Genomic DNA, 57257 nt, shown 5'->3' with positions numbered 1-57257 from the left:
CACGTCGGGCACAGATAAGCCCTGGTCGGTGCTGTGCGCTGGCGGGCCGTGGCGCGGCGCTGAGTCGCCCGCAGCGCCAGCAGCGCCTGATGTTGGGTCGGATAAGCCTTCTTAAGGCAGTCGTTCACGTCGGATGTCCCTCGACATCAGGACGGGCCCCGGCTCATCTCCGGCTCTCCCGCCAAGGACGGCGCCTGACGACGCGGTCCCGCGGCACACCTGATGGTGCGTCTGTATGGCAAGACCCTACCGTCCGGGCCTAGCTGCGCAGAGTAGACCAACTCAGGGGCGGTGCATCGGAGAGTGAGCCCGCGAGTATCCGGGGCTGACTGCTGACCGCCCGCTATCGCTGAGCAGCTTCAGGCTCGCGACCACACATTGGTGTCGGTGTCCCTGCGCCACGGCGTGGGTCCGCCCGCGACCCGGAGGACGTCGGCGAGCCAGAACGTCGCGTCGGGTGGCCACCCCGCCAGCACAGTCGCGGTGCCCTCGTCCACCGGCAACGCCCGTCCGGCGGTGGTCAGGTAGCCGGCAACGCTGAGATGGACAGCGTCCCAATCCTCGGCAACCAAAGGCCAATCAGGCATCGCCCAGCTGCCGTCCCGGCCCGTCGTTCGCCACCAGTCGCCACGCTTGGTGGTGGCCGTGACCTCCAGCGGGTACCGGCGAACCAGGTTCATCCAGTCCTCCGGGGCGCCCAGTTCGAGAACCCTGACCTCGCGGGTCGCAGACACCTGCCAGGAGGTCGCCGAGGTCCAGCCGAACGAGTCCTCCACGAAGACCAGGCCGGTTGGCAGCGGCGGCTGTCCGATCGAGCGGGCAGTGCTCACCCCGGGCCGCGTGATGGGCGCTGACCACCATGCGCCGCTGACCATTTTCCAATCGACCGCAACGCCGCCTGCGGCCATGTCAGCTGCGGACCACCAGGTGCCGTCGAGCCATTTCCCAGCGGCTGGACCGTCGGCTGTGCCGGAGCCATACAACTCGCCGGAGTGCTCGAGGCTGAGCCCGTCCACGGCTGTCCGCAGGCCGGTCAGCGTCGGCTTGTGCTCCCACTGTGGCGAGTCCCCGTCAAGAAACTGGACGAGGTGCTGATCGTCGAGGTCGATCGGGCTGGTCCACCAACTCGTCACGGGACTGGCCGCGATCGCCTCGGCGGTGTCCTGCAGCCGGGTCCGCCATTCGCCGGACCCCAAAGCGGCGTCGAGGTCGTGGGGAGGTTGCCAGTACATCCCCCAGTCGCAAGCTTCAGCGATGGCCGTTATCGCTGCCTGGCTGTCGACCTCCGTCCGGCCGAGGGTCGCTGGCGCCGACTGGTCAGCCGATCCCTTCATGAGCTCGTAGCAGACCCGGCGGCCACGAGGTCCGCTAAGGAGGTCGCCGGCGTCCATGGCGATCAGCATGGCGCCGCGCCCGAGCGTCGTCAGCTCAATTACCCGGCGCCTGGGTTATCCGGCCGCCGGACATGCGAGGTGGCTGCCGCAAGGCCGCACACCGGCTTATTAGTCAGCGTGGATGTAGGGATTGAGGATCTGCCGTTGCCACAGCTGCCTTTTCTCCTGCGCTGTAAGGCCAGCAGCCTCAGCGGCCGTGTCCCACTGCTCGTTGATGACGGTGACGCACCGCTCGATGATCTCCTCTGCCTCGGCTCGGCTGAGCAGGTACACCTCGGCCGCGCTTCGACACACAGCCAGCCGGCTGGCGCGCTGCCCATCCCTGCCGATCGCCATGGCCTGGTTGGCTTCGGTACCCGAGCGGAGTTGGGGGCACAGGTCATAGGCCGGAGTGAGGGTGAGCATGGTGCCATCCCAGAACGCGGCGTGATTGCGCGCGTGGTCGTCGGTATTGCCGACGCAGATGTTGAAGACGATCCGGGCGAACAGCTCACGCAGCGTCGCGGCCGGGCTGGTGAACCGCTGACGGATGAGGTCGGCCAGCGCAGGGTAGGTCGCGTAGCGCCCCATCATCTCGTCCAGGCCGAGCATGGTCAGGGCCGAGACGAGCATTCGCCGCTGGCCCGGAACTTCGACGCGATCGAAACGCTCGACCAGCAGCACGTCACGGCCGAGGCAGGTAGTCACTTCGGTGTGCGGCACCTCCAGTCCGACACGGCGCGCCAGCTCCATCGCGACGCCCTCAGCCTTGACCACTGGATACGGGTCGGTCGTGGAGGACAGCTTCGCGATGACGTGGCGACCGCTGTCGTGGACCAACACCTTCGGCCGCGCTCCGCCGATGGAGGTGCCGTGTAACAAGGCCGTCGCGAGCTCGGGGGAGAGCTCCTCGCCGGCCTGCAGCTTGTCCGCGGCGATCTGCATTTCCTCCAGCGTCGCGGTGCCCAATCGCGGCGTGTAAGTGGCGGCACTGGCCTGAAAGTCCAGGCCGCCGATGCGATCGGAGCCGGACTCGAGCAGGTAGGTCAGCAGCCCGAGTTCCGCGGTGTCACTGTCACGGTCAAGGTGCCCGGTGTGCCGGGCGAGGATGACGCGCTGCCCCCAGGCATCGGGTCCGGCGTCTCTGATGCAGCCCGCGACGGTGAGACCACTGCCGGGCCTGATCGGACCCGGCTGCAGCGGCAGCTCCGGCAGGTAGACAGCGATGGCGTCAGCGCGGGCCAGGTAGGAGCGCCCGTAGGTGAACAGGACCACCTCGCCTGCGACGTCGAGCCGGCCAGCGACGATCGGCTCCGTCGCGCCGGGCAGCCAGACCCAGACGAACGCGCTTTCGGGAGCAGGCGTGACACGAGTACTGGTCATCGGGTGGTCACCAGCCCCGGGCTCAGAAGTCGTCGTCGATGGGGGTGGCCGGCTGCCGCACGCGTGCCGGCAGCAGGGCCAGCCGATCACGGCCGCCCGCGAGCAGCTCGGGGAGTTCGGCAGGGCTGGCGCCGAACAGGTCGATGCCGAGGATGGTGGTCAGCTCGAATACCGTTCCGATAGCGACCGTTGGCGTGCCGGCCTCGGCTGCCCGAACGGTGATGCGCGAGACCCCGGCGCGCTCGGCGAGTTCATTGATGGTCCAGCGCCGTGCGCGTCGGGCCCGCGCAATCTCCAGCCCGAGCAGGCGGGCAGCGTCCACTGTCTGCTGCGAGTACGTGCGCACTTGACTCATCGACCCTCCCAGATGGCAACTGTAGCAGCTTTTAACCCGCTAAAGTCAGCTGTGAAAGCCATAGGGAGGACATTGCGACTGTCAGCACGAAGCTGGACGCCGCCTGATGCAGCCCGACGAGATCCCCGGGGTCAGCTGTTGTGCGTGACTTCTTCGCCTGAGCGAACACACCGTCTCAGATGCAGCTCCGCCAGCCCTTGACGTCGACGATCAGGGTGATCGGCGCGCTGCTGTTGTTGCGGATCTGGACATTCTGCTTGTCACCGCTGGCCACCATCAGCATCCGCTGCCTGGTGTGGTGAGCTGCGAAGGTGATGGTGGCCGCGCCATCCCAGGCGACGCTGTCCGGCCAGGCCGAGATCGAGCCACCGGTGCTCGGGGTCAGCACGGTCACGTTCATCAAGGGCGCGCAGATGCCGTCCCTGGTGTTGCCGTTCGCCAGATCCGCGATGGGCAGCTGCACCGTGCCGCCCGGCGGCACCGGCGCCTGCCCGACGCCCCGGCTGTCATAGACGCGCCAGTGGCCGCCCGCGAAGAAGTGATCGAAACGCCCCGGGTCGGTGACATTGAGCCCGGTGTAGTAGCCGACCACATCGGCGATCACGTGGACGGCCGCCGCGCTGTTGTTGCGGAGCGCTAGCCCGCCGCTGTCGTCCAGCAGCTCCAGGAGCTGGCCCTGCTCGGTCTGGCCGGCGGCGAAGCTCATGGTGGAGGTCTTCACAGCCAGGTCGGTCCCTCCCACCGTCAGCGACCCGGACCGGCTGGGCGTCAGCACCGTGAAGTTGACGACCACCCCCATCTGTCCTGTGGCGGCATCCTGCGCCGGGATGCCGCCTCGGCCGCCCACCTGAAAGGTGCGCGTCTGGCCGGCGGCCACCGGCTGACCGGTGCGGGTGTCCAGCAGCCGGGTCGGCGTCATCGGCTGGTACTCGCCGTAGAAGTCCCCGAAACCGCTCCTGTGATAGCCGAGGATGTCGACGATCAGCACCAGCGAGCTGGCGGTGTTGTTGCGGATGTCGATCAGGCCGTTCGCGCCGACCGGGACCGTCTCGAAATTCTGGTTGGTCAGACCGGCCTGGAAGCTCATGGTCGCGCCGGACCAACTGGTGCCGTCGGCGAACACCGTGATGGAACCCGTCACGGCCGGCGTCAGCACCGTCAGGTTCACCGAGACGGCCACCACGTTGATGGCATGGCGGTCGCCCACATCGTTGACCTGCACCTTGGCGGTGGCCTTGGCGGGGATCGCCCCCGACACCCGGCTGTCCAGCGCCCGGATCCGGCTGACCGCGGAATAGAAGCCGGACGGGCCGATGGGGCCGGCGGACGAGCCGATGGCGCCGGCGGACGAGCCACTCGCGGCCACCGCAGCGCCGGGTGTGGACAGCACCGGAACGACAAGGCACACGGCCAAAGCCGCGAGAGCTACGCGCATCGCACACCCCAAGGAGAGACTGCCTGCAGGAAGGGGCCAGAGCTCAGGCCCGCAACCCGATTACAACTACAAGACACCTGAGACCGGCGATGTGTTGATCCGGCGCAACGACTTCGCCAAGGCGGGTCTAGCGCCCAGCTCGAGCTCGGCTGACGTCGGACCGGGCTGGTAAGAATGCGGCCATGCGCGCAGTGCTGTTCCACCAATTCGGCGACGCCCCGATCGTCACCGACGTGCCCGAGCCGGAGCTGCCCAAGGGCGGGGTGATCCTGCAGGTGCGTTCCACCGGCCTGTGCCGCAGCGACTGGCACGCCTGGCAGGGCCACGACCCCGGGGTCGCCTTGCCGCACGTGCCCGGCCACGAGCTGGCCGCCACCATCGCCGAGGTGGATTCAGGCGTGCGGGGCTGGCGTCCGGGCCAGCGGGTGATCGTGCCGTTCATCTGCGCGTGCGGGAACTGCGAGCAGTGCCGCGAGGGCAACCAGCAGGTCTGCACCCGGCAGTTGCAGCCGGGCTTCAACTACTGGGGCTCGTTCGCCGAGTACGTGGCCATCCCCTATGCCGAGGTGAACCTGGTCGCGCTGCCCGACGAGATCGGCTACGACACCGCGGCCTCGCTGGGCTGCCGGTTCGCCACCGCCTACCGCGCGGTGACGGTGGTCGGCGCCGTCCGTCCGGGGGAGTGGCTGGCGGTCTTCGGCTGCGGCGGGGTTGGGCTGTCCGTCGTCATGATCGCCGCGGCCCTCGGCGCCCGGGTGATCGCGGTCGACACCAACCCGGCTGCCCTGTCGATGGCCACCAGGCACGGCGCGCAGCACACGATGCTGGCCAGCAGCGGTCCCAGCGACAGCGCCGGCGATGACGTCGCCGAGCAGATCAGGCAGCTGACCGGCGGCGGCGCGGCGGTGACCATGGACGCGATCGGCGCCGAGTCGGTGGTGCAGACCGCGCTGCGCTCGCTCAAGCCGCGCGGCCGGCACGTCCAGCTGGGGTTGCTGCCTGACCAGGTGCGCCTGGACCTGTCGTTCCTGGCCTTCTGGGAGCTGTCCTGGCTGGGCAGCCATGGCATGGCCGCGCACGACTACCCGGCGATGCTGGACCTGGTCCGCTCCGGCGCGGTGCGGCCCGACGAACTGGTCACCGGCGTGATCGGCCTGGACGAGGTCGCCCCGGCGCTGTCGGCCATGTCCGGCGCCGCCCCGGCCGGCATCACTGTGATCCATCCGGCCGCTGACCCCAGCTAGGACCGGCAGCCGAGAGCGAGAACCGCCAGCTGAGAGCGAGAACCGCCAGCCTAGAACGGCTCAGCGGAACGGCTTGGCGACCGGCGGCCCGACGTCGGCGCCCTCCTCCACCTGTTCCAGGGCGATCACGTGCAGCACCGCGTTGATCAGCGCCAGGTGGGTGAAAGCCTGCGGGAAGTTGCCCAGATGCTGGCCGGTGTGGGTGTCGATCTCTTCGGCGTACAGCTCCAACGGCCCTGCGAAGGACAGCAACTTGGCGCACAGCTTGCGGGCCCGGTGGTACTCACCGATCTCGCACAGCGCCGACACCAGCCAGAACGAGCAGATCGTGAAGCTGCCCTCATCGCCGGAGAAGCCGTCGTCGGTCTGCTCGGTGCGGTAGCGCAGCACCAGGCCGCCCTCGGTCAGCTCGTCGGCGATCGCCAGCACGGTGGCCCGGATCCGGGGGTCATCCGGCGGCAGGAACCGGACCAGCACCGCCAGCAGCAGCGAGGCGTCCAGCGCGGTGCTGCCGTAGTACTGGGTGAACACCCCGCGCTCGTCGAGGCCGTTGGCCAGCACGTCCTGCTTGATCTCCTCGGCCGCCAGCTCCCACTGCGCGGCTTCGGCGTCCTGGCCGATCATCGAGGCCAGCCGGGCGCCGCGGTCCACCGCAACCCAGCACATGATCTTGGACGAGGTGAAGTGCTGGAGCTCGCCGCGCACCTCCCAGATGCCGGCGTCCGGTTCACGCCAGTGCTTGAGCGCGGCGTTGACCTGGTTGGCCAGGATCGGCCAGATCCGGTTGTCCAGGTGGTCAGCGGACTTGGAGTGCAGGTACACCGAATCCAGCAGCGCGCCCCAGACGTCGTGCTGGCGCTGGGCGTAGGCGGCGTTGCCCACCCGCACCGGCCGGGAGTTGGCATAGCCGGGCAGGTGGTCGAGCTCGTACTCCTTCAGGTCGCGTTCGCCGCCGATGCCGTACATGATCTGCAGGTCGGCGTCGCGCTCGGCGAGGTCGGCGATGAAGGAGAAGAAGTCCAGCGCCTCCCAGTCGAAGCCGAGCGAGTACAGCCCCCACAGCGCGAAGGTGGCGTCCCTGATCCAGGAGTAGCGGTAGTCATAGTTGCGCTCGCCGCCCAGGTCCTCGGGCAGCGAGGTGGTGGCGGCCGCGGCGATCGCGCCGGTCGGGGCGTAGGTCAGGCCCTTGAGGGTGAGCGCGCTGCGCTGCAGGTAGGTGCGCCACGGGTGGTCGGGAAAGGTGCCGCGAGCCAGCCAGTGCTGCCAGTGGTGGGCGGTCCACACCATCCGCGCGTAGGCGTCGGCGTAATCCTCCGGCGGCGTCCGGCCACCCCAGGACAGCGCCACGTACCGGACGTCGCCCTCTTTGAGCAGCGTCCGGGCGCCGGCCTGGCCGCCTTCGAAGCCCAACCGCAGGTCGGTGGTCAGGGTCAGCTCGACGTCGCACCCCTCGACCTGGGCGAACGCCTGGTGATAGCCCTTCTCGGTGTGCTTCCAGCGCACCGGCTTGCGCCCGTAGTCCAGCACCGGCTCGCACTCCATCACCACCTGGACCTCGCCCGAGACGCAGCGGACGGTGCGCAGCAGCACCCGCTCGGCGTCGTAGTCGGTCGGCGTCCTTCGGTGGTTGTGGTCCACCTCGCTCTCGTTGCGCCACGGGCCCATCACCAGCAGGTCGCGGACGATGATCCAGCCGGTCGCGGTTCCCCAGCTGGTCTCCAGGATCATCGTGCCGGGCAGGTAGCGGCGGGCCGCGGGCACCGAGACATCGGCCGGGGCGATCCGGAACGACCCGGCGTGCCGGCCCAGCATCGAGCCGAACACGCTGGCCGAGTCCAACCTCGGCAGGCACATCCAGTCCACCGAGCCGCCGGGGGACACCAGCGCCGTCGTCTCGCCGTCGCTGAGAAAGCCGTAGTCGCCGATCGGCACCGTACGGACATCGTGGTGGCTGGAACTGGGAGAGATCTTCAGGGTCATTCCTCACCCGCCGGTAGTCGAGACTTCCATCGTGATCTCAATCGCACTCCCAGTAAAGGCGACGCGGGGAGTCCCAGCCAATCGGGTCGCTTTTCAGTCGATGACGACGACGCCCCGGGCGGTGGTGAAGTGCACCGCCACGATGCCCGTCTCGCCGTCGTTGTCCTCCACCGGCAGCCAGCGCACCTTGAGGTCATCCAGTGACCGGGTGGCGCGGTCGCCGAGAAAGTCCACCACCGTGGACCGGTCACCGGCGATGTCGAGCAGCTCGAGATTCACGGTGCCGCCGACCGCGGCCGGGTGCTCGGCCTTGTCGGACTCCCAGTGGATGAACCATGGCAGCTGCGGGTCGCTGGCCGTGTCCAGCACCCCGATCTGCTTCCAGCGCAGGTCGAAGCCGTCCGGACGCCTGCGGTGCCCGGGCGCGGCGCGCCGGCCCAGCCGCTGCTCGATGGCCGGCAGGTCCATCACCTCGACCACCCAGCTGAACCAGCCCCCGCCGGCCTGCTTGCGGGCCTTGACGGCCCGTCCGAACGGCGCCGCCTCGACGGCCGGGTGGTCCAGCGCCTCGACCACTTCCAGATAGACGCCACCGGACAGCGGCAGGACGAAGTTCCGGGTGCCGAAGCGGGGGTGCAGCCCGCCGTCGGTGAACCCGGCGCCGAGCTGTGAACCCAGCCGCTGCACGCACGAGGCGAGGCCTTCGGGGCCTGCTGCGTAGGAAAGGTGGTCCAGTCGCATGGCGTCGATAGTGGCTGAGCCTAAAAAGCCGGCGGGCACCGGGGTAGGCCGACCCGGCAGTCTTATCCGAGCTTGCTGCTGCTATGCGCGCGAGCCGATCCGATCGAGCCGGCCGGCCCGGCGGCGGTGGCGGTGATCAGTTCCAGGGTGTGGCCCTGCGGTGTGCGGTGCTCGATCAGGTCGGCGCCGCCGGCCACAGCCCAGGCGGCGGAGATGTCGGCGACCGTCCGGACCGGCTGCCCGAGCGCCCGGCGTTCCAGCAGCGCGGCCGTGAGCCGGCCCTTGGCCAGCTTGGAGGCGAACGAGATCACCCCCAGAGTCCCGTCCGGACGTGGCGAGAGCACCCGGACGCTGATCAGCCGGCCGGCCACCGGCCCGCGAGCGGCCGGCTGCCACATCGCGGCGTAGTCGCCCGAGCGCAGGTCGATCAGCGGTCCCCGGTCCAGCAGGGGCGCCATCACCTCGTCCAGCCGGGCCCGCCAGAACGTCGCCAGCACGCCCACGCCGGGCAGCGTGGCCTTGGCCGGAACCCGGTAGGCCGGCACCGGATCGCTGCCGCGCAGCACCCCGAACAGGCCGGAGAAGATCAACAGCTCGCGGTTGGCCACCGCCCTGGCCGCCGCGCTCAGCGGTTGGAGGAACAGCCCGTCATAGACCACGCCGGCATAGCGGTCCAGCGCGGGCATCGTCGGCGCCGTCCGGACCCGCCGGTTGTCGGCCAGGGCCGCGGCCGCCACCGAGTCCGGCAGCAGCAGCGCCCGGGCCGCGTCGAACTGCCCGGCGTCGGCCAGCAGCCGGTCCAGGCCGCGCAGGACCTGCTCCCGGCTGTCCTCGATCGGCTGCCGTCGCTGGCGGCGGGCCAGCGGCAGGCCACGGCCGCCGGGGTTCTTGGCCTCGCTGGGCGGGAGCAGGATGCGCACCCCGCAGACGCTAGCGGCTCAGGCGAGCAGCTTCAGGTCCGCCGGCTCCACGGTCAGCACCTGGCCCCGCTCGGCGTAGCGCCGGGCGAGGTCGGCCGTTGGATTGCCGGCCAGGACCACCCGCGGCAGCAGCCGGGTCAGACCGCCGCCGGCCAGGCCCGGGGGCAGCCGGTCGGTGGCGACGCCGGTCAGGCGCAGTCGCTCGAGCAGCGGATCGTCGGCGGCCGCCTGGCTCACCACCAGGTACAGCGGCGGCGGCACGTCCTGCAGGCGGGCCCAGGCCGAGGCGAAGCCGGGGTGCAGCCGCAGGCCGGCCACCTCGGCGACCGCGTGCCAGCGAACCGCCACGCTCTCGGCGTTCGCGGCGTAGGGCCGCACCGTCCGGGCGGCCCGGGCGACCACGGTGGTGTAGCTCCAGCCGTGGTGATCGTCGATGTAGACCCCGATCAGATCCACGTCCGCCGCCGACAGGTGGGCCTCTTCCCGCGCCTCGCGCAGCGCCGCGGTCACCGCGTCCTCGTGGCTGTCCCGAGCGCCTCCCGGGATGCCCCAGGTGTCACCCTGATGGGTCCAGGGAGCCCGGTGCTGCAGGATCACCCGGCCGTCGCCGACCAGCAGCAGCCCGGCCGCGCCGTACAGGCCCCAGTGCCGGTGACCCGCCGCGCAGGTTGTCCAGCCATCGCCGGAACTCATAAGGCTGTCCTTCATCCGGCGGTCCGCTGCTACCTCGAAGTTGTAGACGCCGACCCGCCAGGTCGCCTCTCGGCAAAAGGCCGCTCGTGGCGGCATAAGTGGGACCGGGGGCCATGGATCGGGTCGACGCCACATCCAGTTTAACCGCCGATGCGCCGCGGCGAGCCGGGTTGGGCCAGAACCAGGATGTGCTGCGTGCTCACTTACCCTGGACGGGTGCCAGCCGCTGACCGCCCGCACCGCCCGATCCGGCGGCCTGATCTCGCCGCGCTCGCCGGCTCGGTCGAGTTCGAGCCGTTCGCCCGGGCCGAGCTGGCCGCGGCCACCGCCGCCGCGGTCATCACCCACGGGCGCTCGGGTGGCTCGGAGTCCCTGGTCGACCTCGCCGACCGGGTGGGCCTGGACACCCTTGCCGAGCTCTGGCGTCAGGAGCAGCCCTCCAGCCTGCCGGGCGCGCTGTGGGCGCTGTACCTGCAGCGCCGGTGGTGCCAGAGCAACGGCGACGAGGTGACCCGGCTGTGGCGGGCCGGGCGGCCCTACGCGCCGGCTGACGAGGTGGTCGCCGGGGTGTCCGACGACGCCGACCCGGCCGCCATCGAGGCGCTGGCCGACGCGGTGCTGCACGGGGCCTACCTCGGCGACTTCGACGTCGCGCTGGAGCGTGCCGCCGCCTTCTTCCGGGTGATCGCCGCCGGCCGCCGGGAGACCGCCGCCGACGGCGCCGAGGGCGAGCGGGACCGCCGGCTCGCTGACCGCAACGACGAGGTGGCCGACGGGCTCACCCAAGCCGCGCTGAGCTGGCGGAAGAACCCGCTGTAGCGGATCGCCTGCCTCAGGCTGTGGACAGCCGGTGCCGGGCCGTCGGGTTGTCCACAACCTGGCGTCACCGGCTCACCTGGGCGGTGCTGAGCGGCAGGCTCGCGGGCATGACTTCTTGCGAACTGCCCCGCATCCGGATCAGCGATCCCGGCGAGCTGATCGAAACGGTGCCCTACCTGCTGGGCTTTCACCCGCGCGAGAGCCTGGTGCTGATCGGTTTCGCCGGTGGCGCCGAGCAGCAGCAGATCCAGGTGACCGTCCGGCTCGACCTGCCAGACCCGGCGGCCGGCGGGCTGGACGCCGAGGCCCTGCGGCCGCTGGGGGACGTGCTGCGGCGCGCGGACTCCGAGGCGATGGCCGCCGTGCTGGTGACCGAGTCGGTCCGCGGTGACCCGCGGGCCTGCGAGGAGTTGACGGCCTGCCGGGACCTGGTGACGGTCACGATGGCAGCGGCGGGCGTCGAGGTCCTCGACGTGCTGGTGGCGACCGGGCGGCGCTGGTGGTCGCTGTGTTGCGAGCGGTTCGAGTGCTGCCCCGGCGCCGGGCACCAGCGGGTGCTCGGCTGCTCAGAGGCGGCCGCCCAGGCGACCTTCGCCGGGCTGGTGGCGCTGCCCGACCGGCAGGCCATGGCCGCAACCCTGGCCGGGCGCAGCGCTGAGCAGCGAGCGGCCCTGCTTCCACGGCTGGCCGAAGCCGAGCTGGCTCGAACCGAGTCGGCCGACGCTGAGCCGGCCGACGCTGAGCCGGTCGACGCTGAGCCGGTCGACGCTGAGCCGGTCGAAGCTGAGCCGGTCGAAGCTGAGCCGGCCAAGGACGGCGGCGCACCCGAGCAGGCCGGCCGGCGGCAAGCTCAGGTGGCTGCGCTGCTGGCGGCCGCGGCTGAGAACCAGCCTGACCTGAGTGCCGAGCGGCTGGCCGGCCACGCGGTGGCCCTGACCGATCTGGCGGTGCGGGACGCGCTCTGGCTGGCAGTCGACGACGGCGCCGCGGGGGTCAGCCGGCTGATGGCCGAGCTGCACACCAGGCTGCCACCGCCCTATGACGCCGCGCCGCTGTTCCTGTTCGGCTGGTCGCAGTGGCGCGCCGGCAACGCCACGCTGGCGATGATGGCCGCCGAACGGGTGCTGGAGTCCCAGCCCGGCTACTCGGCCGCCGTCCTGCTGGTCACCGCGGCACAGCGGGGGCTGGACCCGCGGACCGTGCCGGCCTTGAGCTGGGGCCGGTCGGGTTGAGCCCGCAGGTCGGCGGGCGTCGGGGCCGGGCTACCGGGTCAGGCCGGCACCGTGACGAAGATGTGCTGGGCCACCTCGTCCAGCACCAGTTCGGTGTCCGGAGCCCCGGCGACATGCAGCCCGGCAGGCACCCTGGACACCGCTACCGACAGCCCGGGAGTCACGCCGGAGTGCGACAGCTGCCGCATCAGCTCGACATTGGGCTGCAGCAGCTCGCTGATCCGCTCGATCCGGACCGTCACCTCATCAGAGGTCACCGAGGCGGCCAGCGTCGCCAACCCGGCGTCACCGGCGCCGCCGGCGGGCAGGCCGAGATCTTCCAGGCCGGGGATCGGATTGCCGTGCGGGCAGACCAGCGGACCCTCGAGCATCGCCACGATCCGGCGCTCCACGGCCTCACTCATCACGTGCTCCCAGCGGCAGGCCTCGACGTGCAACTGGTCCCATTCCAACCCGATGACGTCGTGCAGCAGCCGTTCGGCCAACCGATGCTTGCGCATCACCGACACCGCCAGGTGCCGGCCGCGCTCGCTCAGCTGCAGGTGGCGGTCGCTCTCGACCTGCAGCAGGCCGTCGCGCTCCATCCTGGCGACCGTCTGGCTCACCGTCGGCCCGGACTGGCTCAGCCGCTCGGCGATCCGCGCCCGCAGCGGGGTGACGCCCTCTTCCTCCAGCTCATAGATAGTGCGCAGGTACATCTCGGTGGTGTCGATCAAGTCGCTGTGGTGGTGATTCACTTGCCGACCCCTTTCCCCAGAGTTTCCGTGCCGAGCCCGCCGAACTCATCTCGTGCTGCCGTATCCGGTACCCACTGTCCATGTTAGAACCGTCGGCATGACCCACCATTCCCAACAGGCTCTAATCGGCGTCGACGAGCTGGCCGCCGGCCTCGAAGACCCTGGCCTGATCCTGCTCGATGTCCGCTGGCAGGTGTCCGGCCCCTCCCAGTATCCGCTTTATCTCGCCGGCCACCTGCCAGGGGCCCACTGGTGTGACCTCGAGACCGACCTCGCCGACCCGCCCGGAGCCCGCGGCCGGCACCCGTTGCCCGATCCGCGCCGGCTGGAGGCCAGGCTGCGGGCCTGGGGCGTCGAGCCGCAGTCCGAGCTCGTGGTCTATGACCAGGGCAACTCGGTGGCCGCTGCCCGGGCCTGGTGGGTGTTGCGCTGGGCCGGGTTGGAGCAGGTTCGGGTACTCGACGGCGGGTTCGAGGCGTGGCAGCGCGGCGGCCATCCGGTGCGGGCCGAGCTGCCGTCACCGGCCGCCGGCACCGTCAGCGTCCGGCCGGGCAGCATGCCCACGCTGGATGCCGACATGGCCGCGTCCTGGGCAGCCGCCGGCCGGCTGTTCGACGTCCGGGCGGTTGAGCGGTTCCGCGGCGAGGTGGAGCCCATCGACCCGGTCGCCGGCCGGATACCGGGTGCGCTCAACCTGCCCACCACCGCCAACGTGCGGCCGTCAGGGCATTTCTTGCCTGAGCCGGAGTTGCGCCGGCGATTCTCCGAAGCCGGGGCGGCCGAGCGGGACGCGCCGGTCGGGGTGTACTGCGGCTCGGGCGTCACGGCGGCCCACACCGTGCTGGCGATGCGACTGGCCGGCATCGAGGCGGCGCTGTACCCGGGCTCGTGGAGCGAGTGGATCACCGACCCGGAGCGGCCTATCGAGACCGGTTGAGCCAGGCCAGCAGCTGGTCGACCGGCCAGGTGTTGATCACCCGGTCGGGCGGCACCTCGCATTCGGCGGCCCGGGCGCAGCCGTAGGGCTGCCAGTCCAGCTGCCCCGGCGCGTGCCCGTCGGTGTCGATGCTGAACAGGCAGCCGGCTTCGACAGCCTGGCGCAACAGGTCCCGGGGCGGGTCCAGCCGCTCTGGCCGGCAGTTGATCTCCACCGCCACCCCGTGCTCGGCGCACGCGGCGAACACCGCGGCGGCGTCGAAGGTGCTCTGTGGCCGGGGCTTGGCTCCCATCAACCGGCCGGTGCAGTGCCCGAGGATGTCGGTGTGCGGGTTCTGGACGGCCGCTACCATCCGGCGGGTCATCGCCGCCGAGTCCATCCGCAGCTTCGAGTGCACCGAGGCGACCACCACGTCCAGCCGCTCCAGCAGGTCAGCCCGCTGGTCCAGGCTGCCGTCGTCGAGAATGTCGACCTCGATGCCGCTCAGCAGCCGGAAGGGCGCGAGCCGGGGCGCCAGTGCCCCCAGGATCTCAAGCTGGCTGGCCAGCCGCTCGGCGGTCAGGCCGTTGGCCACCGTGAGCCTGGGGGAGTGGTCGGTCAGCGCCAGGTACTGCTGTCCCAGCTCGATGGCCGTGATCGCCATCTCCTCGATCGGGCTGCCGCCGTCACTCCAGTCCGAGTGGCTGTGCAGGTCACCACGCAACGCCGCCCGCAGGCGCTGCCCGGCGGGGTCCAGGTCGACCAGCGGCCCTTCCTGCTCCTCCAGCTTGGCCAGGTAGTCCGGCACCCGTCCGGTGGCCGCCTCGGTGATCACTGCCGCCGTCACCTGCCCGATGCCGGCGAGCTCGGCCAGGGTGCCGGCCCGCAACCGGTCCTCCAGCTGCTGGGCGTTGGTCAGCGCCACCTCGGCGGCCCGGCGGAACGCCTTCACCCGGTAGGTGGGGGCGCCGCTTCGCTCCAGCAGGAACGCGATCCGGCGCAGGGCGTTGACGGGGTCCACCAGCACACCGTAGAGAGCCGCCGGCTGGGGCGCACCCACACCCCCGGCTCCAGTGCCCCCACTCCGGCTCCAGAGCACTCAGGCCCCCGCTCCTGGCAGCGCAAACCGTGCGCGAACGCCGACCGCCCGGCACCTCGACGGATCGAGATACCGGGCGGTTGGATGTGAAGCCGGGTCGGATCAGGCTTCGAGGTAGTCCCGAAGCGACTGGGCGCGTGACGGGTGGCGCAGCTTGGCCATCGTCTCCCGCTCGATCTGGCGGATCCGTTCACGGGACAGGCTGAACTTCTTGGCGATGTCGTCCAGGGTGTGCGGGTTGCCGTCGGCCAGGCCGTACCGCAGCCGCACGACGGCCGCCTCGCGGGGCTCCAGCGAATCCAGGATGGCGGCGAGCTGGCGGCGCATCAGGTCGAACTCGACAGCCTCGGTCGGCTTGGTGGCCTCACTGTCGGCGATGAAGTCACCGAGGGCGGAGTCCTCGTCGGTGCCGACCGTCTGGTCCAGGCTCACCAGGTCGCGGGCGTGATCGATCAGCTCATGCAGCCGCTCGACGGTGATGTCAAGCTCGCTGGCCAGCTCGGCGTCGGTGGCGTCGCGGCCCAGGTTCTGGCCCAGTTCCCGGCGCATCCGCTGCATCTTGTTGATCTGCTCGACCAGGTGGACGGGCAGCCGGATGGTGCGGGACTGATCTGCCATCGCCCTGCTGATGGCCTGCCGGATCCACCAGGTCGCGTAGGTCGAGAACTTGAACCCCTTGGTGTAGTCGAACTTCTCCACTGCCCGGATCAGTCCCAGGTTGCCCTCCTGGATCAGGTCCAGGAACGGCATGCCGCGGCCGGTGTAGCGCTTGGCCAGTGACACCACCAGCCGCAGGTTGGCCCGCAGCAGCAGGTCCTTGGCCGTCTCGCCATCGGCGGCCAGCAGCTGCAGCTCGCGTCGGCGCGGCAGGGCCAGCCGCTTGCTGGTGCTCAGCAGGTACGCCGCGTACAGCCCGGCTTCGATTCGCTTGGACAGCTCCACCTCTTCGACAGCCGTCAGCAGCGAGACCTTGCCGATCTCGTTCAGGTAGGAACGAACCAGGTCAGCGGCCTGGACCACCTCGTCCAGGTCAGCGGTCGCCTCGACGGGGTTCACCTCGTCCAGGACGGTCTCGTCCAGGACCGCTTCGTCCAGAACCGGCTCAGCGGCTACGGTGGATTCGTCCAGCTCGACGGGCGCGTTGGGCGCGGGTGTGGCAGTGCGGGGCGCGCGGTGGCCCGGAAGGGTATGTGAAGCCGCGTTGCGGCGCTTGGATGCGTTCGTCTTGGTATTCGGCTGCGCTGTCATCTTGGTGGCTGGTTGCGTCACGTTGGGGTCCCGTCCACTGATGGGGGTTCTTTTCTCCCATCCTGTACAACGGTTCGTTGCCGAAGATGTTCCCGGATTGCGCTGGTGGGCGATTCCCAGCCAATTAGCGCACGTTGGAAGTAACGGCCCAGCTACCGGACGGCTTATTCGAACCCGCCGGCCTCGCCGGCCCGCGGCTGGGCAGGGCCCTATCCACCGGGCGGCCGGAGCCCCGGTCAGTGCCGTTCCGGCGTCTCCAGCAGGATGGTCAACGGCCCGTCGTTCACGCTGTGCACGGCCATGGTGGCCCCGAACTCGCCGGTCTCGACCGGCAGCCCTAGTGCCCGCAGTTCGGCGCAGAAAGCGGTTACCAGTGGCTCGGCCTGGCCGGCCGGCGCGGCGGCCTGCCAGCTGGGTCGACGTCCGGAGGCGGTGTCGGCGTATAGCGTGAACTGGCTGATGACCAGGGCCGGCGCGCCGAGCGAGGCAGCCGAGCCCTCATCCCGGGCACCGTCACGCAGCACCCGCAATCGCCCGACCTTGCCGGCCAGCCAGCGCGCCTCCCGCTCGGTGTCGGTATGGGTGACGCCGACCAGCACCAGCAGGCCGGCGCCGATCTCGCCGCGCACCTGGCCGGCGACCGTCACCGAGGCGTGCGAAACCCGTTGCAGGACAGCTCTCATCGTTGACCGCCGTCGATGGCATTGGGCGCGAGATCAACGGGTACGAGATCAACGGGCGCGAGATCAACGGGCACGAGAAAACCGCGTTCGATCAAATCGCGCACGACAGGGATCAGAGCGGCGGTCACCTCGTCCACGCTGGCTGAGACCGCGGCCGCCAGCACGCTGAGCACAACGCCCAGTGTGGGCTCACCGGTGCAGGCCGTCACCAGCGCCGCGACCGCGTCATCGACCTCCAGTTCCCAGCGCAGGCCGCCGGACTGGCGCAGCTGCACCAGCGCCGGCTGCCAGCCCTCGGCGCTGATCACCGAGTGGGTCGAGCGCACCAGGCCGGGTGCGGCTACCAGCCGGGCGTCCAGCAGCTGAGCGACCGACCTGCCGCGCAGCCAGGCGCCGCGTCCGAACCAGTCCTCGATGGCGTCGCCGATCGGGTGCTCATGGGCCTGGGGAACGTCCTGGCACACCACCTGCGAGTCCTGGTCCCCGGTGCGCCGCACGCTGACCAGGCCCATTCCGATGCCGGCCACTCCGTTCGCGGCGAACCAGTCCAGCCAGTGGTCATAACGCTGCTGCCAGCCGGGGGCGCCGGGCTGCTCACCGGCGTCGCGCAGCCACAGCGCCACGTACTCACCGGGCTCGGCCACCTCTCGCTGCCAGACCCAGGCCTGGCACCCGGTCGCCGGCAACCAGCTCGAAACCCGCTCCTGCCAGCTCTGGGAGCCGTCGATGATCCAGTTCGCCAGCAGCTGCCCGGTGCCGCCCTCGGTCAACCGTCCCGGTAGCCCGCGCACCAGCTCGGCGCACACCGAGTCGCCGGGCAGGCCGCTGTCGCGATAGCGAAAGCCGCCGGAGGTAGGCCCGAAGCCGGGCCCGACGATGAACGGCGGGTTGGACACGATCAGGTCGAACCGCTCCTGCGCGACCGGCTCCAGCAACGAGCCCTGCCGCAGGTCCCAACTCCTGGCGTTCAGCGCCGCCGTGGTGGCAGCCATCCGCAGCGCGCGCTCGCTCAGGTCGGTCGCGGTGACCGCCTCGCTGTGCTCGGACAGGTGCAGCGCCTGCACACCGCAGCCGGTGCCGACATCCAGCGCGCGTCGCACCGGGCCCCGGACGGTGGCCTCGGCCAGCGTCAGGCCCGCCGAGCCGATGCCCAGCACGTGCTCGGGATGCAACGGGCCTGGCCGCACCTCGGCTCCCAGATCTGAGACCACCCACCAGTCCGGCCCGTCGGTCTCGGAATAGGGCCGCACATCCAACGCCGCCCGGAGCTGGCCGGCTGACTCCTCGACCAGCCCGGCTGCCTCGGCTTCGGCCAGCGGCAGCGGGCGCAGCGCGGCCCCGGCGGCGGCGCGCGAGACCGGCAACCCGAGCAGGAACAGCCGGATCAACGTCTCGGTCTCCGAGCCCTGCCGGGTCAGCCGGTCGGCGCCGCTGAGGTCACCGCGCGACAGCGCCGCCTCACCGGGCAACCCCAGCACCTCGGTCACCGCGACCGAGCCGAACCGATCCCGCAGAGCCTGGCCGAGCTGGTCCAGGACGGCCGCCGGGAACAGCGGCGCCACCTTCATACCGGCCGCCCTCGCGAGTAGCCGTGCGGCAGGACGATCGTCGGTGTGGGCACGGGCACCATCGTGCCGCAGGGGGCGATATCTATCTCACCCCGATCACCCCGCCGCGGTGGCACCATGGTCATGTGCGCCCGTCCAGAGACCATGGTGACCGCCCGATCCTCATCACCGAGGCACCGATCAACGCAGACGTCGAGTTCGATCGCCGTCGCAAGCGGTACCTGGTGATGATGGCGCTGCGTGCCGTGTGCATCGTCGGCGCCGCGAGCACCTTCTCCCTCTCGGGCTGGCTCGCGGCCGGGTTCGTGGCCGCCGCGCTGGTGCTGCCCTGGTCGGCGGTGCTGATCGCCAACGACCGCCCGCCCAAGCAGGAGCTGCGATTCCGCCGGTTCGTCGGCGTCGACGAGATGGCCCAGCGCCAACTGACCTCCGGCGATCCGCAGCCGCCCGCGGCTGATCCACGGCAGCCGACCGAGCCTCGGATCATCGATATCTGAACTCCCGTGCCGAGTGGCGGTGGCACAATCGAGGCGTGACTACCCAGACCCTGGATGCCCCGAAGACCTCTGACGCCGATCAGCGCGACCAGGTCTTTCACTACGTCCGCAAGAACAAGGTCGCCGAGAGCGCGGTGCTAGGCACCATGGTCGAGGCACTGTGCGGCGAGGTCTTTCCGGTCACCCGGGCGGCCAAGCCGGGCTCACCGGTGTGCTCGCGCTGCAAGGAGATCTACGAGTCACTGCCCGGCGGCGGATCGTCCTGAGCCGGTCGGACCGCCTGAACGGGCTGGGCCGCCTTGGCCGGCGGAGCTGATCGGGCCGCCTTGGCCGGCGGAGCTGATCGCGCCGCCTTGGCCGATCGGGCCGCCCTGGCCGGCGGGGTCGCCTGAACCGGCGCCGCCTCTTGAGTAGGCAAGTCTTGGGCTGACGCCTCCCGCGTTACCGCTTCCTGAGCTGACGCCCGCCGCGTCTCCGCTTCCTGAGCTGACGCCCGCCGCGTCTCCGCTGAGGCCCCCCGCGTCTCCGCTTCCTGGGCTGAGGCTTCCCGCGCGGGCGCGGCGGGCTGGCCGAGCTCGGGGCTGGGGGTGTAGGGCTTCCAGCCGCGGCCCGCGCCGCGCACCTTGGCCGTGGTGGTCGGCGAGCGCTGCTCGATCTCGGCGTTGAGTTCGGCGCCCAGCAGCACGCCCAGCGCCAGCAGGAAGAAGAACAGCAGCGCGGCGATCGGGGCGGCCAGCGTTCCGTAGGCGTTGTTCTGGGCGACGATGAAGCTGATGTAGAAGCGCAGCCCCCAGGATCCGGCCAAGAAGATCACCATGGCCAGCAGCGCGCCGGGCAGGCCACGCCGCCACGGCAGCCGTCGCGGCGGCGCCAGGTGATAGAGACTGGTCAGCCCGACCAGCAGCAACAGCATGACCACCGGCCAGTAGGCGTCGCCGATCACCCGGTCCGCCGTCTCGCGGGCTCCTTCGGGAAACAGCTTGGGCAGCAGGGCCGGTCCCAGCACCAGGGCCGGCAGCACGATCACGCCCACCACGATCGAACCCAGGTAGATGCCCAGGGCCAGCAGCCTGCTGCGAACCGCGCCGCGCAAGTCGCGCATCCCGTAGGCGATGGTGATGGTGTTGACGAAGGTGGCGGTGGCCGAGGAACCGGCCCACAGGGCGATCGCGAAGCCGACCGAGATGACGTCGGCCCGGCCCTCACGCAGCACCTGTTGCACCACCGGCGCGATCAGCTGGTCGACCACCTCGTCACTGAACGCCCGGGAGAAGGTGATCAGCAGGTTCTGCTGCACCCGGTCGACGGTGCCCTGCCCGGCCCACTCGGAGAAGTAACCCAGCGCGGCCAGCAACGCCAGGAACAACGACGGCAACGACAGCAGCTGCCAGAAGGCGGCCTCGGCCGACAGCCCGAGCACCCGGTCGTTCCAGGCCCGGGACACGGTTCGTCTCGCCAGCCTTCTGATACCCCGCTGGCTCATCACGAGTTACTAGTCTGCCCCAGCCGCGCGGCCCGGACAGGACTGTGACACGCAACCGCGGCAGACAAACGTGACATCGCCGCCCGGCGGGGGCGGGTGGCCGCCAATCTCACATCGAAGCGGGTTGGTCGCCGCCGGCCGGGTGGCCTGCGGTTAGCCTGGGCCGGCACGGGTCTGACCGCGTCGGATCCGTGCCGGACAGTGCTGATGAGCAGAGAAGGAGGCGGCGTCGAGTGCCAGAACGCCGCCCGACTGGCACCCGGCTGCGCCTGTGGCAGCGCGAGGCGCTGGCCAAGTACGAGACCGAGCGACGCTCGGATTTCCTGCTCACCGCCACCCCCGGGGCGGGCAAGACGACGTTCGCTCTCAGCCTGGCGGTCGGCCTGATCAGCCGCCGGATGATCGACCGGGTGATCGTGGTGGCTCCCACCGATCACCTGCGAACGCAATGGGCCGAGGCCGCCGAACGGTTCGGGATCGCGCTGGCGCCGAACCTCGGCAACTCGGTGGGCCCGGTTCCCAGTGACCTGCACGGCTATGTCACGACCTATGCCCAGGTGGCCGGCAAGCCGACCCTGCACGCGGCCCGCGCCACCACCCGCCGCAGCCTGGTCGTCCTGGACGAGATCCACCACGCCGGCGACGGGCTGTCCTGGGGCGAGGCGGTCGAGCATGCCTTCGCCGGCACCAGCCGCCGGGTGTGCCTGACCGGGACGCCGTTCCGGACCCGGGTCGGCGAGCGGATCCCGTTCGTGCGGTACGAGCCCGACGGCCAGGGCGGCCTGGTCTCGACCGCGGATTTCAGCTACGGCTACGCCGACGCGCTGCGCGACCACGTGGTGCGCCCGGTGGTCTTCGCCGCCTATACCGGGGTGTCGCGCTGGCGCAACTCCGCGGGCGAGGTGGTGGCGGCCTCACTGACCGACGCCGGCACCAAGTCAACCGAGCAGGCCGCCTGGCGCACCGCGCTGGACCCCAAGGGCGATTGGGTGCCGCACGTGATCGCGGCGATGGACGAGCGGCTCACCCAGCTGCGCCAATCCGGCATGCCCGACGCCGCCGGGCTGGTGCTGGCCTCGGATCAGGAGGACGCCCGGGCCTACGCCTCGATCGTGCGGCGGGTCACCGGCGAGAAGCCGTACCTGATCCTGTCCGATGACCCCAAGGCCAGCGCCAAGATCGCCGAGTTCGGCGCCGGCGGGGCCCGGATCGCGGTCTGCGTCCGGATGGTCTCCGAAGGTGTCGACGTGCCGCGAGCGGCCTGCCTGGCCTGGTTGACCAGCTACCGAACGCCGCTGTTCTTCGCGCAGGCGGTGGGGCGGGTGGTCCGTTCCCGAGGCCGGCACGAGTCCGCGACGGTCTTCCTGCCGGCGGTGCGGCCCCTTCTGACGCTGGCCGCGGAGCTGGAGGACGAGCGAAATCACGTGCTGCCGCCGCCGGCCGGGCCGGCCGACTCGCTCGAACTGGTGGACGAGCTGACCGAGGAGCAGCCCGAGCAAGCCGAGTCGGCCTTGCTGCAGGAGTGGCAGGCGCTGGAGGCCGAAGCGCAGTTCGCCCACGTGCTGCACGGCGGCCGGGCCGTCACGCCCGACGCCGGGCACGGCACCCCGCCGGCCGACGGCGAGGACGAGTTTCTGGGCCTGCCGGGACTGCTGTCGGCCGAGCAGACCGCGGCGCTGCTGGCTCAGCGCGACGGCGAATTGCGCAAGCGGGCCACCCGGGCCCGGCGCCCCGGGGCCGACCAGCCCGACCAGTCCGACCAGCAGCCCGCCGAGTCCCCGGGGGCGGCCGTCGGGGACTGGCGGGCGGCGGCTGCCCTGCGCCGGGAGGTGAACCGGCTGGTGTCGGTGCTGGCGGCCCGGACCGGTGTCGGCCATGCCGCCCTGCACGCCCAGATCAGGGCCGCGGTGCCCGGGCCGGCCTCTGCCTCGGCCTCGCTGGAGGTGCTGGAGTCCCGGCGGGCCTACCTGATGGGCCGGATGTGAGCGCCCCCCCGCGGCGCTGATCTGCCGGCCGGCCGCGGTGCTCGGACCGAGCGGTCCTGCCTCCAGCGGTAGGCCCGTCAGCCCTTTTCAGCGAGGTTCCGGCAGTTCGCTACACGCGTAATAACTCTCGATTGGGTTACTCCGGGGACTACGGCGCGCCTGGACTGGTTGTATGTATTAAGCAGACACGATAAGTCTCAGAGCAACAGAGGCCCGAGTCTGTGAGACCGATCGCGAGAACCGTCGCAGAAACAGAGGGACCAGTGACCAGCACCTTGACCGTCGAGCCCTTGACCGCAGCCGATCGCTGCGACCGTTGTGGCGCCCAGGCCTACGTGCGCGTCACGCTGCCGGCTGGCAGTGAGCTGTTGTTCTGTGCTCACCATGGCCGCGAGTACGCGCCCAAGCTGCGTGAACTGGACGCCGAGATCCTGGACGAGTCGGAACGGCTGGCTGACCAGCAGCCGGTGACCGTCGCGTCCGCGGGTCTGTCCGACTAGGACCCTGCTCGGGCCTGTCCAGGCACCTTGATACGAAGAAGACCGGTCCGCGAGGGCCGGTCTTCTTCGTGTTTCGACCACGTCGGCTCAGCCGGCCTGACCTGAGGGGAGCGGCAGGTGGCGGTACAGCAATTGTCGCTGTGGTTGCAGCCGGCGCAGGACGCCGCCGTGGAACTCGACGCGGTGATCGCGCGCCTGGCCGCGGTGCACGGCACCGCCGTCTTCCCGGCTCACCTGACGCTGCTCGCTGTCATCGAGCAAGAGGTGGACACCGCGGTAGCCACCCTCGATGAGGTCAGGCAGCTGGTGGACCCGCTGGACGTCTGGTTCAACGAGACCCGGTGCGAGCACGCCTGGCAGCGTTCGCTGTACCTGGCCGCCGTGCCGACGGCCGGACTCCGGCGCGCCTTCGAGGTTGCGGCGCGGGCGTTCAGAGCACCGGGCAAGCCCTCGTTCGAGCCGCATCTGAGCCTTCAGTACTCCCACGTGCCGGTCGCGGACAAGTTGTCGCTGGCGGCGAGCCTGTCGATGGGGCTGCCACTGACCGTCCGGTTCGACCGGCTGTCGTTGTGGCACACCGAGGGGTCAGAGGCCAGCCGGTGGCGGCTGATCGCCAGTCGTTCGTTGTCTAGTCACTGACCGGGCGAGTCACTGACCGGGCCAGCGGCAGGATGGGCGCTGCGGTCACGTCGTGTGGCAGCGAGGCGGGCGAACCGCCGGCGTTGCCCATGAAACCGACGTCTTCGACTGCGCAGTTCCAGCCGTCAGCCATCGCCGCTCGCAGTGCTGCCAGCGCAGGCGTGGCCGGTGGCGTCCGGTATGGCTCCTGGCCACTCTCCACCGGGATGGTCAGCTCGTAGTCGACCCGGTCGCTAAAGCGCGACATCTCCATGCAGGGCGAGGTCGCGGTCTCCAGCTGTTCCTGCTGCAGCTCGGTATCCACGGCTGCCACCAACTCGGGCTCGGTGTCTGACTGGACCGGCAAGCTGATCGCGCCCATCAGCGCCCCGGCGATGGGCACCGGTCGCCCACCGGCGGCATCGACCAGCAAGAATTCTTCTTCCACGCCTACGGTGCGCAGGCCGACATGCTGCCTCTCAGCAGTATGCGCAGTAGCGCCGGCTTCAGCGGATTGGCTGGACGGAGTGTCTAATGCCATGTCGGAGCGAGGAAAGACATGAGTCATGCGATACCTCAGGATGGGTACCGGGCAGGGCTCCGGCCACGATGTGGCCCATGGTTTCCAGGCCAGCTTTCACCCTTACACAGCTCACGCGACACTCGCCATGAGCGGCCTAGCGGTAAGGCAGCCCTATCGCGGCCCGGAGTCGGCAGGCGTCTGAGCCGCCGCTCTGGCGGATGGCCGAGCCGATGACCAGGCCAAGCCGCGGTTGGATCCGGCGAGCACGCCCCGGTTGGACAGGTGCGACATCAATGACCAGCGCGACAGCGAGGACAGCACCGAGCCGGCCGACAGCCATGAGCCGACCGAGAAGATCGACAGCGCCGAGCCGATGCTGGCGATGGAGGCGAAGGATCCGACGCTGCCGATGGACAGCACCGAGCCTTTCGAGCCGATGGACAAAAAGCTGTTCTGAGACCATAACGACCATCGCGAACACTCGTTGTTCATAGCAGCAGCATCTCAGCCTTGGCGCTCACCTGCTACTGCCTGCGGAATCTCGGCATTGGCTCGGCATTGGCTCAGCTTCAGCGCAAGTAGCTCACGGTCAACGCGGAGGATCTGCAGGCAGGAAGGTGGCGCCAAGGTGCCAACTGGCCCTCGGCATCGGGTTTTGGCGTTATCGAACAGATGGTTAAGCAAATAGTTCGGACCCAAAGTGGGCGTGTGCTCCAGCAGTTTTGAAGATGCGTCAGCTACCCTCCGTAGCACCTCTAGGACCGAACGTCACACGCTTTTCACGACCCATGTTGTGTAGTCGTTAAGTTACCCATCGTGACGGTAACGATTAGGAATAGCCCTATGTTAAAAGGGTTTTCGCGAGGTGTGGTTTTAGTGTAAGTTTTCATCACAGGGGCCGGCAGGATGCCGGATAAGACGGCCAGGCGGGTCGACCCAATCAGCGCACGCAGCAACGTAGGTGGCGGAATTCTGCCACCGATCAACTGCGAGGCGAATTCGAACAGCTCAGTCGGCGCGAGATCAGAGAGCGAGGCAGCCAGCGTGGTCACAGACAGTGCGCTGAGCGGCAGCCAGCTTTCGGCAGCGCCGCTCACCGGTGTCGCCGCTCAGCCGGCGCCCCGCTCGCAGACAGGTGGCGCCCAGTGAGGTTCGACGCAGGGCAGACCGCCTGGAACCTGCCCACCCAGATGCGCGCGCCGGCTCCGTCGCGACGCCGCGGCCGGCTGCCGATGGCGGCCGTGCGGCCCGACTACGAACTCATCCCGATGAACGGCGCTCGCCTGCAGACCTCGGGATATCAACGACCGACGCCGGCCGGCGCGGTCTGCGCGGTGTCCTACCGTGCCGAGTTGCAGCCCTCGACCTGGGAACTGCTGAGCCACCTGGTGGACCCGCAGGCAGCGGTGGTGATCCGGTCCCGGCTCACCGGTGGGCGCCCGGTCGACGAGTTCGAGGCGGCAGGACTCGATGACTCGGCCTGGTCACTGGAATCGGCGACGGCGGCCGCGGCGGCGCTGCTCGGCGAGCCGGTCCGCGAACTCGGCCGTGGCGCCAGCATCGAGGCACTGCGCGAAGACACCCGCGGCTTGCGCTGCGAGGACGTCATCATCGCCGTCAACGGCAAGACCGTTGAGACGGCGGTGCACCTGCGGGCGGCGTTGGCCGGCCTGGACTCGGCCGAGCTGACGGTGGTGGGCGGACCTGGCGCCGAGCGGCCGGGGGCCTTGTCGAAGGTGTCGATGGCTCGGCACTCGGACGGCGCGTGGGGGATCCGGGTTGTCACGGCCGACCGGGTGCTGCGGCACGGAATCGAGGCTCGGTTCGAGCTGCCGGATGATCTGCGCGGCCCTTCTCTGGGTCTGGCCTGCGCGCTCAGCGTCGTCGATGCCTACACCGGCGGCCGGCTTGCCGCCGGCGGCACCGTGGTCGCGACCGGAACGGTCGACATGAACGGCCGGGTCGGCGGCGTGGGAGCAATCGAGTTCAAGGCGCGTGCTGTGCGGGCGCACCCGCACGTGCGCCGCTTTGTGGTCCCCGCAGAGTCGAGAGCCGACGTGGATGACGCGCGTCGGATCCTCGGCGCGCGGGCAGAAGTCGTGGCGGTGACAACGTTGGCTGAAGCGGTGGAGGTGCTCTGCGGCTTCAGCTGGCGGGGTAAGAAAATCACCCATCGATCACCTGATCGGCAAATGGGTTAGCGCCGTCCGGTAGGCGTCTCTCCCGGCGCCTGACAATTTCCTTGGAGGGAAAATGCGTTACACGTCCGCACGTAGTTCCTCGGCCTCTCGCTGGTCGGCCTCTCGCTGGTCGGCCTCTCGCTGGTCAGCCTCTCGCTGGTCAGCCGGTGCTAGTGCAACGGTCGACAGCGTCGAGCTGTAGCCAGAGCTCACACCTGATCACACCAGAGGTCCGGGCGGCGGGTTCCCGCCGCCCGGACCTCTGGATCCTGTCCCTGAGCAGAATTGCTGCTGGTCGCACGCATCGCCTCGGCCGTCCGTGCGCTAGACACGTTGGTCGGTGGCCGGGTCCGGCACGCCGTCGAAGTACTGGTCCAGCACCTGCGTGAAGACGGTCTCCTCAGGCGCCGCTCGTGCGAACAGCGTCATTGACGAGTGCAGCTTGCGCGCGTCGATGACCCCGAAGATCTGCTGCGCGCTGTGGTCATGCCGGCGCGCCAGAATGCCGGCGCACTCGAGAAGCCGGGGTCCGAGCACCGGGTGCCGAAGGTAGGCTCGCGCCTCTGACAGCGAGCTGATCGCGTACGTCCTGGACGTCACGCTCTGCCCCAGGCCGGCGATCTGTGGAAATACGAACCACATCCAATGGCTGGTCTTCTGGCCGCGGCGCAGTTCGGCGACCGCGCGGGAGTAGGTCCCGCCGGCGTCCTGTGCCACCACGAACCGTTCCAGGTCAGCCGGATCCCGCATGCCGCGCCCTTTCTAGGTTGCCGCCGTCTCCTGTTCATCATGCGCTCACCCGGCGTGCACGGATCTCGTCCGCACGGCGCGGTTCGGTTGACATTCATTACCTTTCCGTCACTCTAAGTAATCAGACGGCTCATTAACCAAGCGGCCTCGCCGATGGGAAACCGTCTTACCCCAATCCCGATTGACGGAGTGCGTGATGCTGAATAGTCAGCCAAACACAGCTAAATCATCGAAAGCGAACTCATCCGAACGCTATCGACCGAATCTTGCCCGCCTGCGTCGGCTGCCAGCGCTGTCCGCGTTGCTATCAGCACTGATGGTGACCGGCCTGGTGGTGGTCGGTCCGAACCAAACCGCTCCGGCGGCAGCCGCCGAGGCGCCCATCCGGGCGGCTTTCTACTACGGATGGTTCCCCGAGACCGAGCACTGGCGGTCCCAGTACACCCCGACCGTCGGCAAGTACGACAGCAGCGACCCGGCCGTGGTGAGCACCCAGGTGCGCCAGGCCAAAGCCGCCGGGTTGAACGCCTTCATCTCTTCCTGGTGGGGGCAGGCCACCGCCACCGACAAGCGGCTGCCGCTGCTGCTGGACACCGCCGCCGCACAGGGGTTCAAGGTGATGCCGTACTACGAGAAGGAAGGGTTCGGCAATCCCAGCGCCGCTCAGCTCGAGTCAGATCTGGGCTACCTGGCCGCCAAGGCCGCCGTCAGCCCGTCGTGGCAGCGGGTGGGCGGCAAGCCGGTGCTGTTCGTCTACAACGCCGATGACACCACCTGTGACGTGACCGCGCGTTGGGCCGCGGCCAACCAGGGCCGCTTCTACTTGAACATGAAGGTGATGCACGGCTACCGGACCTGCGCCGTGCAGCCCGACTCCTGGCACCAGTACGGGCCGGCATCGACGATCCAGAACGTGTTGCCGTGGTCCTCGAACGTCGCGCCAGGCTTCTGGCGGTTCGACGAGGCCGCGCCCCGGCTGGTCCGCGACCTGGCCACCTTCAAGGCCGCGCTTGCCGAGCAGGTGAAGTCCGGCGCCCAGTGGCAGCTGATGACCAGCTGGAACGAGTGGGGCGAGGGGACCGGTGTCGAGTCGACCGTCCAGTTCAGCCAGGCCTACACCGACGCGATGGCCAGCGCCTACAACCCTCCGGTGGTGATCCCGGACGCCACCGGGGCCACCCTGACCTCGGCCGCCGACACCTACGTCAAGTCCAACACGACCGGCGCCAACTACGGCCTGGCCACCACGTTGCAGCAGAACGCGACCAGCACGGCGACCGCGGTGTCCTACCTCCGGTTCGCAGCGCCCACGGCCACCGTCACCAAGGCCACCCTGCGGTTGTTCTCGCGCTCCAGCGGAATCACCCGGTCCAAGGTGTTCAGCACGTCGGCCACCTGGGACGAGCGGACCATGACCTGGGCCAACCGGCCGGCGCTGGGCGCCCAGGTCGGCACCACCGGCACGCTGACGGCCGGACAGTGGACGGTGGCCGACGTGACCAGCGCCGTGCGCGGCGGTGTCAGGTCCTTCGGTGTGACCACCGGCGCCACCGCGACCCGGTACTTCGACAGCCGGGAAGCCGCCAACCCGCCGCAGCTGGTGCTCGAATACGGCACCGCGCCCACCAGCCCGGCGCCGACCAGCACCGCGCCCACCAGCCCGACGCCGACCAGCACCGCGCCGACCACCTCACCGGTGATCGCCGCGGTGGGTGACATCGCCTGCGCGCCGGGGTACACCGTGGGGTCCGGCTGCCAGCACAAGGCGGTGGCCGACAAGATCATCAGTGACACGGCCGTCTCCAAGGTGCTGGCCCTGGGTGACCTCCAGTACGAGTCAGGCGCGCTGTCGGCCTTCCTGGAGGTCTACGACAAGTCCTGGGGCCCGTTGAAGTCCAAGACCAAGCCGGTTCCCGGCAACCACGAGTACCAGACCTCCGGCGCTGCCGGGTACTACGACTACTTCGGGGCGCTGGCCGGTGACCGGACCAAGGGCTACTACTCCTTCGACGTGGGCGCATGGCACTTCGTCGCCCTCAACTCCGAGCGCGACATCACCGCCGGCGGAGCGCAGGTGGCGTGGTTGAAGGCCGATCTGGCCGCTCATCCGAACAAGTGCGTCGGGGCGCTGTTCCACAAGCCCCGCTGGTCGAGCGGCACCCACGGCGACCACTCGTCGATGGCGCCGTTCGTCCAGGCTCTCTACAACGCCGGGGCTGAGGTGATCCTGTCCGGTCACGATCACGACTACGAGCGGTTCTACCCGCTGAACCCGTCCGGGGTCCGCGACGACGCCCGCGGGATCGTCCAGATCGTCTCGGGTCAGGGAGGCAAGAACCACTACGCGGTCACCGGCCGCTCGACCACTGCCGCCAAGGACAACACCTCCCACGGCTATGCCCGGCTGACCCTGCACCCGGACAGCGCCGACGTCACCTTCGTCTCCGCGGTCGGCTCCTACCGGGACACCGCCAAGATCACCTGCCGGTGATCGTCGATCCCACGCCCTGGCAGCGGTGAGCAGGTCGGCTCCGCTGCCGGCAGGGACCAAGTGACGCGACAGCCGGGCATCGCCGCAACCAGCGGCGGTGCCCGGCTGTGCGCTGTGGGTGCAGGTTTGTATCGCGCGGCCAGGGCTGGTAGTCGTGGAAGGACAGCCCGCAGGTGTTGAGCGCGCAACGCCGGGCTAGCTGCCGCGTCAGCCGGCAAGCTTCAGAATTAAGGGGAACTGGCCATGGGCGATGACGTGATGGACGTCGAGACTGTTCAGAAGCAACTGGCGATAGCGGCATCCCAGCAGCTCGGGTCATTGGTGAGCCTGACCGTGCTCGCCGGCAACTTGCAGGGCCCGCTGTCGATCGGCCTGAAGGAGCGCCTTCAGGCCTTCGCGGTGGCAGAGGTGGCCGATGCTCAGCTGCTGGTTGAGAAACTCACGGCCGTCGGCGGGCAGTTGGCCCCGATGGAGGTGCCGCCGTTGCCCAGCACTGACGCCGAGACAGCGCTGCGGGAGTTCATCGAGCGCGAGGAGCAGGTGATGGCCGCCCTGCATGCTGTGATCCCCAGCACCGGCCAGGAGCCGCGCAGCGAGGCACTGGAGCATCTGATCGAGCATGTGCTGATGCGCAAGCAGCAGCAACTGGACTACCTGGCGCTGGTTCAGCGCTGAGCGCGGCCCAGTCGGGCGTTGGCCCGGTCGGGGCGTTGGCCCGGTCGGGGCGTTGGCCCGGTCGGGCGTGGGGCCCCGGCGAGCCGGCCCGGCGCGCTACCTACGAGTGTCTTACATTCTGTGTTACGGTCGCAGGATGGCTGACACGATCACCTTCCGCCCGGACGAAGACGCCGTCCGTGCGCTCGCTGTTCTGACCCGGGACGGAACGCCGGTCTCGACCGCCGTGCGGTCCGCTCTGATCGAGGCGGCTCGGCAGCGAGCAGCCGCGTCGCTACGCGCCGAGGCCGAGGCGCTCGCGGCCGACGAGCAGGATCGAGCCGAGGCAGTCCAGGTGCTTCGCGATATGGAGACACTGCGTGCGTGGTGAGGTGTACCGGCTGCGCGCCCCACGTGATGCTCGGGGTCCTGAGCAGAATGGTTCGCGATATGCCGTCGTTGTTCAGTCCGACCAGGTACCGCTGTCCACCTGGTTGGTAGCGCCGACCTCGACTTCTGCGAGGGCGGCCAGCTTTCGGCCCGAAGTGCAGATCGCCGGGCGCAGCACCCGAGTGCTGGCCGAGCAGAGCGCCGCTGTCGATCCGAGCCGCCTCGGCGCCCGGACGGGGTCACTCACCTTCGATGAACTGCGCCGTGTCGATGCGGCCCTGCGTCTGGTCTTGGACCTCTAGCGGCCGGAGATAACCACTCCGGACTGCCCGGCTCGGATCGAGGAGAGCCGGCTTCTGGCAAACTCGGCCCTGTGCGCCGATGGGCAGTGGTGTCAGCCACCGCCGCCCCGGTGGCCCTGATCGGCGGCTGGACCTGGGCCGAGGCCTACCGGCCGGACGGCTACTCCCCGCTTCACGACACGCTGAGCGCGCTGGCGGCACAGCAGGGCAGCGCCGGTCAGATCATGACGGCGGCGCTGGCGGTGCTGGGCGGGTGCCACCTGGTGACCGCGGCGGGCCTGCCCGAGGCCGGCGCTCGCGCCCGTGCCCTGCTCGCGCTGGGCGGCGCTGCCACGATCATGGTCGCCGCGTTGCCGCAACCGTCGGCCGGCCACTTGCCGGCGGCGGCGATTGCCTTTGTGGCGTTGGCATTGTGGCCTGCCGCTTCGGACCTGCCGGGCCGCCGGACAGCTCGGCTCGGCGCCCTGGCGCTGGTGGCGCTTCTCGGCTGGCTCGCGTTCGAACTCCGGGGCGGCGCCCTGCTCGGCCTCAGCGAGCGCGTGCTGGCCGGGGCTGAGGCACTGTGGCCGCTCGTCGCGGCACTCAGCGTCCAGGTGGTTCGAGGCAGGTCTCGGCGCCGTCAGGTGACACCCCGACTCCCAGGCGCTCGGGGGCGCAACGACAAGCGCCCCCCGTCACCGAGGTGACGAGGGGCGCTGCCGGAAGCTGACTAGGAAGGCAGGTTTCCGTGGTCGTGGTCGTGCACACTGTCGCCGCCGAGCGGGCCGCCGAAGGTGTGCTCGGGTCCGGCCGGCGCCGGGATGGTGAAGTTGCCGGGGATCTTCTTGCCGACGACGCCGTTGACGGTCTCGGTGGAGTACGCGAACGTCAGGACCGCGAACGCGACCGCGTCAGAGTTGACCTCGAGAGCGTGGTCGCTGTTGTTGGCGTAGGTGTCGCAGGCCAGGTGGTAGCACGGGTCGAACTGCTCACCCGCGGTGCCGCCCCAGATGGCTTCCTGCTCCTCGGTCTTGCGGACCTCGGCCCCGGTGAAGAGCCCGCTGGAGGGGATCCCGTTGTTGATGAAGGCCTGGTAGTCGCTGCGACCGCTGAACTGCGAGTCGTCATAGGGCTCGCCACGCAGCGTGTAGAAGGACTCGAAGACCCTCTCGATCGCCTCTGAACCCTCGGGGATCGTCACGCCGGCCGGCGCCTCGAAGCTCGACTCGTTGGCGTCGTACACCATGAAGATGTAGTTCGGCGAGCCGATCATGTCGAAGTTGAGGTACAGCGCGATCCGGTCCAGCTCTTCCTGGGACTGGTCCTCGACCCATGCCGTCGAGCCGAGCAGGCCCTCTTCCTCAGCACCCCACCACGCGAAGCGGATGGTGTTCTCGGGACGGAGCTTGGACGTCACCTGGGCGATCTCGAGCAGCGCCGCGGAGCCGCTGCCGTTGTCGTTGATGCCAGGACCGGCCGGAACCGAGTCGAGGTGAGCGCCGGCCATCACGACGTTGTCGTCGTTGCGGCCCGCGAGCTCGGCGATGACGTTGTAGGAGGTCTTGGTCACGAAGTCGACCTTCACCCGAGCGGTCGAGCCGGCGGCGGCCAGCGCCTGGCCCTGCTCGAAGGTGGCTCCGACGACCGGGATGTCGACGACGTTCTGACCGCCGAGGGTGCCGATGACCAGGCCGAAGCGGTCACCCGCGCCCACGGTGTCGCCCTGGTTGAAGACGATGACGGCCTCTGCGCCGGCAGCTTCGGCGTTGATCGCCTTGAAGGAGTAGTTGCAGCCGCCGCGCTGGATGAGCGCGATGTCGTTCGCGCCGGAGAAGTCAATCCCGGCGAAGTCGCTGGCCTCGCAGCCGCTGGTGCTGGCGCGGTCTCCGGTGAGGTTGATGTCGACCGGGATGACGTTGCCGGTGACGTCGCCCTCGCCGGTGCCGGTGAAGCCACCGGTCGGGTAGGTCGCGTTCACAGGCGTGAGCTGCTGCAGCAGGGTGTCGGTGGCCTGGTAGTTGAACGGCACCTTCGCGGCGTCCCAGCCGGCCGCGGCGAGCACGCCCAGGACGTAGTCGACGCTGGCCGTGTAGCCGGGAGTGCCCTCGGCCCGGGTGCCGCCATTGGCGTCGGCGATGGCCTGCAGTGCGGCCTGGTGCTCGCGGACGCCCTCGAGCCGGACGCACTCGAGAAGCTTCTCGTAGGTGTTGTTGGTGCGCGCGTCGCAACCCGACTGGACGGGAGCGGCGTTTGCCGGCATGGTCGCCAGGCCGGCGAGGAGGAGCACGCCGCCCGACACGAGCGCGACTGCGCCCTTTCGGGCGGACAAACGGTGACGTATCACATGTATCCCCTTTGAGTATGTGATGGAGCTCAAGCGAAAGTACCCCGGGGCGCTCTCCGGCGTCCAGTTTCACCGCCTGGGGCTGCCACTGCCCAGTGGTAGGACTGCTAGGTCCAGGTAAAGGAACTGTGTGATCCGGCGCAGAACGCCTGTCACCCTGTTCGATCTCACATCGGGTGGCGGCCGCGCTGAGGAGTTCGGGTTGAGAACTCAGTCCAGGTAGTCGCGCAGCACCTGGGACCGGGACGGGTGGCGCAGCTTCGACATCGTCTTGGACTCGATCTGGCGGATCCGCTCGCGGGTCACGCCGTAGACCTGGCCGATCTCGTCCAGGGTGCGGGGCTGGCCGTCGGTGAGCCCGAACCGGAGCTTGACCACGCCGGCCTCACGCTCGGACAGGGTGTGCAGCACCGACTGCAGCTGGTCCTGCAGCAGCGTGAACGACACCGCGTCCACCGCCACCACGGCCTCGGAGTCCTCGATGAAGTCACCGAGCTGGCTGTCGCCCTCGTCGCCGATGGTCTGGTCGAGCGAGATCGGCTCCCGGGCGTACTGCTGGATCTCCAGCACCTTGTCCGGGGTGATGTCCATTTCCTTGGCGAGCTCTTCAGGCGTCGGCTCGCGGCCCAGGTCCTGCAGCAGCTCGCGCTGGATCCGGCCGAGCTTGTTGATCACCTCGACCATGTGCACCGGGATCCGGATCGTGCGGGCCTGGTCTGCCATCGCCCGGGTGATCGCCTGCCGGATCCACCAGGTGGCGTAGGTGGAGAACTTGTAGCCCTTGGTGTAGTCGAACTTCTCGACCGCGCGGATCAGGCCCAGGTTGCCTTCTTGGATGAGATCCAGGAAGGCCATTCCGCGTCCGGTGTAGCGCTTGGCCAGCGACACCACCAGCCGCAGGTTGGCCTCGAGCAGGTGGTTCTTGGCGCGCTCGCCGTCCCGCACGATCCAGTTCAGATCCCGGCGCTGCTGCAACGGCAGCTTGTCGCCGGCGATCTCGAGCTGGCGCAGCCGCTCCGAGGCGTACAGGCCGGCCTCGATCCGCTTGGCGAGATCGACCTCCTCCTCGGCGTTGAGCAGCGCGACCTTGCCGATCTGCTTGAGGTAGGCGCGCACCGAGTCAGCCGAGGCGGTCATCTCGGCGTCCTTGCGGGCCTGCCGCAACGCCTCGGACTCCTCCTCGTCCCAGGTGAACTCCGAGGACTCGGCCTCAGGCGGCTCGGGAGTCTCCTCGGCGTCAGCCTCGACGTCGATCGGGATCTCTTCGAGCTCGGCGTCGGGAGGTATGTCGCTCGGCTCGACCTCGACCGCCGGATCGACTACCCCGGCGTCGGCAGCGGGGGAGGGCGTGCCCTTGTCGGCCGCCTTCTTCGCCGCCGCCTTCTTGGCGGGGGCCTTCTTGGCGGGCGCCTTCTTGGCCGGTGCGGCGACGGCTTTCGTCACCGCGCGGCTCGCCGTCGCAGCGGCACTGACCTGCGGCTGCTCGGAAGTTTCGCTGGAAACCACGTACGACCTTTCATACAGCGATTACACCTTGTCTGGGCAGGCACTAACTGGCCCGCGGTGCGGGGAGGCAGGTGGGGTCAGCCGGCCGCCGGGGTTCATCGAATCCACTGCGGAATGTCGATGCCTTCGTTGGTGCCACGCCCTTGCGCGCTCCATTGTAGCCAGAGCGGGCGGATTCAGCGCTCGGCAGCCGCCATCGCGGCGCCTACGATGCCGGCGTTGTTGAGCAACTGCGCCGGCCGCACCGGCGTCTGCAACTTCAGCAGCGGCACCCACCGGTCGGCGTCCTTGCTGACCCCGCCGCCGACGATGAACAAGTCGGGTGAGAACAGCTTCTCGACGTGGGACATGTAAGCCTGCACGCGCTTGGCCCATTGCTTGTAGGACATCTTCTGCTTGTCCTTGACCGAGGCCGCCGCGCGCGACTCCGCGTCGTGGCCCTCGAGTTCGAGGTGCCCGAGTTCGGAGTTGGGCACCAGCTGGCCGTTGAGGAAGATGCCGCTGCCGATGCCGGTGCCGAAGGTCAGCAGGATCACCACGCCCGACACGCCCTTGGCCGCGCCGAAGCGCACCTCGGCCAGCCCGGCCGCGTCGGCGTCGTTGAGCACGGTGACCTCCAGGCCGGTGGCCTTGGAGAACACCGCGTCGACGTCGGTGCCGATCCAGGACGGATCGACATTGGCCGCGGACCTGGCCACGCCGTTCTTGATCACGGCCGGGAAGGTGGCCCCCACCGGGCCCGTCCAGTTGGCCCTGGTGACCAGCTGCACCACCACCTCGGCGACGTTGTCGGGAGTGGAGGGCTTGGGGGTCGGAATCCGTACCCGCTGCGTTCTCAACTGGCCGGTCAGCGTGTCAACTACGGCGCCCTTGATGCCACTGCCGCCGATGTCGACGCCGAAGGCCGCGTCGAGCTGGGTCCGGGACTGATCTGGGGCTGGCGCGGTCATGGTTCCTCCGCTGGCTAGGGTGGCTACCTTTAAACCATATCGGCACGGGTGGGCGGAGGTCGGGGATGACGGAGCGCCCGCCCGACCCGATGGAGCTGTCCGACCTCGCCGTCGAGCTGGCCGGCCGGGCCGGGGCGCTGATGCTGCGCCACCAGGCGGCCGGGCTGTCCGTCAGCACCAAGAGCTCGGTGACCGACGTGGTCACCGACGCCGACTATGCGGTGGAGGAGCTCCTGCGCACCTCCCTGGCCCGGCTGCGCCCGGCCGACTCGATCCTGGGCGAGGAGGGCGGCCAGGCCGAAACGGCCGGCTCACTGGTGCGCTGGGTGCTGGACCCGATCGACGGCACCGTCAACTACATGCTCGGCTTGCCACAGTTCGCGGTCTCGATCGCCGCCCAGGTGCGGGGTCAGACGGTGGCCGGGTGCGTGCTCAACCCGTCCTCGGGTGACCTGTTCCGCGCGGCCGCCGGCCACGGCGCCTTTCTCGGGGACCGGCGGCTGGCCGGACCCCGGTCGGTGCCGCTGGAGCAGGCGGTGATGGCGACCGGCTTCAGCTACGACCCGGCTCGCCGGGCGCGCCAGGGCAAGGCGGCGGGGCAGTTGCTGGCCCGGGTGGGCAACCTGCGCCGGTTGGGCTCGGCGGCCCTGGACCTGTGCGCGCTGGCGGCCGGCTGGGTGGACCTCTACTACGAGGGACCGCTCGGCGAGTGGGACTTCGCGGCCGGCCTGTTGATCGCCGCCGAAGCCGGCGTGGCCACCTCGGGACTGCGTGGCCGGCCGGCCGGCGTGGAGATGGTCGCCGGGGCGCATCCCGACCGCGCCGAGGAGTTCTTCGAACTGCTCACCGCGACCGGCGTGGCCGATATCGGCTGATCCTCAGCAGGTCTTGCCGGCGGCGGCGACGGCGCGGTTGACCATGTCGGTGGCTGCCAGCGACCGGTAGCCGGCGCCGAGCACCACCTCGACACTGCCGCCGGCACGGTTTCCGGGAGCCAGCTTCGCGCCGGGCAGGTGGTAGCTGAGCAGGGTCGCGCCGGGGCGGCCGGCAGCGCCGAACCGGATCTCGGCGACCCCGGCCAGCGCCGAGGTGGTGCCGGGAGTGCCGACCTTGAACCCGCGGGTCTTGAGCTGAGCCGTGACCTGGGTGGCCAGCCGGTCCCGGCCGGCTCCGTTGAGCACCGTCACCGTCACCGCGGAGGGGGCCGGCAGCCGGATCGCCCGGGCGCCGGGTGTGCACTGACGCGACTGCGTGGGGGTCGGCGTCCCGGCGGTCTCGCTCGGCTCAGGACGGTGCAGCACCCGCCACCACACGATGCTGGTAAGGGCGCTGAGTGCCAGCAGGAAAGCCAGCGCAGGCAGTGGTCGGCGCCGTGTCGCAGTGGACATATCGGGCGATTAACCTCCGGCCTACCGAGTCGTGCTTGCGCCGCCAGCCTAGCCGGACCTGCTTCGGGAATGGTGAGGGCTGCCCGGTCGTTGCAGCGCACGCCTAACGCGATACGGTTCCGCGCCAGCGGGGGCAGTGTCGGCCGCCGGTGGTCCAGACAGCCGGATCGTGTGCATGCGAGATTGATCGAGGAGTTGACAGTAAGTGGCCACCGATTACGACGCCCCCCGCAGGGGGGATGTAGATGAACTGAACGAGGACTCGCTGGAGGAGCTGAAGGCTCGTCGGGCCGAGGCGCAGTCGGGATCGATCGATGTTGACGAGACCGAACTGGCCGAGTCACTGGAGCTGCCCGGGGCAGACCTGTCCAGCGTCTCCGGCGAGGAGCTCACCGTCCGGGTGCTGCCCAAACAGGACGATGAGTTCACCTGCTCCAGCTGTTTCCTGGTGCATCACCGCAGCCGACTGGCCCGTGAGAAGAACGGCCAGCCGATCTGCCGGGACTGCGCCTGATAGCTGGCGCGTTCACCACAGCCGGTCCCGCCGCTGATCGAGGGACCGGCTCCTCCTGCCTGCCCAGCTGCTTTCTGGCAAGGTGAGTCATGGCTCATGACGAGATAGCGGACCTGGTGGCACGGGCAGCGGCTGCTTCGGAGGCCGAGGGCGATCCCACGACCAGCGACCGGCGCAGCCGCCAGCGCGCCCTGGCCGCCCTGATCCCGGCCCTGACCCGAAGCGCCAAGGCCTCCGGCTTCCGCGCGGTGACCGCCGGACGGTGGCTGGCCGACCTGATCATCGAGCTGGCGCCCCGGGTCCCGGTCCGCGATATCCAGGCGCTGCGGCGTCAGTACCCCGGTCAGAGCGACATCGAGATCGCCGAACGGCTGATCCGGCACGCGACCAAGACCACCGCCAGCCTCGGCGCCGCCGCCGGCGGGCTGGCCGCCGTGCAGTTCATGAGCCCGCCGCTGCTGCTCGCCGCGCCGGTCCAGCTGGCCGCCGAGATGCTGTGCGTGACCGCCGTGGAGTTGAAGCTGGTCGCCGAGCTGCACGAACTGCTGGAGCGCCCCGCGCGGGGCACCGTCTCGGAGCGGGGCAGCGCCTACCTGATGTCCTGGATGCGTCGCCGGGCGATCTCACCGCAGCTGGGTGGCGCGGGCCTGAGCGTGGCCTTCGGCGCCGCCGCCAAACGCGAGCTGCGCAGCCAGGTGCTGCGCCGGCTCGGCCGCAGCACCACCACCCTGGCGCCGTTCCTGGCCGGCGCGGTCGCGGGGGCAGAGGTCAACCGCCGGGCCACCAAGGCCCTCGGAGAGACCTTGCTGGCCGAGCTGCGGGGCCTCAGCGAGGAGCGCTGGTTCCGCCAGCTCTGAGCGGCCGGGTCACAGGCCGCCGATCATCCCGCCGTCGATCACCAGGGTCTGACCGGTCGTCCAGGCCGCGTCCGACGAAGCCAGGTAGGCCACCGCCGCGCCGATGTCGGCCGGCTCGCCGAGCCGCTTGAGCAGGTAGTTCGCCGCGGCGGCTTCTTCGTCGTCGGCGTAGAGCGCCTCGGCGAACTTGGTCTTCACCACCGCCGGCGCCACCGCGTTGACCCGGACCCCGGGCGAGAGCTCCACCGCCAGCTGCCTGGTCAGGTTGATCAGGGCGGCCTTGGTGACGCCGTAGAAGGCGATGCCGGGGGAGACGCCGATCCCGGCCACCGAGGCGATGTTGACCACCGCGCCGCCGTGCTCGGCCAGCCAGGCCCGGTGCGCCAACCTGGTCCAGGACAGCGCCGACAGCACGTTCACGTCGAACATCTTGCGGGCCAGCCGGTCATCGAGTTCCAGCAGCGGCCCGAACGTGGGATTGATGCCGGTGTTGTTGACCAGGACGTCCAGCCGGCCGAAGGCCGCCATGGTGGCCCGCACCGCCGCCTCCTGGTGCTGCGGGTCGTCCCCCGAGCCGGCGGCGAAGATCGCGCGCTCGGGCCCGCCCAGCTCGGCCACCGCCGCCTCCAGCGCGGGCTGCTTGCGTGCGGTGACGCAGACCCGGGCGCCTTCGGACACCAGCCGCTGCGCGACCGCGAAGCCGATCCCGCGGCTGGCGCCGGTGATCAGCGCCACCTGGCCTTCAAAACGTCCGAGGGACACGGGCGAGCTCCTGTTCAGGACGAGTGGACGGCGGCGTTGACAGCGGCCAGCAACCGGTCCGGATGGCGGGTGGACACCACCCAGTACGGCTCGGGATAGCGCTCGGCCGGCTGCGGGTCGTTCGGCTGCGCATCGCCCGGTCGCGGGTCAGCCCACTGCGCATCGTTCGGCTGCGCATCGCCCGGTCGCGGGTCGGCGGGCGGGCGCAACACCAGCTGCACGCCTGGCCCGATCCAGGACCGGATGTAGGTGTGGGCCAGCGGATCGCTGTGCCGGCCGACCAGTCGACGCAGCTCGGTGGGGCTGAGGTCGATCGCCTGCTCGACCTCGGCCAGCGCCAGGCTGCGCTCGCCGGCCCGCAGGGTGGCGCCGTCGACGGCGACGCTGCCCGAGGAGAGTCGCCGGACGATCAGCAGGCTGGTCGGCAGCAGGATCGCCAGCGGAACCAGGGCGCCCCAGCCGGAGAACGCCACCGCGAATTCCAGGCCGAGCAGCAGCGACACGCCGACCGCGCCCAGGTACCACCACCGAGGCGTCCGCAGCCGCTCGAAGTAACCGGTCTGCTGGCTCTGGTGGGTAGCGGGGTCCATCACCGGTCGAGGGTAGCCTTTTGGCCTGTGACGATCGGACCGCTGAGCGGCGCGGAGGTGACGGACGTGGCGGGCGCCGTGCCCGGGCCGCTGCCGCTGCTGGTCAAGGTGCAGCGGCTGCACCCCGACGCGCCGCTGCCCAGCTACGCCGTCGAGGGCGACGCCGGCGCGGACCTGTGCACGATGGTCGACGTCCGGTTGCGGCCCGGCGAGCGAGCCGTGCTGCCGACCGGCCTGGCCATCGCGCTGCCCGCCGGTTACGCCGGATTCGTCCAACCACGCTCCGGACTCGCCTGGCGGGCCGGACTGGGTATTGTCAACGCGCCGGGCACCATCGATTCGGGCTACCGTGGCGAGATCAAAGTCATCGTCATCAACCATGATCGCGACAATGCCGTCGAGTTGCGTCGGGGCGACCGGATCGCGCAACTGGTCATCCAGCGGGTCGAGCAGGCCCGGTTCGAACTGGTCGAGCAGCTTGGCGAATCCGTCCGCGGAGCCGCCGGGCACGGCTCGACCGGAGGAGCCCGGGCGTTGCTGGTGGCCGAGCCGGCAGTCGGGGGCTCGGCGGCGGACGGCTCGGCGGCGAGCGACTTGGCAGTGAACACCGCGGCGAACAACAAACGCGGCGGCGACAATAGAGGAGACGATCAGTGATGGCGCTTCGGCGCAAGGAGAAGCGCACCGAGCAGTCCAAGCTCGATGCCACCCCGCCCTGGGAGACCAAGCGGCCGCACGAGAGCATGCCGACCACCGGGCCCTATGACGTCGCTGACAGCCCGTCCGACGACGTCGAACGGCTCGATCTCGGCGCGCTGCGAGTGCCGGTCGACTCAGGCCTGGAGATCCGGGTCGATGTGAGTGAAGAGGTCCAGGTCGTCGGCGTGACGATGCTCAACCCGACCGGTCAGATGCAGCTCGGCGTGTTCGCCGCGCCGCGCAAGGACGGCATCTGGGACGAGATCCGGGCCGAGATCAAGGCATCGATCTCATCGCAGGGCGGCACGGTCTCGGAGCAGGACGGCGAGTTCGGGCCCGAGCTGTCCGGCCGGCTGCCGGTGCCCGGCGGGCTCACCCCCGTGCGGTTCATCGGGGTCGACGGCCCGCGCTGGTTCCTGCGGGCCATGCTGGCCGGGGCCCCGGCGCTGGAGGAGGAGCAGGCCCAGCCGTTCATCGAGGCCTTTCGGGGCGTAGTGGTGGTGCGCGGCAACGACCCGCTGCCGGTGCGCGAGCCGGTTCCGTTGCAGCTGCCCAAGGAGGCCGCCGAGCAGATATCAGCGGCTGCCGAGGCGGCGGCCGAGCCGCGGGACGGCTAGGTCTTGTCCTCCTCTCCGGAGGATCTGCGCGACCAGACCCGCCAGCAGATCCTGAACTCGATGGGTGGCTGGTCGGGAACGATCGTCGCCGCGATTCCGCTGGTGGTCTTCGTGATCGCCAACGCGATAGGCGGGCTGCGAAGCGCGATCATCGCCGCGGTGAGCGCCGGGGTGCTGGTCGCCGGTTACCGGATGGCCCGCCGCCAGCCGGTCCAGCAGGTGATGACCGGCCTGTTCAGCGTGGCGATCGCCGCCGCGATCGCCGCCCGGACCGGTGAGGCCCGCGGCTTCTTCCTGCTCGGCATCGTCGCGGCATTCGGTTACGCAGGCGTGTTCGCTCTCTCGCTGCTCGTCCGGCGACCGCTGGTCGGGGTGATCTGGGAGTACCTGGACCCTTCGCCGTTGCCGCCGGGCACCCGCTGGCACAAGCTGCCCGGGCTGCGCCGTGCGTACGACATCGCCACGGCAGCCGTGCTGGCGATGTTCACCGCGCGGGCGGTGGTGCAGCTGAGCCTGTTCCAGGAGAATCGCACCGGCCTGCTGGCGGTGGCCAAGCTGGTGATGGGACTGCCGCTCTACCTGGCCGTGGTGGCCGTGGTGTTCTGGGTCGTCCGCCGGGCCCGGCGCCGGCTCGGGCTGCGGCCGACGCTGGAACCGCCCAGCCTGCTCGAACCTCCGACCCTGCCCGCTCTGGCAACCCCGGACCCGGAACCGGCGGCCGGATCACGCGGCGCGGACAGCTCGCCGGAGGGCGGGATCAGCCTCCGCAAGGGCGAGGACTAGCAGCTCGAGCGGAGCGGGTGCATAGGCTGTCCTGGTGAACCAGCGGGCGCGACAGCAAGTTGCCACCGCTGGAAGCTGGCTGGGCCGCCGGCTGGAGGTGCGGGTCGGCGCGGTCGCGCACGGCGGCCATTGCGTGGCCCGCCACGAGGGCCGGGTGATCTTCGTCCGGCATGCCCTGCCCGGCGAGACGGTGCTGGCCGAGGTCACCGAGGACCGCGGCGGCTCGTTCTGCCGGGCGGACGCCGTCGAGATCCGCACCGCCGCGCCCGATCGGGTCCGCCGGCCCTGCCCCTACGCCCACCCCGGCGGCTGCGGCGGCTGTGACTTCCAGCATGTCTCGCTGCCGGGCCAGCGCGCCCTCAAGGCGGCGGTGGTGGCCGAGCAGCTGAGCCGGCTGGCCGGCTTGCGATGGGCGGTCACCGTGCAGTCCCTGGACGACGGCGACGGGCTCGGCTGGCGGCGCCGGGTGCGGTTCGCGGTCGGTCCCGGCGGCGAGCTGGGGCTGCGCGCGCATCGCTCACATCAGGTGGTGCCGCTGAGCCACTGTCCGATCGGCGCTCCCGGAGTGGGCGACGCCGGCGCGCTGCAGGCCGCCTGGCCGGGGCTGGCCGAGTTCGAGGTGGCCGTCGATGACCGGGGCGAGGTGGTCGAACTGGCCCACCGGCAACGCCCGGTTCGCCACCGCCAGAGCGGGCGACGCCAGGGCGGGCGCCGGCACGACGACCGGCGCCACGGCGATCGGGCGCAGCGGCCGGCGCTGAGCACCGAGCAGCTGTCCGGGCCGCCGGCGCTGCGCTACACCGTCGCCGGCCGCCCGTTCACGGTGCATCCGGCAGGCTTTTGGCAGACCCATCCGCGAGCCGCCGAGGTGTTCACCGAGGCGGTGCTGCGGGCGGCCGCGCCGCGACCGGGGGAGCGGGTGCTGGACCTGTACGCGGGTTCCGGGCTGTTCACCGCCGCGCTGGCGGTGGCGGTGACGGCGACCGGCAGGGTGGTGGGCCTGGAGTCGGAGCCGGCCGCGGTCACCGACGCCGGGCACAACCTGGCCGACCAGCCCTGGGCCGACGTGCGCCGCGCCGCGGTCAGCGCCGACTCGATCGCCTCGGTTCTCGCCGAGTGGGCCGCCGCCGAGCCGGCCGGGCAGGCCCCTGACGAGGTGAGCCGGCCTGCCGAGCCGCAGGGGGTGAGCATCGTGGTGCTGGACCCGCCGCGCAGCGGAGCCGGCCGGAAGGTGCTCGACGCGATCCTGGCCGCCGGTCCCCGGGTGGTCGTCTACGTGGCCTGCGATCCGGCCGCGCTGGCCCGCGATGTCCGGTTCGCGATGGACGCGGGCTGGCGGTTGGACGAGCTGTCGGCATTCGACGCCTTTCCGATGACCCATCACGTGGAATGCGTCGCGGTGCTGCGGCCGGACGACCCCGAGCAGACCCCGGCCGGCGAGGCAGAATTCACCACCGGCGAACCGAGCCATGAGGCCCACCTAGACAGCACGTTCCAAGTAGGCTGACCCCTTGTGAGCCCTCTTCTGAGCCGGATCTCCTGCCCTGCTGACCTGCGCCAGCTAAGTTCGGAGGAACTCGGGTCCCTCGCCACCGAGATCCGTGACTTCCTGGTGCGCAACGTCTCGCGTACCGGGGGCCACCTCGGGCCGAATCTCGGCGCGGTCGAACTCACCCTGGCCCTGCACCGGGTGTTCGACTCGCCGACCGAGCCGATCCTGTTCGACACCGGCCACCAGAGCTACGTGCACAAGCTGGTCACCGGCCGGCAGGAGAACTTCGCCAGCCTGCGGCAGAGCCAGGGGCTGTCGGGCTACCCCTGCCGCGCCGAGAGCGAGCACGACTGGATCGAGAACTCCCACGCCTCGACGGCGCTGTCCTACGCCGACGGCCTGGCCAAGGCCTTCGACGTGCGCGGTGACCGGCGGCCGGTGGTCGCGGTGGTCGGCGACGGCGCGCTGACCGGCGGGATGTGCTGGGAGGCGCTGAACAACATCGCCACCTCCGACCGGCCGGTGGTGATCGTGGTCAACGACAACGGCCGCTCCTACTCGCCGACGATCGGCGGCCTGGCCGAGCACCTGGCCGGCCTGCGGCTGCGTCCGGGCTACGAGCGGATGCTGGGCAACGTCAAGGACACCCTGGGCCGGACGCCGGTGGTCGGGCCCCCGCTGTACGGCGCGCTGCACGGGCTCAAGCGGGGCATGAAAGACCTGCTCGCCCCGCAGGGCATGTTCGAGGACCTGGGGCTGAAGTACATGGGCCCGGTGGACGGCCATGACCTGGCCGCCCTCGAGCACGCCTTCTCGCTGGCCAAGCAGTTCGAGGGCCCGGTGCTGGTGCACTGCGTGACCCGCAAGGGCTACGGCTACGCCCCGGCCGAGAACCACCAGGCCGACCACATGCACGGCGGTGGCGCCTTCGACCCCGAGACCGGCGAGTTCCTGAGCAAGGGCGGCCAGACCTGGTCCGGGGTGTTCTCCGATGAGATAGTCCGGATCGGCGCTGTCCGCGACGACGTGGTGGCGATCACGGCCGCGATGCTGGACCCGGTCGGCCTCGGGGCGTTCGCGGCCGAGTACCCGCACCGCTGCTTCGACGTCGGCATCGCCGAGCAGCACGCCCTGACCTCGGCCGCCGGCATGGCCGCGGCCGGGCTGCATCCGGTGATCGCGCTGTACGCCACCTTCCTCAACCGGGCCTTCGACCAGCTGCTGATGGACGTCGCGCTGCACAAGGCCGGGGTGACGCTGGTGCTGGACCGGGCCGGCGTGACCGGGGAGGACGGCGCCAGCCACCACGGGATGTGGGACATCGCGATGCTCGGCATCGTCCCCGGCCTGCACCTGGCGGTGCCGCGCGACGAGCCGACCCTGCGTGCCGCGCTGGGCGAGTGCCTGGCCATCGACGACGCGCCGTCGGTGCTGCGCTACCCCAAGACCCCGTTGGGCGCTGACATCACGGCGCTGCGCTCGGTGGGCGGCATCGACGTGCTGGCCGAGACCGCCAGCGGCCCGGTCGACGTCCTGCTGGTGTCGGTGGGCGCGATGGCGCCGGACGTCCTCGACGGCGCCGAGCGGATCGGCGAGGCCGGCTACACCGTCCGGGTGATCGACCCGCGCTGGGTCAGCCCGGTGCCGCCGGCGCTGACCGATTTCGCGGCCCAGGCCGGGGTGTTGATAACCGTCGAGGACGGCGTGGTCGTCAACGGCGCCGGCTCCCGGTTCGCCCAATACCTCGGCGAGCAGGGCCTGACCGTCCCCACCCGCGAGATCGGCATCCCGGTCAGCTTTCTCGAGCACGGCAAGGTGGCCGAGGTGCGCGCGGTCATCGGCCTCACCCCGCAGGGCATCTCCCGCCGGGCGATCGAGTTCGCGGCGGCGGTGCTCGGGCGCGGCGACGGGCCCACCGACGGTGACGAGCTGTTCTCGGCCGGTCATGCTCCCGCGCAGGACACCGACCGCCGTCGAGAGTGACCTCCTGCCGCTAAGGGGCTGGTGTGTGAGATCGTTGTCTCATCACCTGCGGCCTTTACCCCGGTCGCGGTCATCCAGAAAGCGGAGACGGCGTGCGCGTACTTGTGGTTGAAGACGAGACCCAGCTGGCGGACGCCGTTGTGCGGGGGCTGCGCAGAGAAGGTATGGCAGTGGATGTCGCCTATGACGGCGACGAGGGATTCAACAAGGCGACCACCACCCGCTACGACGTGGTGGTGCTCGACCGGGACCTGCCGGGCAAGAGCGGCGACGAGATCTGCCGCTCGCTGACTGACGAGGGCGTGCTGACCCGGGTCATCATGCTGACCGCCAGCGGCTCGATCGAGGACAAGGTCGAGGGCCTGGCGCTGGGCGCCGATGACTACCTGGCCAAGCCGTTCGCCTTCGCCGAGCTGGTGGCCCGGGTGCGGGCGCTCGGGCGGCGCGCGACGCCGGCTGCCCCGCCGGTGTTGCAGGCCGGTGACCTGGTGCTGGACCCCTCCAAGCGCACCGTCACCCGGTCCGGACGCAACGTCGACCTGACCCGCAAGGAATTCGGCGTGCTCGAGACGTTGCTGTCGGCCGCCGGCGTCGTTGTCTCCAGTGAGGAGCTGCTCGACCGGGTGTGGGACGAACACGCTGATCCGTTCACGACCACCGTCCGGGTCACGATGATGACCCTGCGGCGCAAGCTCGGCGAGCCGCCCGTCATCGAGACCGTGGTGGGTTCGGGCTACCGGGTGGATCCCACCCTGGTCACCCCGCCCGCCGAGGACGAAGAGTCTGGGGGTTCGACCGAGCAGTGAGACTGGTGCAGCCGTCGCTGCGGATCCGGATGGCGTTGCTCTACGGCGCTCTGGTGCTGCTCATCGGCGCTGCGCTATTGGCCACCTCCTACATCCTGCTGGACCGGGCGCTCAGCCAGATCGCGCTGCCGCCCAACCCCGGCGACGTCACCATCGTCGACAACGCCACCAAGGGGCAGACGACCTGGAACCCGTCCGAGGCCCGCTCGGTGATGCGCGAGGACGCGCTGCACTACCTGCTCAACAACGGGTTGCTGTACTTCGGGGTGATCGTCCTGATCGGCTCGATCGGCGGTTACCTGCTGGCCCGCCAGGCCCTGCGCCCGGTGGCCCGGATCACCGCCACCGCCCGGCAGCTGTCGACCAAGACCCTCAGCGAGCGGATCGGCCTGGGCGGTCCGGACGACGAGCTGCGCGAGCTGGCCGACACCTTCGACGAGATGCTCGGACGGCTGGACGCCGCCTTCGGCAGCCAGCGCCGGTTCGTGGCCAACGCCAGCCACGAGCTGCGCACCCCGCTGGCGGTGATCCAGACCGAGCTGGACGTGACCCTGTCCGACCCCAACGCCCCGCCGGACGAGCTGCGGCGGATGGGTGAGGTGGTCCGTGAGGCCACCAACCGCGCCCAGAAGCTGGTGGACGCCCTGCTGGCGTTGGCCAGGTTGCAGGGCCGCGAGGGCCAGAGCCTGGAGCTGACCGAGGAGGTCACGCTCAACGAGCTGATCCCGAACGCGGTGGCCGCGGCCAAGGCCGAGGCGGTCACCCGGGGCATCTCCATCACCGCCGAGGGCGAGCCGGTGCGCACCACCGGTGACCCGCGCCTGCTGGAGCGGGTGATCGGCAACCTGGTGGAGAACGCGGTGCGCTACAACGTGCCCGGCGGCTGGGTGCAGATCAAGACCGAGTCCGAAGGTTTCGGGCCCAACCGCATCTCGCGAATCGTGGTGCTCAACAGCGGGGTGCCGGTTCAGCCCGAGGAGGTCGAGGGGCTGTTCGACGCCTTCCGGCGCGGCGGCCGGGCCCGCACCGGCCAGCGGGGCGCCGGCCTGGGGCTGTCGATCGTCCGGGCGATCGTGGACGCGCACAACGGGTCGATCTCGGCCAGCGCCCAGCCCGCCGGCGGCCTGCGGGTCGAGGTCTCCTTCCCCGCATCGGCTGACAACGAAGCATCGCTGATCTCTTAGCGACCAGCCTCGATGACCCGTTCGCTGCCCCGGCTGCCGCACTGGACCAACACTCCCGGCTTCGGGGTGGCGGTGCTGCTGGTGCTCGCCGTGATCCTGATCGTCAACGGCGAGCCGCAGCCGTCCTCCCGGCCCAGCGGCACCTCGGTCAGGGTGAGCGGCAGCCCGACCGCGCCCGCCGCGGTGCCGGCGCTGCTGGTGATCCGGGCAGGGGTGGTGGAGTCCCGGCAGGCCGGCAGCGTCCGGCAGGTGCCGCTGCCGCCCGCCGCCCGGCCGCTGTCGGTGGTCACCGGCCGCGGGATGAGCGTGGTGCTGGCCGCCCTGGACGGCCGCCAGCGGGCCTACGCCGTGCAGCCGAACCTGGTGGTCCGCGACCTGGGGCCGGCCGACGCGGTGGTTCCGGCCGCGACCGGGAGTGCCGCGGTGCTGGTGGAGACCGGCCTGACCGAGCCCGGTCAGCTGGTTCCCGGCGCGTCCACCGGCGCGACGGAGACCGCCACCGCCAGCCGGACGGCCTCACCGAGCCCGACCGCGACCGGGCAGCCGGAACTTCGCGACTTCGCCGTGCGGCGCTACGACTCGGCCGCCCGGCCGGTCGGAATCTCGCAGTTCCTGCCGACGGGCACCCGGATCGGGACCGACACCGCCGTCGGCATGGTGGTCTGGAAGCCGGTCAACCGGGTCTTCGACAACGGCGTGGCACTGGAGCCGCTGTCGGCCGCGGCGACGCTGGTCCGGCCGGACAGGTCGCTGCGCGCGCTCGGCCCGGTGCACCCGCTGGCCGCTGACGCCACCAACCTGCTGGTCTGGGACGTGGCCGTCCGCCGGTTCGGCCTGATGCCGCTGCGCTATGTCACCTCGACGGCCACCAGCACCGCCAGCCCGTCGGTGTCGACCAGCCGGCCGCGGTCCAGCGGCGCGCCGTCGGCGACCCGCTCACAGTCGGCCAGCGCCAGCCCGAGCACCGTCGCCGGGGTGCGGTGGTTCCAGCCGACGCGGGGGATCAGCGTGGTGACCGGGCCGGCCAGCTTCGCCCGGGACGGCTCGGCCTTCGCGACGTACGCCCAGGTCGGGTCGCGGCGCCGGCTGCTGGTGGCGCAGTTGCAGAACATCGGCACCAACCAGGTCGAGGTGCTGCCGCTGGTCCAGCCGGTCGCCCCGACCAGCCAGCCCGCCCGCAGCAGCCAGCCCGGGCAGTCCGGGCCGACGGTGACGCTCAGCGGTTCCAGCACGGTCGGCGCCACCGGCTCGGCGTCAGTCAGCCTGAGCGCGAGCAACTCCTGGTCCGCGACGCCGACGATCCCCGCCCTGCAGCCGGACGGCTTTCCGATCGAGGCGCCGCTGACGCCGTTGTGGTGGGACGGCCAGGTGGTGGCACTCGGAGCGGATTCCACCGTGGTCGGCTACCGGCCCGGAACCAATCAGGCCTCGCTGCTGGACCTCGGGCCCGACGACCTGCAGGCCATCGCCGAGATGCCCTGACGCTCAGGCGTCGGGAACGCTGGCGATCCCGGATGCCAGGAACCGGCTGCCGCGCACCTTCTCCGAGTAGCCCTGGCGGTCCAGGTACGGCGTGACGCCACCGAGGTGGAACGGCCAGCCGCTGCCCAGCAACATGCACAGGTCGATGTCCTGCGGCTCGGCCACCACACCGTCGGCCAGCATCAGGTCGATCTCCTGCGCCAGCGCGGTCAGCGCCCGGTCGCGCACCTGCTCCTCAGTGCAGGGCCGGTCCCCGAACTCGAACAGCCGCGCCACCTCCGGGTCGACCTCGGGGCTGCCGGAGTCCCAGACGTAGACGCCGGACTTCTTGGCTTCCACCAGCCGGCGCAGGTTCTCAGACACCGGGTAGCGATCGCCGAAGGCCGCGTGCATGGTCTCGGCGACGTGCAGCGCGACGGCCGGCCCGACCAGGGCCAGCAGCACGAACGGTGACATCGGCAGGCCCAGCGGCGCCAGCGCGCGGTCGGCGACCTCGATCGGGGTGCCCTCGTCCACGGCGGCGGTGACCTCGCCCAGGAAGCGGGTCAGCAGCCGGTTCACCACGAAGGCGGGGGCGTCGGAGACCAGCACCGCGGACTTCTTCAGCGTCCTGGCCACCGCGAACGCCGTCGCCAGCGACGCGTCGTCGGTCTTGGCGCCCCGGACGATCTCCAGCAGCGGCAGCACCGCGACCGGGTTGAAGAAGTGGAAACCCACCACCCGCTCGGGATGGCGCAGATCGGCCGCCATCTCGGTGATCGACAGCGACGAGGTGTTGGTCGCCAGGATCGCCTCGGGGGCCAGGTGCTGCTCCAGCTCGGCGAAGACCGCCTTCTTGACCGACAGCTCCTCGAAGACCGCCTCGATCACGAAGTCCGCGTCGGCGAAGGCGTCCTTGGTCAGCGAGCCGGTGACCAGCGCCTTGAGCCGGTTGGCCTTGTCCTGGCTGACCCTTCCCTTGCCCAGCAGGGCGTCGATCTCGCCGTGCACGTAGCCGACGCCCTTGTCCAGCCGCTCGCGGTCGAGGTCGGTGAGCACCACCGGCACCTCGAGCCGGCGGACGAACAGCAGCGCCAGCTGGCCGGCCATCAACCCGGCGCCGACCACACCCACCTTGGTGATCTTGCGGGCCAGCGACTTGTCCGGCGCGCCGGCCGGCCGCTTGGCGCGCTTGTTGACCAGGTCGAAGGCGTACAGGCCGCTACGCAGCTCTTCGCTCATGATCAGGTCCGCCAGCGTTTCGTCCTCGGCCGCGGTGCCGGCTTCGAAGCTCGCCGTCCGGGCCAGCTCGATCAGCTCCAGCGCGCGGTAGGGCGCCGGGGCGCCGCCGTGCAGCCTGGCGTCCGCTGCTGCCCGGCCCTTGGCCAGGGCGGCGTCCCAGCCGGAGCCGCGGTCGATCTCGGGCCGTTGGACCGGAGTCGAGCCGTCGAGCACCTTCGCCGCCCAGCGCAGCGACTCGGCGAGAAAGTCCGCCGAGTCCAGCAGGGCGTCGAAGATGCCGAACTCGGTGGCCTGCTTGGGGTTGAGCATCTTGTTCTGGTTCAGCGCGTTCTCGATGATCACCCGGACGGCCTTGTCGGCGCCGATCAGGTTGGGCAGCAGCTGGGTCCCGCCCCAGCCCGGCACCAGCCCCAGGAAGCACTCGGGAAGGGCGATCGCCGCCGCCGAGGTCGAGACCGTCCGGTAGTCGCAGTGCAGCGCCAGCTCCAGGCCACCGCCCAACGCCGCGCCGTTGACGAAGGCGAAGGTGGGGACGTCGAGGTTCCTGATGCTGGCGAAGACCCGGTGCCCCTCTTGGGCGATAGCCAGCGCCTGGGCCCGCTCGGTGACCAGCCCGACGCCGGAGATGTCGGCGCCGGCCGCGAAGATGAACGGCTTGCCGGTGACCCCGACGGCGCTGACCCTGGGCGAGCGGGCAGCGATCTGCTCCACCGCATCCGAGAGCGAGCGCAGCCCGGCCGGGCCGAACGTGGACGGCCGGGTGTGGTCGTGGCCGTTGTCCAGGGTGATCAGCGCGAACTCACCGGCCAGCCCGGGCACCTCGAGATAGCGGACCAGGGCCCGGGTGATGACCTCGTCGGCGAAGTTCGGCGCGTTCACAGGGTGGCTCCGTTCGACGCTGCGTTCTCAGTGGTCTTGTCAGCTGCGTGCTCGTCGGCCTTGTCGGCTGCGTTCTCGCCGGCGTAGTGGGGGTTCTCCCAGATCACCGAGGCGCCCTGGCCGAACCCGACGCACATCGCGGTCAGGCCATAACGCACCTCAGGGTGCTCGGCGAACTGCCGGGCCAGCTGGGTCATCAGCCGGACGCCGGAAGAGGCCAGCGGGTGGCCCAGCGCGATGGCCCCGCCGTACGGGTTGACCCGGGGGTCGTCGTCGTCGATGCCGTAGTGGTCCAGAAACGCCAGCACCTGCACGGCGAAGGCCTCGTTCAGCTCGAACAGCCCGATGTCGTCGATGCTCAGGCCGGTGCTGGCCAGCGCGCGCTCGGTGGACGGGATCGGGCCGACCCCCATCACCTCGGGGTCGACGCCGGCGAACCCGTAGCCCACCAGGGTCATCTTCACCGGCAGGCCCAGCTCGGCGGCGGTCTCGGCGCTGGCCAGGATGCAGGCGGTCGCCCCGTCGTTGAGGCCGGCCGCGTTGCCGGCGGTGATCCGCCCGTGCGGCCGGAACGGGGTCTTCAGAGCGGCCAGGTCCTGCAGGGTGGTGCTCGGGCGGGGCGGCTCGTCCTTGCTGGCCAGTCCCCAGCCCTGCTCGGCGGACCGGACCGCGACCGGCACCAGGTCCGGCTGGATCCTGCCCTCGGCGTGGGCCTTGGCGAACTTCTCCTGGCTGCGCAGGGCGTAGCGGTCGGCGCGGTCCTTGGTCAGGTGCGGGAACCGGTCGTGCAGGTTCTCCGCCGTCGCGCCCATCGACAGCGCGTCGAGGGAGACCAGCTTGTCGGCCAGGAACCTGGGGTTCGGGTCGGCGCCCTCGCCCATTGGATGGCGGCCCATGTGCTCCACCCCGCCGGCGATGGCCAGGTCATAGGCGCCGAAGGCGATGGAGCCGGCGATCGTGGTGACCGCGGTCATGGCGCCGGCGCACATCCGGTCGATGGCGTAGCCGGGCACCGTCTTGGGCAGCCCGGCGAGCATCCCGGCGACCCGGCCGATGGTCAGGCCCTGGTCGCCGATCTGGGTGCTGGCCGCGATCGCCACCTCGTCGATCCGCTCCGGCGAGATCTCGGGATGCCGGCGCAGCAGCTCGCGGATGACAGCGACGATCAGGTCGTCGGCGCGGGTCTCGGCGTACATCCCCTTGCCGGCCTTGCCGAACGGGGTGCGCGCGCCGTCGACGAAGACCACGTCCCGAAGCGGCCGGGCAGGCCGTTGCTGGCGGGCGGGCGCGGGAGCGGGATCAGCGGCGGGTGCTTGGGTCACAGCGGGCTCCTGAAGGCGTGCCGGTCGAGTGGTTACCGACGGGTAACTTTACTTTACCGTGGACCGCGCATGCTGCGGCAAGTTGCTGTGATCTGGCCGACGCGGTCCGTGCTGGCGGACGGGGGTGGGGCTGACTGCGGTCCGCGGCCTGGTTCGTGGTTACCGACCAGCCGGATCGGTGGGGCCTGGTTCCGCGGCATCGGGTTCCGCGGCATCGGGCTCCACGGCCTCGGGCTCCACGGCATCTGGCTCCACGGCCTCGGGCTCCACGGCATCTGGCTCCGTGGCTGGATCGGCCAGGTCAGCCGAAGCCAGCTCGGGCGGCGGGGCGAGCAACGCGGTGGCCAGCCGGGCGGCCAGCAGCTCGACCTGCCACGACCGGGCGCCCAGCTCGGCCAGCCGGGCCCGGACGCTGTCCTCGGTCACCGGCGAGACCGAGCGCCAGGCCAGCCGGCGGATCACGTCGCCGGCCAGCAGGTTCTGGCTGAGCAGCTGGTGCTCGGCGGCGACCTCGGTGATCACCTGCTTGCAGGCGGCCAGTCGCAGCGCCGCCGCCGGGTCCTTCTCGCGCCAGCGGGCCGGCGGCGGCATGGCGTCGGGATCGGTGCTCAGCTGGGCCAGCGGCGGCAGCTGGTCCTCGGGCGCGTCGCGGCCCTCGGCCAGCGCGCTGAACCAGTAGTTGGCCAGCCGGCGCTGCCGGGGTCCGTTGAAGATGGTGACCTTGCCCAGCTCGGACAGGCTCTTGGGATTCGCCTTGACCGCGGCCAGGATCGCGGCGTCGGGCAGTGTCCGGCCCGGTGCGACGTCGCGCTCGGCAGCCAGCCGGTCCCGGGCCTGCCACAGCGAGCGGACCATCGCCAGCTGCCGCCGGCTGCGCAGGTTGTGGATGCCGGACGTGCGCCGCCACGGATCGCTGCGGGGGACCGGTGGGCCGGCGTTCAGCACCGCCACGAACTCCTGCTCGGCCCAGGCCAGCTTGCCGGTGCGCTCCAGCTCGGCCACCAGCACCTCGCGCAGCTCGATCAGGAGCTCGACGTCCAGGGCGGCGTAGTTCAGCCAGTCCGCCGGCAGTGGCCGGGTGGACCAGTCCGCCGCGGAGTGGCCCTTCTCCAGCGAGACGCCCAGGTACTGCTCGACCATGGTGCCCAGCGCTACCCGCTCGGACCCGAGCAGCCGGCCGGCCAGTTCGGTGTCGAACAGCCGGCGGGGACGCATGCCGAGCTCAGCCAGGCACGGCAGGTCCTGCGAGGCGGCGTGCAGGATCCACTCGGCGTCGGCCAGCGCCCGGTCGATCAGGCTCAGGTCGGGCAGCGGGATCGGGTCGATCAGCACCGTCCCGTAGCCGGCCCGGCGCAGCTGCACCAGGTAGGCCCGCTGGCTGTAGCGATAACCCGAGGCGCGCTCGGCGTCGATGGCCACCGAGCCGTGCCCGCCCGCCAGACCGGCGGCGGCCTCGGCGAGTTCGGCAGGCGTGGTCAGCGGTCGGGGGGTGCCGTCGCGCGGCGTGCGCAGCAGCACCGTGGCCGGCTCCTCGACAGCCGCGACTTCTACCGGCGCGACGTCTCCGGCGGCGGCCTCATCGGGCATGGCGGCCGGGTCCTGCCCGGCCCCGCGGTCGGAATCCATCCCGTCAGCGGTCACCGAGAACGGCCACACCTTCCGGGGGCAGTCCGGCGGCGATGCAGAGCAGGTCGACGAAGGCCAGCAGGTGCCGCGAGAGGTCGGGCGAGGTCGCGGTCCAGGAGCCGCGCAGTTCGAGCTGGGTGAGGCTGCTCGGGCCGTGCACGTCGCCGAACCGGGTCGAGGTGGTCTGGGTGACGGTGCCGCCGACGGCGGTGTGCTCGGCGCCGCGCTGCTCCAGCGCCTCGGTCAGCCAGCTCCAGCCGACCGCGGGCAGCAGCGGATCCCCGGCCATGTCCGCGGCCAGGTCGGCCTGGGCGTAGCCCACCAGCCGGATCTCGCCGTCCCACGCCTCACTGCCGTCCGGGTCATAGAGCACCACCAGCCGTCCGGTGGCCGAGTCCTGGCCGGTGGCCGAGCTGTTCGGGCCGGGAAAGATGTCGACCGCGACAGCGAACGTCCACGGCGCGAGCCGCTGCGGTGGCCTGATCCGCTCGACCCGGGCCTGCGGCCGTACGGTGGTGGCCAGCAGGGTGCTGATGGCGGTGCGAAATGGTTCCGGGGCGCTGCTCGGCACCGCGTCGGCGTCCACGCTGCTCTCGGCAGCGGGATGGCCGTCCGCGGCAATGCCGGAGTCGGGCAACATGAGCGTGCGGGTCCCTTCTGAGTACCAGTGTGCGCGCATTCGCCAGGTGCGCGAGGAGAACTTCGCATGGTGGCTGACAACACCGTGTGAGGCGCGCCGCGCCTGGGCCGCGTGCGACGATGGTGGGTGATGACAACGACCACCGATGTGCAGCCGCCCGGCGACCGGGCCACCCGTTCGCTGCTAGCACGAGCGGCCGCCGGTGAGCAGCTCGCCCACCCGCCGGTCTGGTTCATGCGCCAGGCCGGCCGCTCGCTGCCCGAATACCGGCGGCTGCGGGCCGGCACCTCGATGCTGCAGGCCTGCCGCACGCCCGATCTGGTCACCGAGATCACCCTGCAACCGGTTCGCCGGCACGGGGTGGACGCGGCGATCTTCTTCTCCGACATCGTGGTGCCGCTGGTGGCGGTCGACCTCGAGATCGAGATCGTCGCGGGCACCGGCCCGGTGGTGGCGCATCCGGTGCGCACGGCCGCCGACGTGGCAGCGGTACGGCGGCTGGAGGAGTCCGACGTCACCGACATCGCGGTCTCGGTGCGCCAGCTGGTCGGCGAGCTCGGCGACGTGCCGCTGATCGGCTTCGCCGGCGCGCCCTACACCCTTGCCAGTTACCTGATCGAGGGCGGCCCGTCCAAGGAGCACGCCCGGACGAAGGCCCTGATGTACTCCGAGCCGGCCGTCTGGCACGCCCTGCTGGGCCGGCTGGCCGAGATCTCGGCGACCTTCTTGCGGGTGCAGATCGAGGCTGGCGCCTCGGCCATCCAGCTGTTCGACTCCTGGGTCGGCGGGCTGTCGGCGGCCGACTACACCGAGTACGTGCTGCCGCACTCGCAGGCGGTGTTCGCCGCGCTGGCCGACCAGCAGATCCCCAAGATCCATTTCGGGGTGGGCACCGGCGAGCTGCTCGAGCAGCTGCGCTCGGCGGGCGCCTCGGTGATGGGCGTCGACTGGCGCATCCCGCTCGACGTGGCGGCCCGGCGGATCGGCGGCGCCACCCCGGTCCAGGGCAACCTGGACCCGGCGGTGCTGCTCGCGGACTGGCCGGTCATCGAGCGCTCGGTCCGCCGCATCGTCGAGGAGGGCCGCCGGGCGCCGGGCCACATCTTCAACCTCGGCCATGGCGTGCTGCCCGACACCGATCCTGACGTGCTGACCCGGGTCGTCGAGCTAGTCCACTCGCTGTAGCGATGCCCAGGGTTGCCGTCATCGGCGGCGGGGTCGCCGGCCTGAGCGCCGCCGCCGAGATCTCCCGGGCCCGGCCGGACGTCGAGGTGGTGCTGCTCGAAGGCGCGGACCGGGTCGGCGGCAAGCTGCGCCGGGTCCAGGTGGCCGGGGCCTGGGTCGACGTCGGCGCCGAGGCGATGCTGGCCCGCCGTCCCGAGGGCGTCCGGGCCGCCATGGCAGCCGGCCTCGGCCCGGAGCTGATCTCGCCGCTGAGCACGTCGGCGCTGCTGCGAAGCCGCGGCGCCAACCACAGCCTGCCGGCCCGGACGCTCATCGGGGTGCCCTCAGACGTGGCGGCCGTGCGCGCCAGCGGCGTGCTCAGCGCCCAGGCGCTGGCCCGGATAGAGAACGAGCCGGCCGGCGGACCGTACCCGCCGCTGGCCGGCGACGTGTCGGTCGGAGACCTGGTCGGCGAGCGGTTCGGGACCGAGGTGGTGGACCGGCTGGTCGACCCGCTGCTCGGCGGTGTCTACGCCGGGCAGGCCCGGCAGCTCTCGCTGCAGGCGGCGCTGCCGGTGCTGGCCGACAGGCTGATGACCGGCGGCGGCTCGCTGCTGGAGGCCGCCGCGGCAGCCGTTGGCCCGCCGGTGGCCGGGCCGGTGTTCGCCAGCGTGGCCGGCGGCCTGGCCCGGTTGACCGAGCGGCTGGCAGCGACGGGCGGCTTCGAGGTGCGGACCTCGACCCCGGTCCGCGAGCTGCGCCGGACGGCCACCGGGTTCGAGCTCGCCCTGGGCTCGGTGCCCGATGGCCGGTGGCTGGCTGCCGACGCCGTGGTGGTGGCCACGCCGGCCGGCAAGGCGGGGACGCTGCTGGCCCGGCTCGCGCCGGTCGCGGCAGCCGAGCTCGACTCGATCCGGACCGCCAGCATGGTGATCGTGACGCTCGCCTTCGCCGGCCAGGGTTTCCGAGCCGCGGCCGCGCTGCCGGCGGGCAGCGGGGTGCTGGTGCCGGCGGTCGAGGGCCTGGCGGTCAAGGCCGTCACGTTCTCGTCGCAGAAGTGGCCGGGGGTCGGCGCCGAGTCCGGGGTGACGCTGCTGCGCGCCTCGCTCGGACGGGCCGGCGAGGAGGAGGTGCTGCAGCGCACCGACGCCGAGCTGGTGGCGCTGGTGCGCCGCGAGCTGGCCGAGATCACCGGGGTCACCGCCCAGCCGGTGGACAGCCACGTTCAGCGCTGGGGCGGCGCGCTGCCCCAGTACGCCGTCGGCCACCTGCAGCGGGTGGCCCGGATCAGGGCGGACGTGCACCGCGTCCCCGGCCTGGCGGTCTGCGGCGCCAGCTATGACGGGGTGGGGATTCCGGCCTGCGTCGGTTCAGGTCACAAAGCAAGCGACCGGGTGCTGGCCGGCCTGCCGCCGTCAGGACAATGACAGGCATGGTCGACGGCAAGCAGGCTCGCGAGCTCAACGATGTCATCCGCTACACCGCCTGGTCGGTGTTCACGGTCAGCCAGCCGCTGGGCGACGCGCCCCGGCCCGAACTGGCTGCCGAGGTGGAGTCGCTGTTCGCCGAGCTGGCCGCCGGCGATGTGACCATCCGGGGCAGCTACGACCTCTCGGCGCTGCGCGCCGACGCCGAGCTGATGATCTGGTGGCACGCCGAGACCGCCGAGC

56 protein-coding genes (1 of these 56 only partly in view) are annotated in these 57257 nt (G+C 70.8%); 29 read left to right on the top strand and 27 right to left on the bottom strand.

Annotated features, from left to right (window positions below):
• Positions 1-359: 359 nt before the first annotated feature.
• From VF557_10710 to VF557_10695, 4 genes are all read right to left on the bottom strand, one after another.
• Positions 360-1232 carry a hypothetical protein gene (locus VF557_10710; GenBank protein HEX8080670.1) on the bottom strand — a complete coding sequence of 291 codons (873 nt, stop codon included), beginning with the start codon at positions 1230-1232 and terminating at the stop codon, positions 360-362.
• A 270-nt stretch (positions 1233-1502) separates the two neighbouring features.
• Complete coding sequence (locus VF557_10705) at positions 1503-2846, bottom strand: HipA domain-containing protein (GenBank protein HEX8080669.1); 1344 nt, start codon at positions 2844-2846, stop codon at positions 1503-1505.
• Entirely contained in the window at positions 2779-3111 is a 333-nt protein-coding gene (locus VF557_10700) for a helix-turn-helix domain-containing protein (protein ID HEX8080668.1), read from the bottom strand. Before VF557_10700 ends, VF557_10705 begins: the two co-directional genes overlap by 68 nt.
• A 175-nt stretch (positions 3112-3286) precedes the next feature.
• Positions 3287-4501: a hypothetical protein gene (locus tag VF557_10695; protein ID HEX8080667.1), complete on the bottom strand. Its 1215-nt coding sequence runs from the start codon at positions 4499-4501 to the stop codon at positions 3287-3289.
• Between the two features lie 227 nt (positions 4502-4728).
• Between VF557_10695 and VF557_10690 the strand changes: the two genes are divergently transcribed.
• Entirely contained in the window at positions 4729-5790 is a 1062-nt protein-coding gene (locus VF557_10690; GenBank protein HEX8080666.1) for a zinc-dependent alcohol dehydrogenase family protein, read from the top strand.
• A 60-nt stretch (positions 5791-5850) separates the two neighbouring features.
• Here VF557_10690 and VF557_10685 read toward each other — a convergent pair whose 3' ends face one another.
• The 4 genes from VF557_10685 to VF557_10670 all read right to left on the bottom strand — a co-directional run bounded on the left by VF557_10685 (position 5851) and on the right by VF557_10670 (position 10124).
• On the bottom strand, positions 5851-7770 hold the full coding sequence (locus VF557_10685) for a glycoside hydrolase family 15 protein (protein ID HEX8080665.1): 1920 nt from the start codon (positions 7768-7770) through the stop codon (positions 5851-5853).
• Between the two features lie 93 nt (positions 7771-7863).
• Entirely contained in the window at positions 7864-8511 is a 648-nt protein-coding gene (locus tag VF557_10680; GenBank protein HEX8080664.1) for a VOC family protein, read from the bottom strand.
• Between the two features lie 62 nt (positions 8512-8573).
• Positions 8574-9431, bottom strand: a complete 858-nt coding sequence (gene yaaA / locus VF557_10675; GenBank protein HEX8080663.1) for a peroxide stress protein YaaA — start codon at positions 9429-9431, stop codon at positions 8574-8576.
• 18 nt (positions 9432-9449) lie between these two features.
• Positions 9450-10124, bottom strand: coding sequence for an NUDIX hydrolase (locus VF557_10670; GenBank protein HEX8080662.1), 675 nt, complete (start codon positions 10122-10124; stop codon positions 9450-9452).
• 216 nt (positions 10125-10340) lie between these two features.
• Here VF557_10670 and VF557_10665 point away from each other — a divergent pair, with 216 nt between their 5' ends.
• Both VF557_10665 and VF557_10660 read left to right on the top strand, forming a co-directional pair.
• A complete protein-coding gene (locus tag VF557_10665) occupies positions 10341-10943 on the top strand; it encodes a hypothetical protein (protein ID HEX8080661.1) in 603 nt (200 codons plus the stop codon).
• Positions 10944-11050: 107 nt separating this feature from the next.
• Positions 11051-12175, top strand: a complete 1125-nt coding sequence (locus VF557_10660) for a DUF4192 domain-containing protein (protein ID HEX8080660.1) — start codon at positions 11051-11053, stop codon at positions 12173-12175.
• Between the two features lie 38 nt (positions 12176-12213).
• On the opposite strand, the gene VF557_10655 is transcribed toward VF557_10660, so the two are convergent.
• Complete coding sequence (locus VF557_10655; protein ID HEX8080659.1) at positions 12214-12912, bottom strand: metal-dependent transcriptional regulator; 699 nt, start codon at positions 12910-12912, stop codon at positions 12214-12216.
• 97 nt (positions 12913-13009) lie between these two features.
• Here VF557_10655 and VF557_10650 point away from each other — a divergent pair, with 97 nt between their 5' ends.
• Complete coding sequence (locus tag VF557_10650) at positions 13010-13849, top strand: sulfurtransferase (GenBank protein HEX8080658.1); 840 nt, start codon at positions 13010-13012, stop codon at positions 13847-13849.
• Here VF557_10650 and VF557_10645 read toward each other — a convergent pair.
• The 4 genes from VF557_10645 to VF557_10630 form a co-directional block, all read right to left on the bottom strand.
• Complete coding sequence (locus VF557_10645) at positions 13833-14849, bottom strand: PHP domain-containing protein (GenBank protein HEX8080657.1); 1017 nt, start codon at positions 14847-14849, stop codon at positions 13833-13835. The genes VF557_10650 and VF557_10645 overlap by 17 nt on opposite strands.
• A gap of 180 nt (positions 14850-15029) precedes the next feature.
• Positions 15030-16196 (bottom strand): RNA polymerase sigma factor SigB, encoded by a 1167-nt coding sequence (gene sigB / locus VF557_10640; protein HEX8080656.1) that lies wholly within the window; start codon positions 16194-16196, stop codon positions 15030-15032.
• Positions 16197-16411: 215 nt separating this feature from the next.
• Complete coding sequence (dtd, locus tag VF557_10635) at positions 16412-16858, bottom strand: D-aminoacyl-tRNA deacylase (GenBank protein ID HEX8080655.1); 447 nt, start codon at positions 16856-16858, stop codon at positions 16412-16414.
• Positions 16855-18426 (bottom strand): methyltransferase, encoded by a 1572-nt coding sequence (locus VF557_10630; protein ID HEX8080654.1) that lies wholly within the window; start codon positions 18424-18426, stop codon positions 16855-16857. Before VF557_10630 ends, dtd begins: the two co-directional genes overlap by 4 nt.
• A 125-nt stretch (positions 18427-18551) precedes the next feature.
• Between VF557_10630 and VF557_10625 the strand changes: the two genes are divergently transcribed.
• Together VF557_10625 and VF557_10620 are read left to right on the top strand one after the other, a co-directional pair.
• Entirely contained in the window at positions 18552-18923 is a 372-nt protein-coding gene (locus VF557_10625; GenBank protein HEX8080653.1) for a DUF3099 domain-containing protein, read from the top strand.
• A gap of 35 nt (positions 18924-18958) precedes the next feature.
• Complete coding sequence (locus VF557_10620; protein ID HEX8080652.1) at positions 18959-19189, top strand: DUF3039 domain-containing protein; 231 nt, start codon at positions 18959-18961, stop codon at positions 19187-19189.
• Here VF557_10620 and VF557_10615 read toward each other — a convergent pair.
• Complete coding sequence (locus VF557_10615) at positions 19156-20367, bottom strand: YhjD/YihY/BrkB family envelope integrity protein (protein ID HEX8080651.1); 1212 nt, start codon at positions 20365-20367, stop codon at positions 19156-19158. The two genes, VF557_10620 and VF557_10615, sit on opposite strands and share 34 nt — an antisense overlap.
• Before the next feature lie 272 nt (positions 20368-20639).
• Between VF557_10615 and VF557_10610 the strand changes: the two genes are divergently transcribed.
• The 3 genes from VF557_10610 (at position 20640) to VF557_10600 (ending at position 23530) form a co-directional block, all read left to right on the top strand.
• Entirely contained in the window at positions 20640-22391 is a 1752-nt protein-coding gene (locus VF557_10610) for a DEAD/DEAH box helicase family protein (GenBank protein HEX8080650.1), read from the top strand.
• A 290-nt stretch (positions 22392-22681) separates the two neighbouring features.
• Positions 22682-22891 (top strand): hypothetical protein, encoded by a 210-nt coding sequence (locus VF557_10605; GenBank protein ID HEX8080649.1) that lies wholly within the window; start codon positions 22682-22684, stop codon positions 22889-22891.
• Positions 22892-23008: 117 nt separating this feature from the next.
• Positions 23009-23530, top strand: a complete 522-nt coding sequence (locus VF557_10600) for a 2'-5' RNA ligase family protein (GenBank protein ID HEX8080648.1) — start codon at positions 23009-23011, stop codon at positions 23528-23530.
• On the opposite strand, the gene VF557_10595 is transcribed toward VF557_10600, so the two are convergent.
• Entirely contained in the window at positions 23520-23957 is a 438-nt protein-coding gene (locus tag VF557_10595) for a hypothetical protein (protein ID HEX8080647.1), read from the bottom strand. The two genes, VF557_10600 and VF557_10595, sit on opposite strands and share 11 nt — an antisense overlap.
• Before the next feature lie 325 nt (positions 23958-24282).
• Between VF557_10595 and VF557_10590 the strand changes: the two genes are divergently transcribed.
• On the top strand, positions 24283-24489 hold the full coding sequence (locus tag VF557_10590) for a hypothetical protein (protein ID HEX8080646.1): 207 nt from the start codon (positions 24283-24285) through the stop codon (positions 24487-24489).
• 322 nt (positions 24490-24811) lie between these two features.
• On the opposite strand, the gene VF557_10585 is transcribed toward VF557_10590, so the two are convergent.
• On the bottom strand, positions 24812-25129 hold the full coding sequence (locus VF557_10585) for a hypothetical protein (GenBank protein HEX8080645.1): 318 nt from the start codon (positions 25127-25129) through the stop codon (positions 24812-24814).
• Positions 25130-25177: 48 nt separating this feature from the next.
• On the opposite strand from VF557_10585, the gene VF557_10580 reads away from it, so the two are divergent.
• Positions 25178-26233, top strand: a complete 1056-nt coding sequence (locus VF557_10580) for a S16 family serine protease (protein ID HEX8080644.1) — start codon at positions 25178-25180, stop codon at positions 26231-26233.
• Between the two features lie 303 nt (positions 26234-26536).
• On the opposite strand, the gene VF557_10575 is transcribed toward VF557_10580, so the two are convergent.
• Positions 26537-26962 carry a DUF1810 domain-containing protein gene (locus VF557_10575; protein HEX8080643.1) on the bottom strand — a complete coding sequence of 142 codons (426 nt, stop codon included), beginning with the start codon at positions 26960-26962 and terminating at the stop codon, positions 26537-26539.
• A gap of 316 nt (positions 26963-27278) precedes the next feature.
• Between VF557_10575 and VF557_10570 the strand changes: the two genes are divergently transcribed.
• From VF557_10570 to VF557_10555, 4 genes are all read left to right on the top strand, one after another.
• Positions 27279-29453 carry a DNRLRE domain-containing protein gene (locus VF557_10570; protein HEX8080642.1) on the top strand — a complete coding sequence of 725 codons (2175 nt, stop codon included), beginning with the start codon at positions 27279-27281 and terminating at the stop codon, positions 29451-29453.
• A 243-nt stretch (positions 29454-29696) separates the two neighbouring features.
• Complete coding sequence (locus VF557_10565; protein HEX8080641.1) at positions 29697-30128, top strand: ferritin-like domain-containing protein; 432 nt, start codon at positions 29697-29699, stop codon at positions 30126-30128.
• Between the two features lie 136 nt (positions 30129-30264).
• Positions 30265-30498 (top strand): hypothetical protein, encoded by a 234-nt coding sequence (locus tag VF557_10560; GenBank protein HEX8080640.1) that lies wholly within the window; start codon positions 30265-30267, stop codon positions 30496-30498.
• A 372-nt stretch (positions 30499-30870) separates the two neighbouring features.
• On the top strand, positions 30871-31485 hold the full coding sequence (locus tag VF557_10555) for a DUF998 domain-containing protein (protein HEX8080639.1): 615 nt from the start codon (positions 30871-30873) through the stop codon (positions 31483-31485).
• A gap of 23 nt (positions 31486-31508) precedes the next feature.
• On the opposite strand, the gene VF557_10550 is transcribed toward VF557_10555, so the two are convergent.
• The 3 genes from VF557_10550 to VF557_10540 form a co-directional block, all read right to left on the bottom strand.
• Entirely contained in the window at positions 31509-33038 is a 1530-nt protein-coding gene (locus VF557_10550) for a M28 family peptidase (GenBank protein HEX8080638.1), read from the bottom strand.
• Positions 33039-33332: 294 nt separating this feature from the next.
• On the bottom strand, positions 33333-34628 hold the full coding sequence (locus VF557_10545; protein ID HEX8080637.1) for an RNA polymerase sigma factor: 1296 nt from the start codon (positions 34626-34628) through the stop codon (positions 33333-33335).
• Positions 34629-34804: 176 nt separating this feature from the next.
• On the bottom strand, positions 34805-35578 hold the full coding sequence (locus tag VF557_10540) for an ROK family protein (protein ID HEX8080636.1): 774 nt from the start codon (positions 35576-35578) through the stop codon (positions 34805-34807).
• Positions 35579-35643: 65 nt separating this feature from the next.
• Here VF557_10540 and VF557_10535 point away from each other — a divergent pair, with 65 nt between their 5' ends.
• Positions 35644-36453: an inositol monophosphatase family protein gene (locus tag VF557_10535; GenBank protein ID HEX8080635.1), complete on the top strand. Its 810-nt coding sequence runs from the start codon at positions 35644-35646 to the stop codon at positions 36451-36453.
• A 3-nt stretch (positions 36454-36456) separates the two neighbouring features.
• Here the strand turns inward: VF557_10535 and VF557_10530 are convergent, their stop codons facing one another.
• On the bottom strand, positions 36457-36966 hold the full coding sequence (locus VF557_10530; GenBank protein HEX8080634.1) for a LytR C-terminal domain-containing protein: 510 nt from the start codon (positions 36964-36966) through the stop codon (positions 36457-36459).
• 205 nt (positions 36967-37171) lie between these two features.
• Between VF557_10530 and VF557_10525 the strand changes: the two genes are divergently transcribed.
• Positions 37172-37480 (top strand): DUF4193 domain-containing protein, encoded by a 309-nt coding sequence (locus tag VF557_10525; protein HEX8080633.1) that lies wholly within the window; start codon positions 37172-37174, stop codon positions 37478-37480.
• Positions 37481-37569: 89 nt separating this feature from the next.
• Positions 37570-38337, top strand: a complete 768-nt coding sequence (locus VF557_10520) for a hypothetical protein (protein HEX8080632.1) — start codon at positions 37570-37572, stop codon at positions 38335-38337.
• 9 nt (positions 38338-38346) lie between these two features.
• On the opposite strand, the gene VF557_10515 is transcribed toward VF557_10520, so the two are convergent.
• Together VF557_10515 and VF557_10510 are read right to left on the bottom strand one after the other, a co-directional pair.
• On the bottom strand, positions 38347-39099 hold the full coding sequence (locus VF557_10515; GenBank protein ID HEX8080631.1) for an SDR family oxidoreductase: 753 nt from the start codon (positions 39097-39099) through the stop codon (positions 38347-38349).
• Positions 39100-39113: 14 nt separating this feature from the next.
• Entirely contained in the window at positions 39114-39689 is a 576-nt protein-coding gene (locus VF557_10510; protein ID HEX8080630.1) for a DUF3093 domain-containing protein, read from the bottom strand.
• A 27-nt stretch (positions 39690-39716) separates the two neighbouring features.
• Here VF557_10510 and dut point away from each other — a divergent pair, with 27 nt between their 5' ends.
• The 8 genes from dut to VF557_10470 all read left to right on the top strand — a co-directional run bounded on the left by dut (position 39717) and on the right by VF557_10470 (position 48735).
• On the top strand, positions 39717-40346 hold the full coding sequence (gene dut, locus VF557_10505; GenBank protein HEX8080629.1) for a dUTP diphosphatase: 630 nt from the start codon (positions 39717-39719) through the stop codon (positions 40344-40346).
• Positions 40346-41005, top strand: a complete 660-nt coding sequence (locus VF557_10500) for a DUF3710 domain-containing protein (GenBank protein ID HEX8080628.1) — start codon at positions 40346-40348, stop codon at positions 41003-41005. The genes dut and VF557_10500 overlap by 1 nt, the downstream gene beginning before the upstream one ends.
• 3 nt (positions 41006-41008) lie before the next feature.
• Complete coding sequence (locus VF557_10495; protein HEX8080627.1) at positions 41009-41788, top strand: DUF3159 domain-containing protein; 780 nt, start codon at positions 41009-41011, stop codon at positions 41786-41788.
• Between the two features lie 34 nt (positions 41789-41822).
• On the top strand, positions 41823-43295 hold the full coding sequence (locus tag VF557_10490; GenBank protein HEX8080626.1) for a TRAM domain-containing protein: 1473 nt from the start codon (positions 41823-41825) through the stop codon (positions 43293-43295).
• Between the two features lie 6 nt (positions 43296-43301).
• Positions 43302-45263, top strand: a complete 1962-nt coding sequence (gene dxs, locus VF557_10485) for a 1-deoxy-D-xylulose-5-phosphate synthase (GenBank protein ID HEX8080625.1) — start codon at positions 43302-43304, stop codon at positions 45261-45263.
• A gap of 92 nt (positions 45264-45355) precedes the next feature.
• Positions 45356-46069, top strand: coding sequence for a response regulator transcription factor (locus VF557_10480; protein HEX8080624.1), 714 nt, complete (start codon positions 45356-45358; stop codon positions 46067-46069).
• Positions 46066-47253 carry a HAMP domain-containing sensor histidine kinase gene (locus VF557_10475; GenBank protein HEX8080623.1) on the top strand — a complete coding sequence of 396 codons (1188 nt, stop codon included), beginning with the start codon at positions 46066-46068 and terminating at the stop codon, positions 47251-47253. The genes VF557_10480 and VF557_10475 overlap by 4 nt, the downstream gene beginning before the upstream one ends.
• A gap of 12 nt (positions 47254-47265) precedes the next feature.
• The gene (locus VF557_10470; protein HEX8080622.1) at positions 47266-48735 is read left to right on the top strand and encodes a hypothetical protein; all 1470 of its coding nucleotides are present in this window, start codon (positions 47266-47268) and stop codon (positions 48733-48735) included.
• Positions 48736-48738: 3 nt separating this feature from the next.
• Here VF557_10470 and VF557_10465 read toward each other — a convergent pair whose 3' ends face one another.
• The 4 genes from VF557_10465 to VF557_10450 form a co-directional block, all read right to left on the bottom strand.
• Positions 48739-50835, bottom strand: a complete 2097-nt coding sequence (locus VF557_10465; GenBank protein HEX8080621.1) for a 3-hydroxyacyl-CoA dehydrogenase NAD-binding domain-containing protein — start codon at positions 50833-50835, stop codon at positions 48739-48741.
• Positions 50832-52157: a thiolase family protein gene (locus VF557_10460; GenBank protein ID HEX8080620.1), complete on the bottom strand. Its 1326-nt coding sequence runs from the start codon at positions 52155-52157 to the stop codon at positions 50832-50834. The genes VF557_10465 and VF557_10460 overlap by 4 nt, the downstream gene beginning before the upstream one ends.
• A gap of 159 nt (positions 52158-52316) precedes the next feature.
• Positions 52317-53798, bottom strand: coding sequence for an HRDC domain-containing protein (locus VF557_10455; protein HEX8080619.1), 1482 nt, complete (start codon positions 53796-53798; stop codon positions 52317-52319).
• Positions 53788-54423, bottom strand: a complete 636-nt coding sequence (locus VF557_10450) for a DUF3000 domain-containing protein (GenBank protein ID HEX8080618.1) — start codon at positions 54421-54423, stop codon at positions 53788-53790. Before VF557_10450 ends, VF557_10455 begins: the two co-directional genes overlap by 11 nt.
• Positions 54424-54552: 129 nt before the next feature.
• On the opposite strand from VF557_10450, the gene hemE reads away from it, so the two are divergent.
• The 3 genes in view from hemE to hemQ are tightly spaced (at most 2 nt apart) and all read left to right on the top strand, a layout consistent with a single transcriptional unit that may run on beyond the window.
• Entirely contained in the window at positions 54553-55608 is a 1056-nt protein-coding gene (gene hemE / locus VF557_10445) for a uroporphyrinogen decarboxylase (GenBank protein HEX8080617.1), read from the top strand.
• Between the two features lie 2 nt (positions 55609-55610).
• Positions 55611-57014 carry a protoporphyrinogen oxidase gene (gene hemG, locus VF557_10440; GenBank protein ID HEX8080616.1) on the top strand — a complete coding sequence of 468 codons (1404 nt, stop codon included), beginning with the start codon at positions 55611-55613 and terminating at the stop codon, positions 57012-57014.
• Positions 57011-57257, top strand: the 5' portion of a protein-coding gene (hemQ, locus tag VF557_10435; GenBank protein HEX8080615.1) for a hydrogen peroxide-dependent heme synthase. It continues 458 nt past the right edge of the window; 247 of the gene's 705 nt are visible here — the first part of the coding sequence; it begins with the start codon at positions 57011-57013; its stop codon lies off the right edge, out of view. The genes hemG and hemQ overlap by 4 nt, the downstream gene beginning before the upstream one ends.

It is taken from the genome of Jatrophihabitans sp., from assembly GCA_036389035.1.
Lineage (GTDB): Bacteria > Actinomycetota > Actinomycetes > Mycobacteriales > Jatrophihabitantaceae > Jatrophihabitans_A.
Note: the sequence above shows the minus strand (reverse complement) of the source record. Positions and strands in the feature narration are given on the sequence as shown.

Coding starts and splice junctions, on each gene's coding strand:
- VF557_10510 (HEX8080630.1), bottom strand. CDS start 39,689: ATGGACCCCGCTACCCACCAGAGCCAGCAGACCGGTTACTTCGAGCGG.
- VF557_10520 (HEX8080632.1), top strand. CDS start 37,570: ATGGCTCATGACGAGATAGCGGACCTGGTGGCACGGGCAGCGGCTGCT.
- VF557_10530 (HEX8080634.1), bottom strand. CDS start 36,966: ATGTCCACTGCGACACGGCGCCGACCACTGCCTGCGCTGGCTTTCCTG.
- VF557_10685 (HEX8080665.1), bottom strand. CDS start 7,770: ATGACCCTGAAGATCTCTCCCAGTTCCAGCCACCACGATGTCCGTACG.
- VF557_10650 (HEX8080658.1), top strand. CDS start 13,010: ATGACCCACCATTCCCAACAGGCTCTAATCGGCGTCGACGAGCTGGCC.
- hemE (HEX8080617.1), top strand. CDS start 54,553: ATGACAACGACCACCGATGTGCAGCCGCCCGGCGACCGGGCCACCCGT.
- VF557_10660 (HEX8080660.1), top strand. CDS start 11,051: ATGACTTCTTGCGAACTGCCCCGCATCCGGATCAGCGATCCCGGCGAG.
- hemG (HEX8080616.1), top strand. CDS start 55,611: ATGCCCAGGGTTGCCGTCATCGGCGGCGGGGTCGCCGGCCTGAGCGCC.
- VF557_10570 (HEX8080642.1), top strand. CDS start 27,279: ATGGTGACCGGCCTGGTGGTGGTCGGTCCGAACCAAACCGCTCCGGCG.
- VF557_10535 (HEX8080635.1), top strand. CDS start 35,644: ATGACGGAGCGCCCGCCCGACCCGATGGAGCTGTCCGACCTCGCCGTC.
- VF557_10470 (HEX8080622.1), top strand. CDS start 47,266: ATGACCCGTTCGCTGCCCCGGCTGCCGCACTGGACCAACACTCCCGGC.
- VF557_10565 (HEX8080641.1), top strand. CDS start 29,697: ATGGGCGATGACGTGATGGACGTCGAGACTGTTCAGAAGCAACTGGCG.
- VF557_10560 (HEX8080640.1), top strand. CDS start 30,265: ATGGCTGACACGATCACCTTCCGCCCGGACGAAGACGCCGTCCGTGCG.
- VF557_10690 (HEX8080666.1), top strand. CDS start 4,729: ATGCGCGCAGTGCTGTTCCACCAATTCGGCGACGCCCCGATCGTCACC.
- VF557_10670 (HEX8080662.1), bottom strand. CDS start 10,124: ATGAGTTCCGGCGATGGCTGGACAACCTGCGCGGCGGGTCACCGGCAC.
- VF557_10710 (HEX8080670.1), bottom strand. CDS start 1,232: ATGTACTGGCAACCTCCCCACGACCTCGACGCCGCTTTGGGGTCCGGC.
- VF557_10550 (HEX8080638.1), bottom strand. CDS start 33,038: ATGCCGGCAAACGCCGCTCCCGTCCAGTCGGGTTGCGACGCGCGCACC.
- VF557_10450 (HEX8080618.1), bottom strand. CDS start 54,423: ATGTTGCCCGACTCCGGCATTGCCGCGGACGGCCATCCCGCTGCCGAG.
- VF557_10680 (HEX8080664.1), bottom strand. CDS start 8,511: ATGCGACTGGACCACCTTTCCTACGCAGCAGGCCCCGAAGGCCTCGCC.
- VF557_10700 (HEX8080668.1), bottom strand. CDS start 3,111: ATGAGTCAAGTGCGCACGTACTCGCAGCAGACAGTGGACGCTGCCCGC.
- VF557_10540 (HEX8080636.1), bottom strand. CDS start 35,578: ATGACCGCGCCAGCCCCAGATCAGTCCCGGACCCAGCTCGACGCGGCC.
- VF557_10630 (HEX8080654.1), bottom strand. CDS start 18,426: ATGAAGGTGGCGCCGCTGTTCCCGGCGGCCGTCCTGGACCAGCTCGGC.
- VF557_10500 (HEX8080628.1), top strand. CDS start 40,346: ATGGCGCTTCGGCGCAAGGAGAAGCGCACCGAGCAGTCCAAGCTCGAT.
- dtd (HEX8080655.1), bottom strand. CDS start 16,858: ATGAGAGCTGTCCTGCAACGGGTTTCGCACGCCTCGGTGACGGTCGCC.
- VF557_10575 (HEX8080643.1), bottom strand. CDS start 26,962: ATGCGGGATCCGGCTGACCTGGAACGGTTCGTGGTGGCACAGGACGCC.